Source organism: Bacillus sp. IS1, from assembly GCF_032461585.1.
GTDB lineage: Bacteria > Bacillota > Bacilli > Bacillales > Bacillaceae > Bacillus > Bacillus velezensis.
Genome location: NZ_JAWCWR010000004.1, coordinates 57,672 through 115,342, shown reverse-complemented (window position 1 = coordinate 115,342; position 57,671 = coordinate 57,672). Strand labels below are relative to the sequence as shown.

Sequence of the window (57,671 nt, the reverse complement as noted above, 5' to 3'; positions counted from 1 at the left end):
TTCTTTGCGAAAACTTTCACTTCCTTCGCTTTGACATAAACCGTGTCACCGACGCCCGCCCCCAAGGCGTCATATTGCTCTTTTGAGAGCTCAATCTCCAAGTGCTGGCCTGTGTCGGTACGGACGGCTTCCAATCTGACGGACGGTCCGATGGCGCGAATATGAGCCGCCCTTGCTTCAAATGAATGCAGACCGGACGGTTTTTTTTCTACGGTAAAATGGTGTGGCCTCACATAAGCGATCCCCTTATCCTGATCAGCATGCCCGACAGGTATTGCCGCGTTTCCGGTGATCAGCTTTCCTTCCTCCACTCTTCCTTCAAATACGTTGACACTGCCGAGAAAGTCGTACACAAACGGATTTGCGGGGTGATCATACACCTCCTGCGACGTTCCGATCTGTTCAATCGCACCTTCATTCATAATGACGATGCGGTCGGCCACATCAAGCGCTTCTTCCTGGTCGTGAGTGACGAAAATACTTGTCATGCCGAATTCATCATGAAGCCGTCTCAGCCATTGCCTTAACTCTTTTCTTACTTTGGCGTCAAGCGCGCCGAACGGTTCATCCAACAGCAGAATGTTCGGTTCTACGGCCAAGGCGCGTGCGAGGGCGGCTCTTTGTCTTTGTCCGCCTGACAGCTGCGAGGGATAGCGCTTTTCATAAGGTTCCAGTTTCACAAGCGCCAGAAGCTCTCTCACTCTTTCGGCAATTTCCTTTTTGGCGGGACGCTGCTTTCGCGGACGGACTTTTAATCCGTAGGCGACATTTTCAAAAATCGTCATCTTGCTGAATAACGCATAGTGCTGAAACACAAAACCGACATGTCTGCTTTTCACATGCGTATCCGTCACATCTTGTTTTCCGAACAGGACACGTCCCCCATCCGCCTGCTCAAGACCGGCAATGACTCTCAATAATGATGTTTTGCCTGAGCCTGACGGACCGAGAAGCGCAACCAGCTCGCCATTATTGACGTGAAGATTGATATCCCGCAATGCCTGATAGTTTCCGTAATGCTTAGAAATACTGTCGATCGTAATCTCCATAATGACTCCTTCCTCATCCGGCTTTGACAGAACGATAACCGGCTTTCCATTCAATGATGTTTTTCAAAAACAGTGTCGCAATCGCAAAAACCGACATGACGGAGGCCGCCGCAAAAGCGGCCGTAAACTGATATTCGTTGTACAAAATTTCGATATGAAGCGGGAGCGTGTTGGTAACACCTCTGATATGACCGGAAACGACTGATACGGCGCCGAATTCGCCGATTGTCCGGGCCGCGCTTAAAATCACCCCGTAGATCAGCCCCCATTTGATATTAGGAAGCGTGACATGCCAAAACGTTCTCCAGCCTCCCGCGCCTAGCGTGACGGAGGCTTCTTCTTCAGCATTTCCTAAGCTTTGCATAAGCGGTATTAATTCCCGGGCGATGAAAGGGAGCGTCACAAACAAGGATGCAAGCACGATTCCCGGGACAGCGAATACGATTTTTATCTGGTGATCAAGTAAAAATGGGCCAAGCCAGCCGTGAAGCCCGAACAAAAGGACAAAGATTAAGCCCGCGATTACCGGAGACACGGCAAACGGCAGATCAATCAGTGTCATAAACAGACTTTTCCCCCTGAATTCATATTTGGTCACAGCCCACGCCGCGGCGACGCCGAACAGCGTATTCAGCGGAACCGTGATGAAAACGACGAGGAGCGTCAATTTCATCGCGGCAAGGGAATCCGGATGCGTGACAAAGAGGATATATGCTTCCGCTCCCTTTTTAAAAGCTTCAATAAATATGAATGCAAGCGGCATGATTAAAAATATGGACAAAAAGAGCAGGACCGCTGAGATCAGCACCCATTTCACAACGGGTGATTCCTGCATCTCCCGCTTTGGCCCGGCTGTTTTCGCTGTTTCCAGCTGCATGGCATATCCCCTACCTTCCTGCGTATTTTCTCGCGGTGAGCCATTGCAATCCATTGATGACGAATAAAATAAAGAATGTGATGACAAGCATGACTGCCGCAACAGCCGTTGCCCCGGCATAATCGTATTGCTCTAATTTCGTCATAATGATCAGCGGGGAAATCTCGGTTTTAAACGGCATATTGCCCGCGATAAAAACGACAGAACCATACTCCCCGAGGGCGCGGGCAAAAGATAATGCGAAACCCGATATAATAGAAGGAAAAAGCTCCGGCAGAATGACCTTTTGGAAGGTTTTCCATTTCGAAGCTCCAAGTGAAGCAGATGCTTCTTCCGTTTCCCTTTGGAGATTTTCTAAGACGGGCTGAACCATCCTGACGACAAAAGGCAGCCCGATAAACGTCAATGCGATGACAATGCCGATCGGCGTAAAGGAAATACGGAAAGGAAACAGCTGTCCGATCCAGCCGTCCGGTGAATACATTGCCGTTAATGTAATGCCTGCGACGGCGGTCGGCAGCGCAAACGGCAGATCAACCAGGCCGTCAGCCAGCCTTTTCCCCGGAAAGTCATATCTCGTCAGCACCCAGGCGATGACAACGCCGAAAACCGCATTGATCAAAGCGGCACAGCCCGCCGTCAAGAAGCTCAGCCGATAGGAAGCCGCGGCCCTCGGCTCAGAAATGATATGCCAGATGTCCCCGGGCTCCATTGACATCGTATGAAAAAACACCATGGACAGCGGCACGATAACCAAAACGGCCATATATAAAAATGTAAATCCCATCGTTAATCCGAAACCCGGAATCACGGACGGTTTTGTTTTTTTGAAAAGTAACGTTCTCATACTCGTTTCCTCTTTCTATTTCTCATAGATGCTGTCAAAGGTTCCGCCGTCATTGAAATGGGTTTCCTGCGCTTTTTTCCAGCCGCCGAATTCCTTTTCGACCGTCACCGTTTTAATCTGCGGGAATTGTTTTTTATACTTTTTCAGAAGCTCTTTATCGCGGGGCCGGTAAAAATTCTTCGCGGCGATCTCCTGCCCTTTTTTGCTGTAGAGATAGGATAAATATGCTTCAGCCGCTTTTTTTGTTCCTTTTTTATCCGCGGTTTTGTCGACGACAGAGACAGGAGGCTCAGCCAGAATGCTGATTGAAGGATTGACAATCTCAAATTTCTCCTTGCCGAATTCCTTCAGTGTGAGATAGGCCTCATTTTCCCAGGCGATCAGCACATCCCCCATCCCTCTTTCTGTAAAACTGGTCGTGGCTCCGCGCGCCCCTGAATCAAGCACTTCCACATTGCCGTAGAGGTCTTTCATAAACTGTTTGATTTTCGTGTCGTCATGATGATACGTTTCATCCGCATATGCCCATGCCGCTAAATAGTTCCATCTGGCTCCGCCCGATGTTTTCGGGTTGGGCGTAATGACCGAAACGTCCTTTTTCACCAAGTCAGCCCAATCATTGATGTGCTTCGGATTCCCTTTTCTGACTAAGAATACGATGGTTGACGTGTAAGGAGTTGATTGATCCGGCAGACGTGACTGCCAGTTTTGATCAATGAGTCGCGCTTTTTCTGCTATCGAATCAATGTCATAACCTAAAGCAAGCGTTACGACATCAGCGTCAAGTCCGTCTATTACGGATCTGGCCTGCTTCCCCGAACCTCCGTGCGACTGCTGAACGGTTACATCTTGACCCGTTTTCTTTTTCCAATAGGAAGAAAAGGCCTGATTATACTCTTTATACAGCTCCCGGGTCGGATCATACGATACATTCAGCATCTGAACGGTCTTTCCGTCTGATGACGCGCTGCCGGACTCAGATTGACAGGCTGACAGCGCCCCTGCCAATAAGATCAATACTAAAAATGCCGCTGTTTTTTTCATGTGCCTGATTTCTCCTCTCTTTTTCCGCATAAAAAAAGGCATATTATCCCCTTTCAAAAAAGGGAAATAATATGCCTTCAGTTGACTGATGGGCAATTATACCGGTATCAGATTTGGGCAGAACGGCCAGCTTTCGTTTGTGTACGATCAGCTATTTGTGCCGGTTCGATGTGTATAAGAATAATTCAAACTATCCCTAGCTGTCAACTAAGTTTTAGACTATTTAAATTGTTTTCCGCTGACAAAAAAAGCGCCCCGCCTCTGGACGGAGCACCTTTTTTCTATGCTTTTGCTTCCTCGATCACACATGTGACACCCATGCTGGCGAGCGCCTGCTCCAGGGAGCCGTAAGTTTGATACTCTGAAAAATCAAGCCCTAATTGGATAGAAGTCTGTGCCACATCAGGCCGAATGCCGGAAAACACGGTTCTGATGCCGAGGAGAAATAACGTTTTCGACAGCATATACAATTGCTGCGCCACCATCGTATCGACAATGGGCACACCGGACAGATCAATCACAAGGTTTGTGATCCGTTTGGCGACACAGTTTTCCGGCACCGTCTCCAAAATCACGCGCGCCCGTCTCGTATCAATCGATCCGATGAGCGGCAGAGTGCCGATCGTATCCGCGATCAAAATAACCGGACAGCTCAATTCGGAAATAAGCTCCTGCTGAGATGACAGCCTCGCGATCATTAATGTCTGAAACTGTTCAGTAAAATCCGTCATCAGCTGATCAAACGAGCTGTTGACAAGGTGATTCCAGCGGCGGGCATCCTCGTTTGTTACGATGTCCTGATGCTCATCCATAAAACGGGTGACCGCCTCCCAAAAGACGGTTCTTGAATTGCCGATCGCCTCAACGACCTCATGAACCTCCGCGTCCTGCTCCACTCTGCTTTTCGCTACCTGTGCGGCCCATTTTTCTTTGTTATGCTGAAAAACGGCCGGGTCTTCCAAAAAAGCGCTTGCGATGACCGTGTTTGTAAAGGTATGCTGCTCGATCAGCAGCCGTTTCATTTCCTCACTTAATTGATCCGCAGAATAAAAACGCCCTCTCAGCTTCCGTCTCAGCTTGAGCCATTTTTCCGTCAGCTCTGCCGAATGTGTAATAATATAATCATGAAGTAACTGGTCTTTGTTCACTGCCGTCTCCTCTTTCAAGAATATGTACTTTTGTCTAAATTATAAATCGGAATCGCCGATCGCACTAGAGAAATTAAAAAAACCTGCACATTAAAGCTTTTGATTGCTTTTTTCGGCAGGAGGATACACTATAAAAGAAATGAAACAGGAGGTCAGTATGATGATCAAAAAAATCGCGACAGTCGCCGTATACACTGATGATCAGCAAAAAGCGAAAACATTCTGGACGGAAAAAGCGGGGTTTGAAACCGTCGCCGAGCATCCGATGGGCCCGGGCGCCTTCTGGCTTGAGGTAGCGCCCAAAGGAGCCGCCACTCATTTGGTTATTTATCCGAAATCGATGATGAAAGGCGCCGAGCATATGAAGGCTTCTATCGTATTTGAGTGTGAAGATGTCTTTGCCGCATACGAACAGATGAAAAAGAACGGCATCACCTTTTTAGATGAACCGAAACAAATGGAATGGGGCAGCTTCGTGCAATTTAAAGATGAGGATGGTCATGTCTTTCTCCTGAAATCGTAATCCGTCAGGCATCTTAATTGACTTTGAGAATCATTTTCATTTAAAATGTTGGATAAAGCGTAGAAATGATTGGAGAGATGCCAGATGTTCGTGCAAATCAGAAAAATGACCGTAAAAGAAGGACATGCCGACAAAGTAATCGAACGCTTCAGTTCAGAAGGCGTGATTGAAAAGCAGGAAGGTTTGATAGACGTAACGGTCTTGGAAAAAAAAGTCCGCCGCGGTGATGAAGAAGTCGTCGTATTAATCCGCTGGGAGTCAGAAGATCATTGGAAACAATGGGAAAAAAGCGAAGACCACATAGCGGCCCATAAAGCAAACCAAGGCAAGCCGAAACCTGATTATATGCTTGGGACGGATGTCGGTATGTATCATGTCAGAGCCGTTAAAACAGGCGTACACGAAAAATAATAAAGAGCATTTGCCCCAGGGCAATGCTCTTTTTATTTTTTCTCCTCATACGGCAGGACAAACAGCGGTTTATCGGGCTTCCATTCCGCATACAGCACGTCCTCCGTTTTTTTGATGTTCAGCTTTTTCAGCTCCTGATTCAGCTGCTTTTCTTCCAGCCCGGCTTCTTTCAGATTTTCATACAGCACTTCGCCGTCAATAATCAGCGTGACCGGCAAAGAGACCTGCTTCGGCTTTATTTGCATGTCGCCGTTTTTCGTCGTATCATATTGAAATTTCGGCAGGACGCTGACCATCCCGTTTGTTTCTAAAATCGCGTACTCCGCTTCCTGTATGGAAAAGCAATTCGCCTGTCTGAGAAGGCTTTGCAATTGATTAATGTCCAGCTTATTCTTTTTCAGCACATCATATTTCAGTTTTCCTTTATGTATGATAATACTCGGCTCGCCTTCCAACAGCTTTCTGGTGCTTTTTACTTTCTGCGTAATCAGTTCGATGAGATAAATTAAAACTCCCCATAACAGAGAAGCAAAAATGATTTCAATAATCCTGACGTTTTTATCATACACCGCATTTCCGACCAGTTCGCCGAGGATGAGCGCAGAAATAAAATCAAACGGCGTAATTTGCGAGAATTGAGTTTTTCCAAGCAATTTTAAAATCACAAATAAAATACCCAAACCGCATACTAACTCCCAAGCCACTGTAAGTAAATGTCCCATATTCGCACCTTCTTCTTAAAAGTCATTACCATTATGGACATTCGCCTGTTTTCTATACAGCGGCCGGCAACACACAAAAAAACGCAGCCGAGGCCGCGTTTTTTCACTTCTGCTTACTGTTTTTGATTCGATCTGACGACCCGTAAACACACCTCAGCGGCATAACCGGCGGCCGCTCCGGAACCCGCAAACATCGCGGCAAGCCCCAAGCCCATTCCTTCCCAGCCGCCGACACCGAAAATGCTGTAAACAACCGTACCGAAAGCAGTCAGGCCCAGCACCGCCAAAAGGCACTCAGGCCACATCTTTTTCGGCCATTTCTTACGGAGCACAGCCGATACGGCAAAGTTAAGACAAAATGCGGCCAGACAGATCAGATAAAAAAACCCCATGTCTTTTGCACCTCCGTCATGAGGAGCTTTTTATTTGCTCATCTTTTTTTCAAACAAATGATAACCCGGCGCGAGTCCTTTTGATTCGTACCCCATTCCGCTGTAAAACGACTGAAGCGCCTTGTTTTCGGACACGCAATCGAGCCGGATTTTCGTTTTTCCCGGACAAGACACACCCGTCTCCGCCCAAGTCATGATTGTCCGGCCGAGCCTCTCGCCTGCAAACCGCCTGTTAATCGCCAGCCGATGGAGATATACGGACTCCTCATGTCCTTCATCGCCCCAAAGACGTCTGTCCCACCCGCTTGCTTCGGGAAGCAGCATGACGACGCCGGCCAGCTCTTCATTCTGCCTGAATAAAAAAACATACCCTTTGGCGATCGCCTCCCGCATATTGTGGGTATCTTCCCCTTGCAGAAGGCCGCTCCACTGGTTCGACCCTTTATCGCGAAGCCATTCTGCCGCTTGCACGAGCAGATCCATGACCTCTTTTTCATCATCCTTCCGGGCGAGGGTGACCCGGAATGCCCCCGCCTTCTCCTCCGTGATCGTAAATGGTGTCATAAAATCCTCCTGTAATCAGAATATTCGACACCTTTATTATAGACCAAGCGCTTAAAGGAAAAAAACAGCCGTCATGTTTGAGGGCCGTTTAAAAAATTTTCTTCTTATCACGTTCTTCTTTTAAAATCTCAACCGCTTCCCTGAAACGCATAGAGTGGACGATTTCACGCTCACGCAGAAAACGGAGTGAATCATTCAGGTCAGGATCATCGGAAATATCAATAATCCATTGATACGTCGCTCTCGCCTTTTCTTCAGCCGCAATATCCTCATATAAATCAGCGATCGGATCTCCCTTCGCCTGTATGTAAGACGCTGTGAACGGAACTCCGGCCGCATTGTGATAAAACAGCGCGCTGTCATGGTTGACGTAATGATCACTGAGCCCTGCATCACGCAGCTGCTCCGGTGTCGCATCTTTTGTCAGCTTATAAATCATCGTCGCAATCATTTCTAAATGCGCAAACTCCTCCGTGCCGATATCCGTCAGCAGGCCGATCACCTTATCAGGAATCGTGTAGCGCTGGTTTAAGTACCGGAGCGCTGCGGCCAATTCGCCGTCCGCCCCGCCGTATTGTTCAATGAGAAACTTAGCCAGCATCGGGTTGCATGTACTCACTTTAACCGGATACTGCAGCTTTTTTTCATATACCCACATTTACAGATCCCTCCTTATACTTGCCATGGCCAAGGACCGCGGCCCCAGTCCCATTGAGCGCCGGCCTGACTCACGCCGAATTGCAGAAGCGGTCCGTACTCAGGTTCAAACCGTTTTCTCAGCTGCCTTGAGTACCGGGAATATTCATGAAACTGCTGAAGCGCGAGACGGTCATGGGGATGCGTATCCAGATAAAGCGTCAGCTCCACCAAGACAAAGTCCGCCGCCTGGATTTGTTCCAGCAGCCGATAGTATTCATCATCAATCTTTTTCGCCATATTCGATTCCCCCCCGATAAGGATTATCATAGAAATCGTAAAGATCCTTCCAAAGGGTTCCTTTTCTCAATGCCTCCATCGGAGAAAACTGCTCCAAGTGATACGGCTGAAACCGCATATAAAGATGCGGCGGCGTTCTGTAGTATTTTCTTCCGATCGGCGGGCAGGGATCAAACCGGCTGTGGAAGGGTTTATAGGATTTGACCGGTGTAAACGGCTGATTTTCTTTCATTACGATCCTCCTTTCCTAAACACATGACCTTAATAGGTATGAATCCGTATCGGCATTTATGCCCTGTAAGAAAATAAAAAAAGCTCGTTAAAAACGGACTCAATGCAGCTCATCTGGAATTTGAAGTAAAAAATCATAATGAAAAATCTGATTGAAAGCGCTGATAATGTTTAATTGTATATTCCGTAATTTGCTGATCATATTCAGGATATTCATATCTCAATAAAACAGCCACTGACGTTGAATATGCTCTGAAGAGATCCTGGCAGTCAAATAATGCCTTCCACACGCTTTCATAAGTATTGCCGACATAAGTATTCAGCAGAATTTCCCAATCTTTCGCATTCATGTAATGTTGAATATACTTATAATTCTTCCCTACACTTAATGAAAACTGATGCTCTATCCCGATACTCCACGCAATCATACGCAAAATATTAGGCCTTAAAATGTCATTCATATGATCCAGCGCAAACAGTATTTCTTTACGCATTAATCCTTTAATCACATAGGTTGAAACCATCCAAAATTCATTGCAGCAATCATCAAACTCTCCGGGGGTCGGTTTCTTTATATGATATTGTTCATCACTCGCAATCATCTTACTGTTGATTCGGTCATCCTTGTCTAATAATATTTCCGCCAAACCATCACTCTGTGTAAAATAATTCTCTGTTTGACTCAGAGGGATCAAAGTTAAGTCGATTTTATGATGATCTTTAAAAAGCATGAGATAGGAGAACCAGTCTCCGAGTTCCGGAGGGAAAAGTTCCATATCTTCAGGTTTTTGCATCATCATTCTTTCGCCAAACTGATCCAGCCAGCTTTCGTCAGATGTGAAAGAGTCCATATCGGTCACAAAATAAGAAATATCATAGTCTTGAAATTTGTCTCTCGGTACATTTTTATTGGTTCTTGATCCCTCTAAAGTGACAAGACGGATTCTCTCGTCCTTCATCGCAATATCAAGAATCAATTTCATCATTTCGTCTTCACTTCTCACATGTAAAACCTCCCGATAAAGAGATTTTTACAGATCATGCTTTTCAGTTTATAAACAACTTGCTCATGATTTACAGAAAAGTCCTATGTACTTGATGATTTTGCTCCAATCGTAACACAGCTGCAAGAACATGAGAAGAGCACTCTTGCTTGTTCCAAGAGTGCTTTTCCCGAATGGTCAGATATATTGGCTGTCCCGATGATGATGATGATGGAACGGGTAGCCGCCGTAGCCTCCGCCATAGCCGCCAAAACCGTACCCCGGATATCCTCCGAAGCCGCCGTAGCCGCCAAAACCGCCGTAACCGCCAAAACCGTATCCCGGGTAGCCGTAGCCTCCGCCGAAACCGTATCCCGGATATCCTCCGAAGCCGCCGTAGCCACCGTAGCCGCCGTAGCCACCGTAGCCGCCGTAGCCGCCAAAACCGTACCCCGGGTAGCCTCCGTAGCCTCCATAGCCGCCGTAAATCGGTCTTCTTTCATTCATGATTTATCGCTCCTTCACATAGGTTACAGTCCAGTTTATGACATCCGGAAGGAAACGTATGGGCATCCGCCCAGTTTTGGTGAAATAATCAATAATTGCTTACGGAGAAATACGATACAGACCGGCCGCATAAGCAAAATAAAAAGGCCGGAACTTATGCCGTCCCGGCCTGTTTGTCTTTATTCGCCTAAATCCACATTGTGATAAACCTGCTGTACGTCTTCGAGGTCTTCCAGCACATCGATCAGCTTTTCAAATTGAGCTTTCGCATCTTCCGGAAGCTCGACTTCATTTTGCGCAAGCATCGTCAGCTCCGCAACCGTGAACTCTTCAACGCCGGCATTTTTGAATGCCTCCTGTACGGCATGGAATTGATCAGGCTCAGCATACACGATAACACTGTCATCCTCTTCTAAAATATCGCGCACGTCCACATCAGCTTCCATCAGCAATTCCAGCGCTTCATCCGCCGTCTTGCCTTCAACGCCGATAACGGCGGTCGCATCAAACATGTAAGCGACAGACCCGCTCACACCCATATTTCCGCCGTTTTTCCCGAATGCAGCGCGCACTTCAGGTGCCGTGCGGTTTACATTATTCGTTAACGCGTCAACGATGATCATTGAACCGTTCGGCCCGAAACCTTCGTAACGCAGCTCGTCAAAGTTCTCCTCCGCGCCGCCTTTCGCCTTTTCAATCGCACGCTCAATAATATTTTTCGGCACACTGTACGTCTTCGCGCGCTCAAGCACCACTTTTAACGCCTGGTTCGATTCCGGATCTGGCTCGCCCTGTTTTGCCGCCACATAAATCTCACGGCCGAACTTCGCGTAAATCCGGCTCGTATTTGCGTCCTTCGATGCTTTCTTTTCTTTAATATTGTTCCACTTACGGCCCATTTTGTTCCACTCTCTTTCACGAATTGAATCTGTATGATAAATACTCTGCTTCTATTATACCTCAGCGTTTGGGTTGTTTCGAGTGTAAGACATTAGAAAAAACAGGCACGCTTAAAATCACCGGAGCGCGGTAGGCCGAATTTGAGGGTTATTATACAAAACATAAAAAGCCTCCCTTCATACAGGAAGGAAGTCGCAAGCCAAAAGATTCATTTTATTCTTATTACCTATTTCCTACACTGTATATCCCGACTCACGTGGTAAAATTTTGATATCGAACAAAAGAAAGGATATGGTCATGAAAGTTTTCGAAGCAAACAGCCTACCCCACGAGGTGAGAACAATGATCGAAACAAATATTTCTGAACCTGTATTTCAATTTTTAGGAGGGATTTTCCATCAAGATATAGACACTCCTGAGACAGCTCTTGAAGAATACTTAGCAGAGATACCTAAAAAAGAACAAGAAAACGATGTAGTAGCACTCAAAACGTTTATAAATAGCGATTACTCAGATGAAGAAAAAAATGATTTTATAGAAGAGTCTGCAGATGGTGTAGATATCAATAGTTACGGACTATCCCCAATACTATGGCTCGGACAAGTCATTCAAAAAATCGAAAAGAATATTGAGACTTTGTAGATTCAGGGAAACCCTATTCCTATGTTTGCACAGTCCCTGATAAGTTTCTTAATCTTTCCCTCTATAAACCCCCGAATGAAAGGATATGGTCATGAAAGTTTTCGAAGCAACCACCCTCCTCGCCGCTGCCAAACAGCGCGCGGGTGAATACAAAAAATCGAAAAGAATATTGAGACTTTGTAGATTCAGGGAAACCCTATTCCTATGTTTGCACAGTCCCTGATAAGTTTCTTAATCTTTCCCTCTATAAACCCCCGAATGAAAGGATATGGTCATGAAAGTTTTCGAAGCAACCACCCTCCTCGCCGCTGCCAAACAGCGCGCGGGTGAATACAAAAAACTGCGCGGCCAGATGGTTAATCTGAAAAAAGCGTTTCAAGGTATGGCTGATTTTGGTGACAATGATTTCTCAGGCCGGGGCGCTGACAATATCAAAGCGTTTTTCAAGGACCACGCCGGCGTCACAGACAGCTGGCTTGATCTGATCGATATGAAAATCGCATTTCTCACAAGCCTTCCCGGCAAGGTCGAAGACGCCGGACTTTCCAATTCGCATGTGGAGGAATCATTTCTGGAGCATGAGCTCACCCACGCCCTTAGTAAATCAAAGGCGATTATGGAAGAGCAGAAAAAGGACATGCGCTCCATCCTCGGAGAGATCGAAGACATCATCTCGCTTGATCTGTTTTCAACCGAAAGCACAGATCAGAAGCTCTCTTCAGCTGACAAAAAAAGAAGCGAAACGATACATAAACTCGGCAAACTTGATCACGATCTAACGAAAGAATACGCAGAAACCGAAGCAAACGAACAGTTCATCCAAGCCGACTTTCAGCAGCTCCAAAACGCCACGGGCAAAGGAAAAAGCGCCACGCCGCTTCACTACAACGCCAAAGCATACCGTGAAAGCGACATCCATAAGAAAAAAGGCGATATCGCAAGACATTCGGATGCTTATTTGACGATTAAAAAGGAAGAAGCGAAAGAGCGGGAAATCAAGGATCTGAAGAAAAAGCTGGCCGATGGAGTCACTGATCCGGATGAGTATTTGGAAATCGCGAAGAAAATCGGCTATGAAAACCTTGAACCCGCTCAGGTGCAATATGTGATGCAGCTCGAACAAGCAAAACAGCTCGAAGAAGTCGGAGAAACGGCTTGGGATATCGTCAAAGGAATAGGCGTCGGCCTTTATGATGTCGGGAAAGACACCATAACCGGCGTCAAAGATCTGGCTGTCGGCGCATGGGATTTTTACCATCTCTCCGATGAACAAAAAGTCGCTAAAACCATATCCGGCGTATTGAACACGCCCTCCTACGCAAAAATCATATGGACAAACCTGGCGGATTCATGGAATGATAAAATGGTTAACGGGGATGCGTACTCAAGATCACATTACATCACCTACGCCATCGGGAGCATTGTCGGACTCAAAGGTTCCGGCTCAGCTGTAAAAGTATCAAGCAAGCTCGCCAAAACAGGCGCCGCCAAAGTGGATAACGTCTTGGAAGCCGGAGAAAAAGCAGCTGCAAAAAATATAAAAACCGGGATTAAAAAAGGGAAAGACTATATCAATTCCTTTTCGAAAAACAAGTACGAACCCGCGCTTGCCGGAATAGCACAGGATATTGAAAATACTCATAATGTGAAAAATACGCCTTTGTTGAAAAGTATTATTGAAGATCAGAAAGAGAGTGTGCTCAGTAAGTCTGTGACTTCTGACAATAGCGGTATACATAGTGTTAAACAAGGAGACAGCAGCCCTCTCGCACCTGGCGGCGGATTAGCTGCTCACGAAGCAAAAGGCGGACACCTTATAGAAAGACATGTTGGGAAAACAGATAAAGAATTAATAAAAAGACTGAGAACTGATCCTAACCCACATATTACAGCTTCATCTACTTTTAAAGATAGGGCTACCGCTGAAAGAATTGCTAATTCAGTTTTAAACGATCCAAAAAATACAAAGAAAATCGAAAATTGGATTGATGATCCTAAAAAACCTAAATTAATGTTAAGATACAAGGGCGATGGAGAAATAATCGGCAGAAGTGTATCAAGAAATTCAGAACTAGTAGAAAACGTTACAAACGCAAAAATTATACTCAAAAAAGATAATAACGGTAACTTTATTCTTACAGGATATCCAACCAAATAGAAAGAGAGGAAGTATCATGGATGAAAGGTATGATTTCTTAGATGAATTAGAAAATTTTTTAGGTGCAACATTTCATCAAGATATCCAATCCCCTGAACACGCCTTAGACGAATTTATTGAGGAAATTAGTAAAGAAGGTTTGCTATTTACAGTAAAGTATTGCGAAGAGTTTCTAAATAGCGATCTAACTAAAGAAGAAAAGGAAGACATTATAAAGTGTAATGCAGAAATATATTTCCCGACAATTGGCTTACCGCCTATAGAATGGTTGAAAAGTGTAATAGAACAACTAAAAGAAGCTATTTAAAAGAAACACTGAAAGGCCCCCATTTTATGAGAGGGCCTTTTTATATTGATACCGAATTTTTTGGCTTTCTTATCCGAATAGAAATGCAATACCGACAGTGCGGTTTGGAACTACTTGACGGCATCACTAGCTGAACTTTTCAACAATTTTGCCCCTAAAAGAGATACGAACAATAAATTTCGAGCCAAAAAATCAAGTTCGCCAACAACTTGCGAATTTGATAAACCGGCTTATTAAGGGAAAGTAAAAAACCCTTTCGTAGCAAGGGTTTCGTCTATGATTCCGACTGGGCCCGAACCAGCGACCTCTACCCTGTCAAGGTAGTGATTATCTTCTGATACAAACATTGGAATATTACAGCGGAACAAATAAGAGATTTAAGAACTGCCATAAACGAAGTTGAGTTCGTAAATCCTGTTGGTAAACACGGGGGATTGGGCTCTACAGCTGCCCATAATGAATTGCTGGGAATTATTGATTCATCTCTAAACTATAATATATTTGTCCGAAGGTTGAATAATTGGGCAAACTATAGACTTAAAGGTGGAGTGGAAGCCCTGCCAAAAGGATTGAGGATTAAATAATAGGAGGTTTATATGGAACGTCAAAATTACGTATCATTGTGGATCGGAAGTATAAAGGATAATGAATCATTAAGTAAATATGTTGAATTAGTTTACAATGAAGATGAGGGTGATTTTCTTCCTTCCCAATTTTTAATTGACTTTGATATAGATATCGATGATTTAGATGAAGATTTTATAGAAAAAGTTGCACATGAAAATAGTCGTAACAATTTACCTGCACTAATTGACGGCTGTTCATACGATAGTGTCATCTTACCTCGTTTCGAAGACATAGTAGGTACCACACTCCCTGATCAAATCAATGCTGCTGTTCTTTTATATAATTTTGAATATGACGGCAGGGAGAAAGAAATAAACGCAAAAAACTATTCATTTAAATTTATTGGAGCAGTTTCCTATGTATAAAAGAAAAAATCATAATAAAACATAATTCAGAATTACATTTTCATAATGTAGAGATTTTATTAGATGGTTATTCATACTACTTGGAAGAAGATAAAAAGTAGGATGACTTGAAGAAGGCTCTCTTTTTTTCAGAGGCCTTTTTTGTTTGCGTGTAAAACCTAAAAGACTATAAACATCTATAGATAAACAAAAGGAGGGGCGTTCTCTCACAAACAAAGTAACTATAACTTGAGGTTATTCTTCACTATCATCCACTCCATGCACCGCTGAAGGAGTGCCTTACAACACAGTCAATCAAAAGTTTAAAAGAAGCACTGCAAGCATTCGCCAAAGTGGTATTGCCGAAACCGTACGGAACCTCCGCAAGCGGCAGGCGGACACCGGCACCGCATGTACCGCCGATAACGGTCAAATACGGCGAGCATTTTGCGAAATGGACCAGAAAGAAAGTATTGAAGCCGAATGTCATCTACAAAACAAAAGAAGGCTACACGTACACCACTGACAACTATGGTAGAATTACAAGTGTCAAAGCAGACTTGCAGCTGGGAGAAGCAAAACGCAACCAATATGCGCAGTCAAAAGCAGGTAAACCAGACCGTCTGACTGATGACGACGGAGGTCACCTAATCGCCACCCAATTCAAAGGCTCAGGCCAATTCGACAACATCGTGCCGATGAATTCTCAGATTAATAGGAGCGGCGGGAAATGGTATGAGATGGAGCAGGAATGGGCAAAAGCTCTTAAAGAAGAACCTCCCAAATTAGTAACAATTGAAATTAAGCCTATTTATAGTGGAGACTCTTTAATACCTAATTTATTTAAGGTCAAATATAAGATCGGAAATAAAAGATTTAAAAATGTTAGAATAAAAAATCAAGCAGGAGGCTGATATTGTGGAAACTGAAAAAATGGGCGAACTATATCAAAAAATCGCTGAGCAAATAAATGAAATCATTCCGTCTGAGTGGGAGAAGGTTGCTCTTTATGCCGAAATTTTAGATGATTCTTCAGAAGTTTACTTCTTCTTTACTACTCCACAAAATCAGGAATATATATATTCACACGATATTCCTGAACATTTTAATGTTGATGAAGATATATATGACGAACTTCTATATGAGTTGCATGATTACCTTGAAGAGTTACGGGATGAATTTAAAACAAACAATGAAGACTTATGGACAAACCTCACTTTACATCTCGAACGAAGCGGTAAATTCTCAATTGACTACGATTACACCGATGTCATCGCCTCAGACTTAAACGGAACACAACGGCAAGTGGTATGGGAATATCAAAACTTGGGGATTTTGCCTGAAGATGAGGACGACAAAGAATTTGTAATAAGCTACTGCGGTCTATAAAACAATAATGGCTCAGCACTTCCCTGCTGGGCTATTTTTTATAACTAGGATTTCTCGACGATTGAAGGTGAAAGGTTGGAAAATAAGAAAATGCAAGATCTGTACCAGATTATTGGTGATAAATTAAATGACATCATACCTTGTGAATGGAAAATATATCTTTATGCAAAAGTATTAGATGACTCTACCATGGTTCACTTTCACTTCAAGACACCAGAAAAACGTCAACTGATTTATTCGCAAGATATACCAGTCCGATACAGTGTAAGTAAAGATATCTTCAAAACTTTATTAAGAGAAATCCGTGAACTTTTTGAGGAATTACGAGCTGAGCACAAAAAGAATAATGATAAACAAAACAGACAGCATCCAGTAAACGGATGCTGCCTGTTACATCGTTATGTATCGTCTGAAGAAGTCATTTATTTTGTTTTTTAAATATGAAAATAGATATGACGGTAAATATGATGGCTGTAATGACAATGACCCACAAGCTCGCAGCCGTACTGATAAAATGGCCGTTTAACTTGTAGACGATCCCGTAATGCTTTTCATATTCCTGTATTTGGTCCGCAGAGGCATGTTTAAATACTTTATCAACTGAGTCAGTCATAAACGCTTTTCTGAACAGAACGGCGGTGTGGCTAATAGGGAAGTACATAATAATCTTCTGCACAAACACCGGTACGCCGCCGATCGGCACATATACTCCGCATAAAAAACCGATGGCTGTTCCGACAATCGTACTTAACGTCGAAAATGCATTTTGTGTGTGAATAAACAGCGTTAAAAATAAATTTATGGAACTTGACAGTGCAACTGAAAGAATAATGATCCCCAATACTTCAAGTATATCTGTACCGCTTAAAAGCTTGCTGCCTGTTGAAACGAGAAAAATTTCACAGCCTAAAAAGGCGATGAAAGAAAAGATCAAGCCGATGACAAATGAATGAATGACATAGCTCAATTGGATGGTCGCCCTTGATAAAGGAGCTGTTAAAAAGTCATACGTTCTCTTACTTTCTTTATCTTTCACCATAATTCCGAAAGCGCCTAAAGTCGTTGTCACAGCTGTAATGGACAGCAATCCCGCCACCATCCATTCGTTCACCATTGCTTTGGAATCATCTGTCGAACCGACCAAGGCCTTAATGGCGTCCAGCTGTGTCTGCTGTAAGAACACGGCATATAACAGAATGACGATAAATACTGACAGCAAAGAAAGAAGCAAAAGCGTTCGATCACGGAAGTATATTTTTATATTTCTGCTGATTAAACTGGATAAAGACTTCATTTATGCAATGCTCCCCTTTACTGGCAAACTGCTTCCTTGTTCCTCGATAATATGGATAAACACATCATCCATATTCCCTTTAATCACCTCGAAAGATTCAATTTTTCCTTCAAGACCTTTCAAAATGTCCAGCGCATGGAGAGTGGACTCTACACGAAGAGAATAAATAGAGTTTTTAACCGTAAAATCCAGTTGTTTATTTTCAAACCATGCCGTCGGATCAACGCCTTGCTTAAACATCATATGCAGACTGTCAAACGCATATTGATCTTTCAGCTGACTCGGTGTACCCTCTGCGATCAGACGTCCTTCTTTGATGACCACAACGTTATCAGCCACAGCGGCCTCCTCCATGTAATGGGTCGTTAAAAAGATCGTCATGTTTGTTTCTTCCTGCAGCCTTTTAATCGCATTCCAAACAAATACTCTCGTTTGCGGATCAAGACCTGTAGTAGGCTCATCTAAAAATAATATAGTCGGTTTATGGATGATGGCACGGGCAATATCAGCTCTTCTTCTTTGTCCGCCTGACAAATCGCTGTATTTTTTCTCCTTAATATCATCCAATTTTAAATAGTCTGTTACAAACTGATAGTTCTCTTGCACTTGTGCCTTGCTTAAATGATAATATTGTCCGCGGTTCATGATATTTTCATAAACGGTCAATCGTTCATCCAAAATGCTCTCTTGGAAAACGACTCCGATCTTTTTGCGGATATGATTATTCTCTTTCCCCTCACCAAGCGTATAACCGTCTATTACCACTTTTCCGGATGTCTTTTTAATCAGCGTACAGAGAATATCGATAGTGGTCGATTTCCCTGCACCGTTCGTTCCCAGAAATGCAAACAGCTCGCCGCGTTTGACAGAAAAGGATACCCCTTTCACTGCTTCAAATGATCCATATTTTTTACGCAGATCCGTTACTGTTATAATGTCTTGTTCTTCTCCCATTCTGTTCACCTCGAAAAGTAAAATTCTATACCGTTGTTCACTAACTTTATATCGTCATTCCCGCCAGGATTTTCCTCATTTTTATCCAACTTTATTATGATTCCTGAAAATAACATCTTGATTACGCACATAAAAAGGCTTCTTTTCAGAAGCCTTTTTATCGTTTGATATGAACATAATGCTAATTCCCAACCTTATGTTCGTTCTTAATCTAATAATTGTTTATATCAATAAGACCATGTCACATGTTTTTACACTTTTTTCACTTATTATCTTGAGTAAGTTCTAAAGTTATTTTCTTGTTTCCTAACTTTGCTGCCAACGGAAAGAAAATAATCAGTCCCATTAATAACATAAACCCTGAGATTAAACCGATAATTGAAAAATTAATATATATCTTCCCGGGGTCTATCAAGGAGATAACGACAGCTAATAAAGCACCGGAAAGCACACCTAAAAGCAGGCCAATAAAAAGATAAAGCAAAATTTGCGTAAGTATAACGTTGATGATTCCCCTTCTGCTTAAAGAAATGGTCCGTAAGATAGCGAATTCTCTTCTTTTCGAATTGATATTATTAATTAGCGAACTAAATACACCGATAGTAATACTTATCAGCATAACTGATATAACAACAATGAAGATAGACCATCTTTGATAAAACATATCCTTTGATTTTTTTAAAGATTCTTTATAGCTATTAATTTGGATTTCTGGAAACTGTCCTTTCATTTTCTCAAGTTTACCAATCATCTGTTTCGCATAATCTGTCTGGACAAGCAATTTAGAAAATACAGTGGCATCCGTTCTGTATTTTATTTCTTTCCAATCCATATAGACATCAGAATCCTTTAATCTATTCGTAATTGCCCCTATTTTATACTTTCCAGTACTAATAATTTTTTGATCTGTATCCGAGTACTTCCCAAGTTCAACAGTATCTCCTATTTTTAAACTGTGCTTCCCAGCAAAATCCTCCGAAATGACAATGATATTCTTTTTATCATCTGGCAATCCAGTGAAAATTCCTAATTTCTGCATTCTTCCTAGATCACTTAACGAGTAATCAAATGTAATACTTCCATTGCCATTCATTAATTCTCCAGACGATTGAGTGCTAATTGAGCTTGTATATTTGATTCCATTTATTGCCTCTATTTCCTTTTCCAGTTCAATTGCGTTAATTGAAGATTTATCGCCCAGTCTGCTCGTTAGAACAACACTGGTAGGAAACTGCTCTTTTAATGCATTTTCCTCATTTTTTTGTATAGTGTTAAGCATTACAGATCCAAAAACCGTTATAATCATCATCGTACTGATTGTTAATATAACAAAAGTATTTTTTTTAACCTGTGGGATAACATTTTTAATCGCCACATACGAATTAACTCCTGAAATTTTCTTTATGATTGGTGCGAGGAACATTAATAACGGCCCTAAATAAACCGGAAATAACACGAATATACCTGTCAATAATAAGATAGAAGCCAGCAATAGACAAAATACTTGTCCTCCGTCCTCTTTAGGTATAAACTTCCCAAACAAAATTGTAATAACGCTAAGAATAACAAAAGATTTGCCAATGAACTTATTATACTTATATGTTCTGAAATTAATTTCCTCATTTTCCTGTATTACTTTGAGCGGAAGTATTTTTGTTATTTTCATTGTCGGCGATAGTAAAAACAGTTGAATAATTGTCATACAAATCAACATTATTAAAACCGCTAATTTAAAATTAAACGTAACACCAGAAGAAACATTAAATGAAAATATTTTTTCAAGCCAACCCCAGAGATACTGATTGCTAAACATGGCAAATCCAAGTCCCAGAATAGAACCGATTGAAGTTATGAAAAAGCTCTGCAGCAGAACAATTGAAAACAGTTGTCTTCCCGTAGCACCTATAGATCGCATAATCGCAAACTGATTTTTATATTTGTAGAGAAACATTTCAAAATTAGAAACAATGAGTAAAGATGTCACAATCATAGTTAAAAAAGAGAGGACTACGATAAAGATACTTAATGATTCTATATTGCTTTTCAGGAAAGGATCTTCTTCTGCAATATCTATCCTTAAGTCTTTTTCCTTCTTCTTAATCTCATTTGCTAATGACAATTTGTCTGATCCGTTTTTTGCTTTAATCAATATGTAAGTAGCTTCAATGTTTTTTCCGAATTTTTTTGCAATACTGTTTTGCAAAGTATCGTGAGAAATCAGGAGGATATTGGGAGCAATGCCTGTAGAGTTCAGATCTTCAATTGTTTCCACAAGTTTGAAGTCTTTCCCTTCTGATTGTAAGTGATCCCCGACCTTAACCCCTAGTGATTCAGCTAACCCCTTATTTACAATAAGTTCATTTTTCTTTATATTTCTCGTGAAATGGTACCTGCTTTTTGATAAATTGTCGTTATTGACTCCAACTGTGTAAAAACTAGCCTTTGAATCAGATGTTCCTAGCTTTATCTGTGATACTAAAACACTGGATATTTGCTCTATGTTTTTATTTAGATGCAGATTTTCAACAAAATGTTTATCAATGATCTTTTGACTTCCGTTCTCATAACCAACAGATAAATCCATTTCTCCGTACATCTTGGAAACTTCATCTTTTAATGTCTGTTTTGCATTAAATGCAAATAAGGTCATAGAAATGATTAAAGAAACAGATAAAATTACACCGATAATGGATGTCAGTGTAATAAATTTATTGGTGCTGAAAAACCGCAGGGACAGACCAACTATATTCTTTTTCATTGGTCTCTCTCCATTATTTTTTGAAATTTATTAAGGATACTCGACAGATCTCCTTGTCCAAGACTTTTATATTCATCAACTATATTTCCATCATGAAAAAATAAAACTCTGTCAGAATATAACGCGACATTCGGATCATGAGTAACTATGATCATACTCTTATTAAGACGTTTCTTCATATCTACAAGCACATTTAATATATCCTGTGTTGTATTAAAATCCAAATTTCCTGTAAGCTCATCTGCTAATACAATAGGAGGCGAAGTAATCAGTGCTCTGGCAATCGCAACTCTTTGCTGCTGACCTCCTGAAAGTTGAATAGGCCGATGTCTTTTCCATTTTGTAAGGCTTACAAGCTGTAGCATTTCCTTTACTTTTTTATCTGCATCCTTCTTATTTATTCCCTTTAATACAAGTGGTAAAGCTATATTCTCCTCAACTGTAAGATCCTTCAATAGATTAAAAGATTGAAAGATAAAACCAATGTTATCCCTTCTATAGATCGTAGCTTTAGGTTCTTTAAAAAAGTCATTTGTTTCTTTACCATCAAGAATAACTTTACCGCTTGAGGGTTCATCAAGAGCACCGAGTATATTTAAAAGAGTGCTTTTACCTGAACCGCTTGTCCCCATAATTGCAAGCAGTTCACCATTCTTCAATTCAAAAGAAACTTTGTCTAATGCAGTTACTTCATAACCACTCCCTTTGTAGACCTTGGATAAGTTTTTAACTTCCAATACTTTATTAGCCATTTCACACCTCAATTAATCCAATTTCTTCATTATACCAGTTGGATTGGGATTGATACATCCGATAATATAGCCCCTTTTGCTCCATTAAAGAATGAAAAGGTCACTATCTTTTTGATAGTCTCATTCGATCGCTATTCTACTCCGGATAACCCTCTGCAATATTTTTAAGTTTCCACTAATCCCCTTGCAACAAGTTATATTATACCAAAAATACAAATATATTTAAATTTCCCTATAAAATTTGCCGAATTTAAAATACATTGTTTTTACTAAGCTTTATCATCTGCATTAGGATTGTACAAAAAAAGATTGCAGAAGTTACTCTATGAGTAACACCACTGCAATCCGAAAAAAGTTTTAAAGAACGTATAAGAAGTTTAATTATTTTTATTTTCTTAGTATTAATTGCGCCACACACTCCACATGATTCGTATGCGGGAACATATCCACTGGCTGCACTTCTAGCGTCTGATACCCGCCATCCTCAAGCACCCGCAGGTCTCTTGCAAGCGTTCCTGGATTGCAGGACACGTACACCACCCGCTTCGGTTTCATGTCGATGATTGTCCGCAGGAGGGCTTCGTCACAGCCTTTTCTTGGCGGGTCGACGACGAGGGTGTCGGCCGTGATGCCTTCTTCATACCACTTTGGAATGACTGTTTCCGCTTCTCCGACTGCGAATTCCGCGTTTGTGATGCCGTTCAGCTCAGCGTTGCGTTTCGCATCCTCAATTGCTTCCGGCACGATTTCGACGCCGTATACTTTCTTCGCCTGCTTTGCTAAGAAGAGAGAAATGGTTCCGATGCCGCAGTAGGCGTCGATGACGGTTTCTTCCCCTTGCAGCTCCGCGTACTCAAGCGCTTTGTCGTAGAGCACTTTTGTCTGTTCCGGGTTGACCTGATAGAACGATCTGGCGGAGATGGCGAATTTGACGTCTCCGATGAGGTCGTAGATGTATTCTTCGCCCCAGATGACGTTTGTTTCGTTCCCAAAGATGACGTTTGTTTTGTTTGGATTGATGTTCTGCACGATGGATTTCACGTGCGGGAATTGCGCCGTAATGTCTTCGATGATCTTCGCTTTGTGCGGGAAGTCGTTTGTTCTTGTGATGAAGACGATCATCATTTCGCCTGTGACGACGCCGTATCTGACCATAATGTGGCGGAGCCAGCCTTTATGGCGTTCTTCGTTATAGGCTTTGACACCGTATGCTGCGCAGATGTCTTTGACGGCTTGGACGGCTTCGTCATTTTTGGATTGCTGGATCAGGCAGGCGCTCATGTCGATGATGTCATGGCTTCTTTGCTGATAAAATCCGGCGACGAGTCCGCCTTCTCTTTCTCCTACCGGCACCTGCGCTTTGTTTCTGTAGTTCCACGGGTCTTCCATGCCGAGCGTCGGGTGCACGGTGACTTTTGAGAGGTCCAGCTTGCCGATTCGTTCTAAGACGTCTTTGACTTGTTTCTGTTTAAACAAAAGCTGGCCTTCATAGGTCATGTGCTGAAGCTGGCAGCCGCCGCATTGTTTGTAGATTGGGCACGGGGCATCCGTTCTGTGCGGGCTTTCTTCCTTCAGCTCGATTAAGCGGCCGAAAGCGAAGCCTTTTTTGACGCGTGTCACTTTGATTTGCGCTTTTTCCTCAGGCAGGGCGTTCGGCACGAAGATCGGGAAGCCCTGAACCTTTGCGACGCCTGCTCCTTCGTGCGTCAAATCCTCAAATGTCACATCATAGTATTCATTTTTTTCTATCGGGGGTTTCATTTTCATCTATAATCACCTCTAGTTTTACCAATAACCTTGTTTCAGCGTGCTGGCAAACCTTCAAATTCAATGTCAGCCTTCAAAGGTTTCCGATCACGCTGAAAAGATGACAAAATCCTAAAACGAATACTGTTTTAGGATTTTGTCCGCGTATTAATCATCCAGCTGTTCCGCTTTCTCCTTCGGCATGATGACGTGAATATGCCGGTACAGGTTCACGAATTCGCCCGGCAGCATGCCGCCGTACTCGCCGTCCAGGTTCAGCTGCATCTTTTCTGATACATTGACTTTCACACGATTCGCTTTTGTGTAAATAATGTGCTGATCGTTAATATGATCGCCTCTGAGCGCCATGCTCGCGACTCTGATAAACTCCGCGAGATTGGCTTTTTTCAAAATAATCAAATCAAACATGCCGTCATTCAGGCTGGAATCAGGGGCCAGTTTCTCGAATCCGCCGACCGAGTTGGTCAGCGTCACTAAAAACAGCATAATTTCGCCTTGAAACAGCTTGCCGTCATATTCAATCTCGACTTCTGTCGGTCGAAGTGAAGGCAGCATTTCCATTCCCTTTAAATAATAAGCAAGCTGGCCGAGCATCGTTTTCAGTTTGCTTGGCACATCATACGTCAGCTCCGTCAGACGGCCTCCGCCGGCGATGTTGATAAAATACTGACCGTTCACCTGTCCGATGTCGATCGGGCGGGCCACGCCGTTAATGACGGTATCAGCGGCATTCAGTATATTCTCTCTCGGAATGCCCAGCGCTCTGGCGAAGTCATTTGTCGTGCCGACCGGAATGATGCCGAGTGTCGGGCGTGTGTCTAACGGCGCGAGGCCGTTGACGACTTCATTAATCGTTCCGTCTCCGCCGGCAGCGATAATCAGGTCAAACTCCCGCAAAGCGGCTTCTTTTGCGGCGTGGGTGGCATCCCCCGCGCATGTGGTGGCATGGGTGGAGGTTTCATAACCGGCTTGTTCAAATTTTTGCAGGACCTGGGCAAGATTTTTCTTAAAAAGCTCCCGTCCTGAAGTCGGATTGTATATTATGCGTGCACGTTTCATTATCTCATCATCCTACTTAAGAGTATCCGATCCATTATTAACACTAACAACCTTTAATTATACTATGACTTGAGAAAATCGCAACAATATGTACAGGAATTCCCAGAAGAAAAAAGGCCCCGGCTCCGTTTAAGGAGCCAAGGCCCGCTGTCTTACTCTTCTTCCGTTCCAGGTTTTTTCTTACGGAATTTCGCCAATACTTCATATACGATCGGCACAATCAGAAGGGTAAGCAGAGTCGAACTGATTAAACCGCCGATAACGGTGACACCGAGTCCTTTAGAAATGACCTGGCTTCCGCCTTCGAAGCCCAGTGCCAATGGAAGCAGGGCGCCGATTGTCGCGATCGCCGTCATCAGAATCGGACGTAATCTCGTAGAGCCGGCTTCCAGGAGCGCTTCTCTCGTCGATAAGCCTTCCGCTTCTTTATGGATGACGCGGTCAATTAAGACAATCGCGTTTGTGACGACGATTCCGATCAGCATCAGCATACCGATCATGGCATTCAGACTGATCGTCTCTCCGGATACATACAGGCCGGCTAATGCGCCGATGACTGTAAACGGAAGCGAGAACAGAATCGCAAACGGTGCTAATGCTCCGCCGAACGTGATCACAAGAACGAGGTATACGATGGCGATTGCGGCAAGCATCGCTAAGCCGAGTTTCGTAAAGGAATCAGCAATATCCGCTGATACACCGCCGGTATCAATCGATACATTGTCCGGCTTATCCAGTTTGTCAACTTTCTTTTGAACGGCTGATGACACCTTCGTGACGTTGTCAGAAGTGACGGTTGCCGTTACGTCAGCGTACACTTTGCCGTCGCGTTTGGAAATGGTATCGGATGTCGTGCCATTTTTCACTTTCGCCACATCGCCGATTTTTACTTCTTGGCCTGCAGGCGATGTGATGGTTTTATCCTCTAATTCTTTTACACTCTTATACTGGTCTTTTTCTGTTTTGATGTTGACGTCAAGCTCTTTGCCGTCCTTTTTCACCGTTGTCAAAGGAGACTGTGACGTTTGGGACATCAGGGCTTGGGAGATTTGCGAAGCCGTCAGGCCCTGCTTGCTGAGTTTCTCCTGGTCAGCGGTGAACGTGTACTCATCATATGTGCTGGAAAGGCCTGAGTTGACGTCTTTCAGATCTTTCTGCTTTTTCATGATGCTTTCGATGTCTTTGACCGTGCCTTTAATATCAGACTCTGAATCTCCGTACACATAGTACGTTAATTCGTTGTTGTTGCCTGACGAACTGAAATTTTGTGATTTCCATTCGCCGCGGCTGGATGTTTTTTTGATTTCTTTTAAGACATTGTCTTTTTCTTTGTCAAAATCAGGCGTGTCATCCTCGTATTTCACGTAGAACAATGCGCCGTTTGAGCTTCCGCCGAGCGGACTTTGCGAGCCTAATGAATACTGAACGGTATCGACATGTTTGCGTTTAAGCAGCATGTCTTCCGCTTTTTGCGCAGCTTTTTCAGCTTCGCTTTTCGTTTCGCCCGGTTCAGGCGTGTATGTGAGCTGCATCGTTTTGTCCGCTTGCGCAGGCAGGTAGCTCGCGCCGATCAGAGGTACGAGGAACAAACTGCCGACAAGCATCAGAACCGCGATGATAGATGTAATCCATTTATGTCTTAATGACCAATTCAGCACTTTTTTATAGAAATTGGCCAATCTGCCCGGCTTATGCTCTTTCGCTTTAACAGGCGCGCCTGTGAGCGATTTTTTGAATAAGCTGTGCGCAAGCATCGGCACCAGTGTGATCGAAATCAACAGCGACGCGGCAAGCGCGAAGACGATTGTTAATGCAAACGGCATAAACAGTTCGCCGATCTGTCCGCCGACCATGGCAAGCGGCAGGAATACGGCAATGGTTACGATCGTTGATGACATGATCGGTTTAAACATTTCTTTCGTCGCTTCACGCACCAATTGCTTCCCGCGTAAAGGTTCATCTTTCAGCCTCATGCGGCGGTAAATGTTTTCGATCACGACAATCGAGTCGTCGACTACCCGTCCGATGGCGACCGTCATCGCACCGAGCGTCATTATGTTCAATGTGACATCAAGCTGATTCAGCACAAGAAGCGCAATCAGCAGTGACAGCGGGATGGAAATGATAGAAATCATCGTTGATTTAATATCTCTTAAGAATAAGAGAATGATCACGACCGCAAAAATCGCGCCGAAAATCGCTTTGCTTAACATCGTATCCACCGACTCTGTAATCGGCTCTGCCATATCAAGAGTCGAGCTGTACTTGAACCCTTTGTGGTCTTTTTTGTATTGATTCAGTTCATCTTTAATCGCATCGGCCACTTCTACCGTGTTGGCGTCATTGGCTTTTACGATATTAATTCCGATGCTGTCCTTTCCGTTCGTGCGGGAAATGGATTCAGCTTTTTTCACATCTTTAATGTCGGCAATGTCAGAAAGCTTGACTGTCGGCACCCCTGCTGCCGCGCTTTGCTGTGCCTGCTGCATAGCCTGAGCGTCCGCCGCAGATGCCGCACCGGCTCCGCCCGCTTGACCTTGAGCGGCAGAAGAAGATGTGACCGGAATTCTCATATCTTTCAGATCTTTAATTGACGTAATATTTCCGTTAACGACAACTGATTTTTCTTTGTTGCCGAATGTGTACAATCCAAGCGGCGTATTGACGTCAGAGCCTTGGATCACTTTCTTGACGGTATCTTCATCAAGTCCGTACTCTTTCATTTTTTTGTCTTTGAAAGAGAATTCCACCTGCTCTTCCTGCTGTCCGGAAACTTGCACGGACGCAACGCCCTGAATGCCTTCAAGCTTAGGAACGAGAGTGTTTTCCACATTTTTGGTCAGGTCTTCAAGCGAGCTTTTGCCGCTTGTCACACTGAGCGTCAAAATCGGGAAAGAGTTGAGGCTGTAACGGGAAATGTCAGGTTTTTTCGCGTCGTCAGGAAGGCTGACACTGTCCAGCGCTTCAGCGACTTCGGTTTTCGCCTTGTCCATATCCTTGCTGTAATCATATTCAATCATAACCGATGAGACGTTTTCAGAGGATGTGGACGTTACGACGCTCACTCCTTCTAAATTCTGGACCGCCTGCTCGATCGGTTTTGTCACGTCATCCGCAACTTGACTCGGAGCAGCTCCGGGATAAGTCGTATTTACTGAAAGGTAAGGCATGTTGACGTCCGGTATGGATTCCTGCTTCATATTCATACCGGCATACAGCCCTGCTACAGTAACGATAATCGTCATCAGCCAAACTGCGAATTTGTTCTTCAGTACAAAGTTAATAATGTGGTTCATCATGTCCTCCGTTAATTTTTATTGACTGACTGGTCATTCTATATAATACTAAACGGTATAACTCAACATCGTCAACTAATAAGGCAGTAAATTTTTCTAAATTTTTCAGGATTAAGGGGAAGCACGTCATGAACGAAAAAAAAGAGAAAATCATAAAAACAGGCATCCATTTATTTGCCAAAAAAGGGTTTTCTTCAACAACCATTCAGGAAATCGCCGGTGAATGCGGAATTTCAAAAGGAGCCTTCTATCTCCATTTCAAATCAAAAGAAGACCTTTTGCTGTCAGCATGTGAGTATTACATCGGCATGTCTATGGAAGAAATAAAGAAAATCAAAACAGAACATCAGCATAAACCGCCTAAGGACGTATTTCGAAAACAAATCGCTTATCAATTCCAGGAATTTATGGAGCACAAGGACTTTATCATTCTCTTGCTGAGCGAAAAGGTCATTCCTGAAAATCAAAAGGTCAAGCAGTATTTTCATGAGGCCAATATTCAATTTAACATGCTGTATCGGGATGCGTTGCTCTCCGTTTACGGAGATGCCGTCACACCGTTTTTAGCGGACGCGTCCGTTATGGCGCAAGGAATTGTGAGCTCCTATATTCATTTCTTGATTTTTAATGAACATACGGCATTCCGGACGGAAAACGTGGCGGCCTTTCTGATTGCCAGAATCGATGATCTGATTACGGGACTGATAAAAGACAATCCCGATCCGCTGCTGCCTGAGGATATCTTCACTCAGCCCGCGGCGGACAGAGAAAGACTGCTTGCGGATATTCAAAAGATAAAAGCACAGCAGGGGCTGCCTGAGGACGTCCTCGTATCGCTTGAAGTCATTGAAGAGGAATGCGCAAAGGAAGAGCCGCGAAAACCGATTATTAAAGGAATGCTGTCCAACTTGGCAGGCAGCGGAAATGAGCAAATTGAAACGCTGCGGGCTTCCATTGAAACCTATTTCAGCTTATAAAAAAAGAGACCGGCGCTTACCGGTCTCCGTGTCAGCAGCGCCCTTAGAGGCGGCTGCTTTTTTTATCGTTTTTTTATTTCTTCAAGTAAGATCTTGTTGACCATCGGCGGGTTGGCCTGTCCTTTTGAGGCTTTCATAATCTGCCCGACAAGGAAGCCGATCGCGCGGTCTTTTCCGTTTTTGAAGTCTTCAATTGACTGCGGGTTGCTGTCAAGCGCATCTGTTACCAGCTTCAGAAGCACGCTTTCGTCAGAAATCTGCACGAGGCCTTTTTCTTTGACGATTTTTTCTGCGTCGCCGCCTTTTTCAATTAATTCTTTAAAGACTTTCTTCGCGATTTTAGACGAGATGGTTCCTTTTTCAATCAGCTTAATCATGCCGGCAAGGCCTTCAGGAGTCAGGGCGACATCCTCAAGCTCTTTTTGTTCGGCGTTCAGGTAAGCTGAGACTTCACCCATCAGCCAGTTTGATGCCTGCTTGGCTTCTGCGCCTTTATTGACCGTTTCTTCGAAGAAATCAGCCATTTCTTTCGTCAGCGTCAGAACCATTGCGTCATAAGCAGGCAGACCGAGCTCTTCGATATAACGCTTGCGGCGCTCGTCCGGAAGCTCAGGAATGGTTGCTCTTACGCGTTCTTTCCATTCGTCATCAATGTAGAGCTCGACAAGGTCAGGCTCAGGGAAATAACGATAGTCGTCCGAACCTTCTTTGACACGCATCAAAATGGTTTTTTTCGTCGCTTCATCGTAGCGTCGCGTCTCCTGCTGAATGACTCCGCCTGACAGAAGCACCTGCTCTTGGCGTTTTTCTTCATGCTCAAGTCCTTTTTGCACGAACGCGAAGGAGTTCAGGTTTTTCAGCTCCGTTTTTGTGCCGAATTTCTCCTGGCCGATCGGACGAAGGGAAATGTTGGCGTCACAACGCAGTGAACCTTCTTCCATTTTACAGTCGGAAACGCCTGTGTATTGAATAATTGATTTCAGCTTTTCGAGATATGCGTAAGCTTCCTCCGGTGTGCGGATATCCGGCTCAGATACAATCTCGACAAGCGGCGTGCCCTGGCGGTTGAAGTCAACGAGGGAATAGCCGTCGCCCGTATGCGTCAGTTTTCCCGCATCTTCTTCAAGGTGAAGACGGGTAATGCCGATTTTTTTCGTTTTTCCGCCGACTTCGATTTCGATCCAGCCGTTTTCGCCGATCGGCTTGTCAAATTGAGAAATTTGATATGCCTTCGGGTTGTCCGGATAGAAATAGTTTTTCCGGTCAAACTTCGTATCCGTTGCGATTTCACAGTTCAAAGCCATTGCGGCTTTCATCGCGAATTCAACCGCTTCTTTGTTCAAAACGGGCAGCACGCCGGGATAGCCGAGGTCGATGACGCTCGTTTGGGTATTCGCTTCCGCGCCGAATGGCGTCGGTGAGCTTGAGAAAATTTTAGATTTTGTTTTTAATTCCACATGGACTTCAAGTCCGATTACCGTTTCAAAGTTCACTTCATTTCACCCCTTACAGTTCAGGTTTCGCTTTATGATGATCTGTTGCCTGCTCAAAAGCATGAGCGACGCGGTATACAGTGCCTTCATCGAAGTGTTTTCCGATGATTTGCAATCCGAGCGGCAGTCCGTCCGCAAATCCGCACGGCACGCTGATTCCCGGCACACCCGCGAGGTTGACAGGAATCGTTAAAATATCGTTGGCGTACATTGTGAGCGGATCGCTGGTTTTTTCGCCTATTTTGAATGCCGGTGTCGGCGTTGTCGGTCCGACGATGACATCGTATTTCTCAAATACGTCTTCAAAATCTTTCTTAATAAGCGTGCGCACTTTTTGCGCTTTTTTGTAATACGCGTCATAGTAGCCGGAGCTGAGCGCGAAGGTGCCGAGCATGATGCGGCGCTTCACTTCATTGCCGAAGCCTTCTGAGCGTGTCTGTTTATAAAGGTCGATCAGGTTGTCCGCATTGTCTGAGCGGTAGCCGTAGCGGATGCCGTCAAAGCGCGCAAGGTTTGCAGACGCTTCAGAAGAAGACAGCAGATAATACGTCGCAAGCGCGTATTTGCTGTGCGGCAGAGATACTTCTTCCCATGTCGCTCCAAGGTCTTCAAGCACTTTTAAAGCGGCTAAAACCGATTCTTTCGCTTCTTTGCCGACGCCTTCTCCGAGATATTCTTGCGGTACGGCGATTTTTAAGCCTTTAATATCGCCAGTTAATGAAGAAAGAAAATCCGGCACTTCGACATTGGCGCTCGTAGAGTCCATTTTGTCCGGGCCTGAAATCGCCTGAAGCAGGAATGCGTTATCTTCTACGGTTCTTGTGATCGGCCCGATCTGGTCCAGTGAAGACGCAAAAGCGACCAAACCGTAACGCGACACGCGTCCGTATGTAGGCTTTAATCCGACGACGCCGCAGAAAGAAGCCGGCTGGCGGATGGAGCCGCCCGTATCAGATCCGAGTGAAAACGGCACTTCGCCCGCGGCAACCGCAGCTGCGGAACCGCCGCTTGATCCGCCGGGAACCGTATCGAGATTCCAAGGGTTTTTCGTCGCTTTGTACGCGGAGTTTTCAGTAGAAGAACCCATCGCGAACTCGTCCATATTCAGCTTTCCGATCGTGACGGCTTCAGCGGCTTGAAGGCGCTCCACGACCGTCGCATCGTAAATCGGATCGAAGTTTTCGAGGATTTTGCTTGAGCATGTTGTGCGAAGCCCTTTGGTCACGATGTTGTCTTTGACGCCGATCGGCATTCCGAAGAGAAGACCGTGTTCAGACCGTCCGTCAACCGCTTCGTCAAGTTCTTTCGCGTAAGCGCGGGCTCTTTCTTCATCAAGCTGTAAAAACGCCTGCACCTTATCATCCACGGATGCGATCCGTTTGTAAGATTCATCAACAAGATCGGAAATCTTGATTTCTTTTTTATGTATCATTTGTTTCAGTTCTGTGATTTTGTGATCAAATAATGACATACTGTCTCCCTCCTTTAATCCAGAATAGATGGCACACGGACATAGCCGTCTTTATGATCGGGAGCATTTTTCATGACATCCTCGACCGGAAGGCCTTTACCCGCTTCATCTTCTCTCATTACGTTTTTCATTTTCAGCACGTGTGTTGTCGGTTCCACGTTATCCGTGTCCACTTCATTAAGCTCCTCGGCAAACGAGATGATGCTGTCAAGCTGTTCTGTGAACATTTCAGCTTCTTCATCCGTAATGGCGAGTCTCGCCAAATGAGCGACATGCTTTACTTCTTCTATAGAAATTCGTGACATAAGATCCACCTCCGCATAATTCTCCGTTTCGTCATATAATACTGATCATATCAAAAATGAGCCCTCTAAAGCAACAAAACGCCGCCTTCTGAGGCATGATGAAACCCTCTCTATTTTATCCTAAATCGGGGAGAAAGAGAAACGAATTATATGTCAGAAAATTTTTACTTTTATAATTTATTGGTAGCGTTTTCATCTCTAAGCTGTTCTATGTTGACGGGGATTTTTTCCTTGAGCGGGCCAGGTTTCGAGAGTTGATTGATCGGGGATACTTTGTTAGGTTTAGTAACCATAGCCAGCACTAAATCATGCGATCCGCATGGAATGATGACTAAAGGCTGGATCGCCGGCGCATATTCCGGCACTACTAATCTACAGAGGTGATGCAACATTTACATGAAAGAAGAGAGGGTCCAAAAACGTGAGTATTGAATTAATTATATCTCTTGGCATTTACTTTGCTGCCATGCTGTTAATCGGCTGGTACGCATTCAGGAAGACAACGAATATTAATGATTACATGCTGGGCGGAAGAGGACTAGGCCCGTTCGTAACGGCGCTGTCCGCAGGTGCGGCCGATATGAGCGCATGGATGCTGATGGGAGTTCCCGGCGCAATGTTCGCAACGGGGTTATCGACCTTATGGCTGGCGCTCGGTTTGACGATCGGCGCGTATTCAAATTATCTGCTGCTTGCTCCGAGGCTGCGCGCTTACACGGAAGTTGCGGATGATGCGATTACGATTCCCGATTTTTTCGATAAACGGTTCCGCCACTCGTCATCATTGCTGAAAATTGTTTCCGCCGTGATTATTATGATCTTTTTCACACTGTACACATCGTCCGGGATGGTATCCGGAGGCAGGTTATTTGAATCAGCATTCGGCGCCGACTACAAATTCGGTTTGTTTTTAACGGCCGGTGTTGTTGTGCTTTACACGCTGTTTGGCGGTTTCCTCGCTGTCAGTCTGACTGACTTTGTACAGGGAGCGATCATGTTTGCGGCATTAGTGCTTGTGCCGATCGTTGCTTTTACCCAGCTCGGGAGCGTTTCAACGACGATTGATTCGATCAACGCCGTTAACCCGAAACTATTGGATATCTTTAAAGGCGCGAGCGTCATTAGCATTATTTCTTATTTGGCATGGGGACTCGGCTATTACGGCCAGCCTCATATCATCGTACGATTTATGGCGATTAAAGAAGTGAAAGATTTAAAACCCGCCCGCAGAATCGGGATGAGCTGGATGGTTATTTCAGTTGTCGGTTCATTGCTTACCGGGATTATCGGGGTTGCGTATTCTCATCACTTCGGGGTCTCCGTAAAAGATCCGGAAACGATTTTCATTATTTTTTCTAAAATCTTGTTCCATCCGCTGATTACGGGCTTCTTGCTGTCCGCAATTTTAGCGGCGATCATGAGTTCCATTTCCTCACAGCTTCTCGTAACGGCAAGCGCCATTACGGAAGATTTATACCGCGCCTTTTTCAGACGGGAAGCGAGCGATAAAGAATTGGTCATGACCGGACGCCTGTCGGTATTGATCGTGGCCGTTATCGCCATCCTGCTTTCCATGAATCCGAACAGCACCATTCTTGATCTGGTCGGATATGCGTGGGCAGGCTTCGGTTCGGCTATCGGCCCGGCGCTCTTGCTCAGTCTGTACTGGAAACGGATGAATGAATGGGGAGCGCTTGCGGCGATGATTACCGGGGCCGCGGCCGTTTTAATCTGGATCACGACAGGGCTTGCCGCTTCAACCGGCATATACGAAATCATTCCGGGGTTCTTCCTCAGTCTGATTGCCGGTATTGCCGTCAGCCTGCTGACCAAAAAACCGGCCGATGCTTCTTATCAGCTGTTCAGCCGGATGGAAGCTCTTTTGAAAAACAAGAAATAGACAAAAAGCCGTCAGATTTTATCCCTGACGGCTTTTTTCTTCCGCACTTGTCCTGCTATAAATACTGTGAGAAAATCATATCAATTTATTATAAGAAAAATTGCGGAGGTGCTGTGCAAATTGAGCTGGCCTATCGAACCAGACATTCTATTAAAGCTGGGCATTGCCACGCTGATCGGCATGATCATCGGTCTTGAACGCGAGCTGAAAAACAAACCGCTCGGACTGAAAACCTGTATCGTCATCGCCGTCAGCTCCTGTATGCTGACGATCGTCAGCATTAATGCGGCATATCATTTCCCAAAATATTACCGTATCATGATGGATCCGCTCCGCCTTCCCGCCCAAATCATTTCCGGCGTCGGTTTTATCGGTGCGGGCGTGATCCTGCGCAAAAGCAATGACGTCATTTCCGGCCTGACGACATCGGCTATCATCTGGGGCGCAGCCGGGCTCGGTCTGGCTACAGGCGCCGGCTTTTATAAAGAGGCGTTCGCAAGCCTCTTGTTTATCCTGATCAGTGTCGAATTTCTTCCGTGGCTGATCAGAAAAATCGGTCCCAACCGCTTGAAGGAAAAGGATATCCGCGTGAGAATGTCTCTTTCCGATAAAGACAAAATGACCGAGATTTTAAAAGAAATGAAAAGCAAACAGCTCCGCATTCACTCCGTCCGGATTGATGATCTGGGTGAAAAAGAATTTCCGATTATGGAAGTGAAAGTCAGTGTTCACAAAAACCGCTACACCACTGACGTCTATTATGATATTAAAGAAATTCAGGGTGTCGTCGGAGTGAAGTGTGATACGCTATAAAAAAACGCCGGGCTGGATTCAGCCGGCGTTTTTCTATTTATACGAATGCAGAAAAGTTATACACCGTAATCGGGGTTTCGTTTTCGATATCGCGCCTGAAGGTTTTCAGCATCTCACGTTCCTCGTCCCCGAGTGCATTGAGGTCAAACGCCTGATGCAATAATCCGTAGATCAGCATATGGCGCAGCCGGAGAAAATCCGGGATGTGTTCAAGCCAGGCGGGGTCAAGGTCATTTTCTTCCCTGTAGCCTTTCATAAAGTGTGTCATGAATTCACCCGTAAACGCGGCCTTGTCTTCATACGGGATGACCGGATACCACAACATGTTGTACAGCAGAATACTGATATCATTCACAAACCAATTGTAGCCGGTATCATCAAAATCAAATGCAGTGATTTTACCGTTGTCCCAATTGAAATTGCCGTGGTGCAGATCGGCGTGCACAAGGCCGTAGTTTTCAGGATTCTTCGGCAAACGGCGCAGTTTTTCCATTAGAGCATCCGCCCGCTCAAATACGAGATGCTGATCTGCGGGCACGTATTTTCTCAGCTTCAGCTGCTCCTCTTCATCCCATTCCTGCCTTTTAAATGCCGGGTCGCTCAGACGGTAGCTTTTCGTCAGCCGGTGCATGTTCCCCGTGTACTTTCCAAGCTCATAAAACAGAGTTCCGTTCCAGTCTGATTGCTCCACTTTGCGTCCGGGCGCTTTTTCATAGACTCTTACTAAAAATGCTCCGCCTTTTCCATCCGGCACTTCTTCGACATCTTTGCCATTTAATGAAGGAATCGGTTTCGCTGCTGAAAGCCCGCCCTTTGCCAGATGATGAAGCCATTCCATTTCTCCGAGAATATATTCCGGTGTTCTTCTGATCGTATGCGTAATTTTTAAGATATAAGGTTCGTTATCTTTCACAATTTCATATACGTAGTTCTCTGCGTCCGCGATAAATTGAAACTTGGTAAAGCCGTATATTTCACCTGCTTCAGCGAGCACCTTCTCTTCCTCAAAAATCGCTTTAATATCTTTATGCATGCTGATTCACCCTTTTCATAACGTTTGTAGGCGGTGTGTGTACTCAGCAAATGTCATTCATCAACATTCCTGCCCTTCTTTTTTCACAGCAGATTCGTAACATCCGCTTAGAAATGAAATGTGTTTTCCTGTTAATTCCTAATTATACAAATATCTTAACATACCTCATTCCTCGCTCCAACGATATTCACAATAAAAAGCCCTTGCTCATACAGAAATGAACAAGGGCATCTTGGTTAATCGTAAATATGGACGGTCGGTTCTTTGTCACCCGCATTGCGGACGATCAGCGCTTCCTGTCCGTCAGACGAGGTAATGTTAATTTCGACATCAACTGAGCTTTTTGAATAATAATCCATCAGCTCACCTGTTAAGTATTGGGTAAAGGCGATAACTTCGCTTTTCCCGTAAAATTGCATCGGGATTTCAATCTTCATTTTTCTCATTTCATCGTTTTCGTACATTGCCGTTCCGACGACTCCGGTGTAATTCGGGAAGTAGCTGTCGATGGCGTTTTTGAAGCGTTTAAACACTTCGGAATCATCAGGGTATTTCTTTGCCGTGTCTGTATCCGCCGGATAGAAGACGTACTTTTCTTTGACATCATCCCAGTTTGAAATGGTGGATGAGCCGGCCTTGACTTCTGTTTTCGCAATGTAATTCCCCGGTACGATTGATGTTTTCGGCGCTTGTTTATAAAGGGCGACGGTAATCGGCACATTTTTCAGGTTATCCATTTTCCGGAGGCGGTTAACGACTTCCTGGGCGATTTCTTCACCGTGGCTGCGGATCGTTTTGTCGCTGAGCTCCACTTCCTGCTGCGGATCACCTGTGTTTTCGCGGTAATAGTAAACAGAGTTGAGAGCGAGACCGATCATGACACCGCCAAGCTGGATGGAATTTTTATCTTTTCTTACTAAGTAATCCTGTTCAAGCATAGACGCTAAGTAAATCGGGCTGTTTTCATTTTTCTCTTTTGCCGATCCCGAGCTTGGCAGCACCGGGTTTAAGCCGAGATTCTGAAAATTGGCATCTGCCTTTTTCGCCTTTTTCAGATCACTGCCCTCTTTTTTGCGGTCAAGCCAGCTGAGTACCGTGTCCTCATCTAAATACTGGCCTTCCTGATACAAATAGTCATCCGTCGGGAACGTGTCTTGAGCGAGCCGCATCAGACCCGTCTCGAATTCATCGATGTCCAGCCTCGTGTTCAGCCGGTCCGCGGTCAGGCCGCGCGCTTTTCCGGCCTTAAACGGAAGCACCATTTTATAGTAGGAATCAGAGATATTATATTTCGGTATGATCGCTTTTTCAGAAGACTTTGCCGTTTTCTGCGTGATCTCTTCCTCTTTGTTCCCCCCGAAACTCGGCGAACAGGCCGACAGCATGAGTACTGCCGCCGTTGCCGTCGCCGCCAATGCCAACATCTTTTTCAATAGAAAACACTCCTCTTATTTCTTTAGCTCTCCCAATAGCTGTGCTTCATTCCATACTTCAATGTTTAATTCCTGCGCTTTTGTCAGCTTGCTTCCGGCCGCTTCTCCGGCAATCAGCAAGTCTGTTTTTTTGCTGACAGATCCCGTCAGCTTTCCGCCGAGCGCTTCAATCTGCGCCTTGGCTTCATTTCTGGACAGCTCTTCAAGCTTTCCGGTTAACACGATGGTTTTGCCGGCAAAATAAGAGTCGCTGTCCTCCGCTTTTACTTTTTTCGGGCCTTTGTAGAGTGTGTTCACACCGAGTTCCTCAAGTTCATTCAATAGCTCAACCATTTCTTCTTTACGGAAATAGGTGACAACGGCATCGGCCATCTTTTCGCCGATTTCATCTACCGCAAGCAGCTCTTCTTCCGTGGCTTGTTTCAGATTTTCCAGGCTTTCAAAATGCATGGCGAGTGTTTTGGCCGCTTTTGAGCCGATAAAACGGATGCCGAGACCGAACAGCAGGCGTTCCAGCGAATTCTCTTTCGACTTTTGGATGGAGCTGATCAGATTGTCAGTTGATTTTTCCCCCATCCGCTCAAGCCGGATGACCTGCTCTTTCGTCAGCTTATACAAATCAGCGACATTACGGACGAGATGTTCACGGAAAAGCTGTGTGATGACACGTTCTCCGAGTCCGTCAATATTCATCGCGTTGCGTGAGACAAAGTGAATCAGGCCTTCTCTGATCTGCGCCGGACATTCCGGATTGATGCAGCGCAGCGCGACTTCCCCTTCAATGCGGACAAGTTCGCTCTCGCACTCAGGGCAGCTGGTAGGCATATTGAATTCTTTTTCTTCCCCGGTCCGCTGTTCGATTAAGACATTGACGACCTCAGGGATGATGTCGCCCGCTTTTTTGACGACCACTTTATCGAGAATGCGGATATCCTTCTCTTTAATTAAATCTTCGTTATGAAGGGATGCTCTTGAGACCGTCGTTCCCGCGACTTTTACCGGTTCCAGAACGGCGGTCGGCGTAATGACGCCCGTTCTTCCGACATTCAGTTCGATATCGAGCAGTTTTGTCACGACCTCTTCCGCCGGGAATTTATAAGCAATCGCCCAGCGCGGGCTTTTTGCCGTATACCCGAGTTCTTCCTGTTGATCGAGCGAATCGACTTTGATGACGATCCCGTCAATTTCATACGGGAGATCGGCCCGCTTCGCCTGCAGCTCTTCGATCATTTCAATGACTTCATCTATCGTGGCGCATTTTTTCCGTTCCTGATTTGTTTTAAAACCGAGCTCATCCAGAAAATCCAGGCCCTGACTCTGTGTTTCCACACCCATTTCGTCAAGCTCCGCTATACTGTAGACGAAGATGTCAAGATTTCGTTTCGCTGCAATTTTCGGATCGAGCTGTCTGAGTGAGCCCGCAGCCGCGTTCCGGGGATTGGCGAACGGCTCCTCTTCATGTTTCAGCCTTTCTTCATTGAGGGCTTCAAATGACTGTTTCGGCATGTACGCCTCTCCGCGCACTTCTATGGAAAGATTCCGTTTCATTTTCAGCGGAATGTTGCGGATCGTTTTTAAGTTTTCCGTGATATCTTCGCCCGTCGTTCCGTCTCCTCTTGTCGCGCCTCTGACGAAATAGCCGTCTTCATAACGGAGAGAAACAGCAAGACCGTCTATTTTCAGCTCCACGTTATAAGCGACGCCGGCACCGACAGCCTGACGGACGCGGCGGTCAAAATCGCGGAGATCATCATCGTTAAATGCGTTGCCGAGACTGAGCATCGGCGTGCCGTGCTGCACCTTTTGAAACGATTCAAGCACCGCTCCCCCGACCCGCTGTGTGGGCGAATCAGGCGTTCTGAGCTCCGGGTGCTCTTCCTCTATGGCAATCAGCTCCTGCATCAGTCTGTCGTACTCGGAATCCGGCACGCTCGGTTCATCTAAGGTGTAATATTCATAACTGTACTGATCGATGGTGCGGCGCAATTCTTCTGCCCGGTGTTTCGCTGTTTCTTTGTCCATCATGTTCTTCCTTTCCTCTTCAGGTTACTGCTTTTCAATCGGCGCAAAAGCGGCAAGAAGACGCTTCACGCCGACTGGGCTCGGGAATGCAATATCAAGCTCGGTGCTTTCGCCTTCTCCTTTTACGCTGACAACCGTTCCGGTGCCCCATTTTTTATGGCCCGCTTTATCGCCGACCGCCCAGCTGAGCGAGTCGCCGCCTGTTTTGTTCGCATAGGAAACGGGACGGGATACGGGCCCGCGTTTTGGCTGCACTTTTCTTCCCGGCTGCATGCGAGGTGTTTTCTTCTCATTTAGGTTCTCCAATAAATCGCCAGGTATTTCCCTGATAAAGCGGGATTCCGGATTCATATTGGTGCGGCCGAATAAGGTGCGCATTTTGGCATTCGTTAAATACAGTTCTTCCTCCGCCCTCGTAATGCCTACATATGCGAGCCTGCGTTCTTCTTCCATCTCGGCTTCTTCCATCAGGGAGCGGCTGTGCGGGAACACGCCTTCTTCCATGCCCATTAAGAACACGACAGGAAATTCAAGCCCCTTAGCGGCGTGCAGTGTCATTAAAGTGACGGCATCCTTTCCGCCTGATTCCTCTTCCTTCTGGTCGAGCTGGTCAATATCCGCGATCAGCGCCAGATCAGTCAGAAACGCGACGAGAGACTTGTCTTCGCTTTTTTGTTCGAAGTTTTTCGTCACGGAAAGAAACTCGTCGATATTTTCAAGGCGGCTTTGGGCTTCGATTGATTTTTCGGCCTTCAGCATTTCTCTGTATTCCGTTTTCTCGAGAATTTCTTCCGTGAGTTCCGTAATGGACAGGTAATCCTGCATGTTCGTCAGATTTTCAACCATCGCGCCAAAGCCGTCAAGCGCGTTTGCCGCTTTTGCGCTGACGCCGATGAAATCAACCTGTTTGATCGCCTGGAACATTGACATTCCGTTCATCGCCGCATATGAAGCGATTTTTTCTAGCGAAGTTGCGCCGACGCCCCGCTTCGGCACATTGACGATCCGCGTAAAACTGATGTCGTCGTCCGGGTTTGACACAAGGCGCAGGTATGCGAGAATGTCTTTAATTTCTTTCCTGTCGTAGAACTTGGTTCCGCCGACGATATTGTAGTTCAGTCCGGATTTTAAAAGGGTTTCCTCAATGACGCGCGACTGGGCGTTTGTCCGGTATAAAATCGCGATATCGGAAAGCTTCCGCCGGCCCGAACTGTTCAGCTCATAAATTTTGCCCGCGACGAATTGGCCTTCGCCGAATTCATTGTCGCCACTGTAATAAGAAAGCTTGATGCCTTCGTCATTTTCCGTCCACAGGTTTTTCGGCTTGCGGTTTGAGTTGTTTTTGATCACTTCGTTAGCCGCCTGCAGAATCCGCTTTGTTGAGCGGTAGTTTTGCTCGAGCAGAATCACGTTTGCGCTCGGATAATCTTTTTCAAAGGAAAGGATATTCGCGATATCCGCCCCGCGCCATCTGTAAATGGACTGGTCGGAGTCACCGACGACGCAGATATTTTCAAGACGGGCCGCAAGCTGCTTCACAAGCAGGTATTGCGCCCTGTTCGTATCCTGATACTCGTCTACGTGAATGTATTGGAATTTACGCTGATAAAACTCAAGCACTTCCGGCACACGCTCGAAAAGCTTAATCGTCGTCATGATTAAATCATCAAAATCGAGCGATTGGTTTTTCAGCAGTTTTTTCTGATAATCGGTATACACGTCACTCGTGACCTGATCGTAGTAGCCGCCGGCCGTTTTTGCGAATTCCTCAGGTTCGATCAGCTCGTTTTTTGCGCTGCTGATGGAGCCTAAAATACTTCTCGGATCAAACTTTTTCGGATCGATATTCCGCTCTTTCAGAATCCCTTTAATAACGGAAAGCTGATCAGCCGTATCAAGAATGGAGAAATTTCGGTTGATGCCGATTCTGTCAATATCCCTGCGCAGAATCCGCACGCACATGCTGTGGAAGGTGGATATCCAGATTTCATCCGCGCCGGGTCCGAGAATGCTCTCAACCCGCTCCTTCATTTCTCTGGCTGCTTTATTTGTAAATGTAATCGCCAGAATGTTCCATGGCGCCACGTGTTTTTCCGCCATTAAGTATGCGATTCTGTGCGTCAGCACACGTGTTTTTCCGCTTCCCGCGCCCGCCATCAGAAGCAGCGGACCGTCCGTCGTCTTGACCGCTTCCTGCTGAACGGGATTTAATCCGCTTAATAATTGATTGCTAATGTAATTCATATCCGTTCACCGCCTATCAAACATATGTTCTATCATAAATCAATTTCGTCCGCTTGGCTACTTTGTCTTTACAGCCGCCACTGTTTTTAGCGCCTGATCAAAATCTTCATATACGGCATTGCCGACAACGATGACATCGGCATGACGGCCGAACCTTTCCGCCGTTTCCGCGTCTTTAATGCCGCCTCCGTAAAACAGGACGGACTTGTCCAGCACAGCCTTCGTTTTCTCCACCGTTTCTATGTCCGCCAGCATCCCGCTGTATTCCAGATAAAAAATCGGGAGATGAAGCAAATGTTCCGCGACCCGCGCATAGGCGAGAATATCTTCTGTTTCTATATGTGTATCCGCCTCCGTCAAAGCAGCCGCCTTACAATCAGGATTGACGATGCAGTAGCCCTCCGTCACGATTTCCTCCATTGACATGAGCTCTCCGTATTCTTTCATCGCCTGATGATGCATGCCGACAATCCAGTCCGCCTTTTTGCTGTTGAGCACACTCGGAATGAAATAAAGATCAAACCCGGGCACAATGGAATCAATCGTCGACACCTCAAGTACGCACGGCACTAAAAACCGCCGCACCTTTGACATCAGTCTCAGCACATTGTCCTCGGTGATATTGTCGCTTCCTCCGATCACAATGGCGTCAGTCCCTGATTCACAAAGCCGTTCCAGCTGTTCATCCGGTAAATCTTTATTCGGATCGAGTTTAAAAACATGCTTCCACTCGTTAACATCGTACATGCGTTTTCGTTCCTCCATTCGTTTCTTGCCATTTAAACATTATAACAAATTCGTTTGGCCCGGAAAAACGGAAAAAGACGTCATTCACCTGATTCACAAAAAAGATTGCGCTCCGCCGGACGGGAAACGGCTATGTTTGAAAACAGACAATATGTGGAATGTCAAAGAGAAAAAAGACAAGGAGTCTGATCTCAATGGAACAAGCCATTATCGTACTGATTTGTATATTGATCTTTATTATTTTAGTTCCCGCCGCATTGTTTCTCTGGATATACATAAGAGACGAAAAGCAGGAAGAACATTCAGTGCTGCGCAATTATCCCGTAGCGGGAAAACTGCGCTATATATTTGAAAAAATCGGACCAGAGCTGCGGCAGTATTTATTCAGCAATGATAACGAAGAACAGCCGTTTTCCCGGAGAGAATATGAACAGACGGTCATGTCGGGAAAGTATAAAAGCAGAATGATGGGCTTCGGCTCAGAACGGGATTTCGATCAGCCGGGCTATTATATCCGTAACGCCCTCTTCCCGAAACAAAGGGAGGAGCTGCGCGCAGATCAGACGCCGAAGATCGACACGATGATATACAAAATTGACAAAGACAACCTGCTGAAACGCAGCGAACACCGCGAAAAAGCAAAGGCGGACCCTTATTACCTGCATCCGGACGATGTGCAAGTGATCGGCCGCGATACATGCAAGAAGCCGTTTTATGTGAAAGGGTTAATCGGACAATCAGCGATGAGCTACGGCTCACTTGGCGACCGGGCAATTACCGCCCTGTCAAAAGGGCTGCACCAGGCCGGCGGCACATGGATGAATACAGGCGAAGGCGGCCTGTCTGAGTATCACCTGAAAGGCGGCGCGGATATTATCTGCCAAATCGGTCCCGGGCTGTTCGGCGTCCGCACCGAAGAAGGAGAATTTTCGTGGGAAGAATTTAAGAAAAAAAGCCGCCTCGAACAGATTAAAGCCTTTGAATTAAAGCTTGCGCAAGGGGCGAAAGCAAGAGGCGGGCATATTGACGGTTCAAAGGTGACCGAAGAAATTGCCGCCATCAGAAATGTGCAGCCCGGACAATCCATTGACAGCCCAAACCGCTTCAACGAGTTCTCAAATGTTCCGGACATGCTTGATTTCATTGAGAAATTAAGGACTGTCGGCGAAAAACCGGTCGGCATCAAAATTGTCCCGGGAAGCCGCAAAGACCTTGAAGACCTTATTTCCTGTATGAGCTCATCAGGCAAACTTCCCGACTTTATTACGATTGACGGCAGTGAAGGGGGAACGGGAGCTTCTTTCCATGAGCTGGCGGATTCCGTCGGCCTGCCGATTCTGACCGGCCTTCCCCTTGTTGACGGCCTTTTGAAGACATACGGGATAAGAGATAAGCTGAAAATTTTCGCATCCGGAAAGCTGCTCACTCCGGATAAGATTGCCGTTGCCCTCGCGTTAGGCGCGGATTTTGTCAATATTGCCCGGGGAATGATGTTTTCAGTCGGCTGTATCCGCGCTCAAGTATGCCACACCAATCATTGTCCTGTCGGAGTGGCGACAACCGATCCAAAACTTCAGCGCGCGCTCAGTATCGAGGATAAACAGCACCGCGTCTGCAACTACGTGCTCTCGTTGCGTGAAGGGCTGTTTCACCTTGCCGCGGCGGCGGGCATCAGCTCGCCGGTTCATTTCTCAGCTGAACACATCGTATACCGGGAGGAAGACGGAAGCCTGAGGGAACTTCCCGGCCTTTTGAATCAGCACGCATAAAAAAAACCGCCTGCCGTCATCGGCAGAGCGGTTTTTTACGTAGCTGAGGAGGATTCTCCTTTGTTTACGCGGTCAAGCGCCATTTCATAGGCGTCGTTACCGTAATTTAAGCAGCGCTTCACCCGGGAAATCGTCGCTGTGGAAGCACCCGTTTCGCTTTCAATTTTGTGATACGTATTTCCTTCGCGGAGCATTCTTGCCACTTCCAAACGCTGCGCCAGCGATTGGATTTCATTAATCGTACAAAGATCGTCAAAGAAACGATAGCATTCCTCCAGATCTTTCAGCGATAAAATAGATAAAAATAACTGGTCCAGTTCTTTTCCGCGTAATTTATCGATTTGCATCGTCAAACACCTTCTCCTTTACTAATGGAAGCTGCATCGAGATCAGGCACGATATTAATCCATGTCTTTCCTGGCACAAACGGAAGAATCTCACCGCCTTTTACGGGCAGAATACGGCCGTCTTTATATTCCCAGTCTGACTCCATAACATCGCCGTGCTGAAGCAGGAGGCCCTTCCCCCCTGACTGAATATCGATGGCCCGCCTTCCATCTTTGTCTGTCATGCGATGGCCGGCTTCAACAATAAAAATGTTGTGCATGGCTAAAGGCTTTCCGGTCTCCCGGTCTGTCGCTTTCACACCATCAGAGCTTCTTGTATAAGCATCAGCTTTTTTATCATAATCGTATTCGACAAGATTTGTAATGTTTTGTGTTCCATAATCTATCCGAATATTGTAGGTTTCGTTTCCGGGTTTTGCATCTGATGTCTGAAATGGGAGCGGTTCTGTTTTTCCGTTCAGCTTGTATCCTTTTTGTTCCGCCGCCTTCCTGATATTGTCATACGACGTATAGGAATTGTGGGGCGGCTTGCTGAAATCGGCTCTCCAAAACAGGCTTCCGTCAAAATCCAAACCGTTTATATAATCGTAAGCTCCGGACTCCAGCTGCTTTTTTGCGCCGGGACTCCAGCCATGATGGACAAATATGCTGTTAAACCCGCTGCTGAGCGTGACAAAATATTCTCTCGCGCTCCGCACAGGCCCGACCGTTTCCGGCATCTCACTTTGAAAAATCGCGAGAAACCGCGTAATCCGGCCCTCCGCAAGCGCCTCGATGACAACATCCGCCTTTGACAGCCCGGATTGGGGCCTCGCCTTCGGATGATTGTTCACTGCGACTGCAATCGGACGGCGTTCTGCAAGCTTCTGCTCAGTTTTCAGCCCCGTTAAAGGAGCTTCCGCTTCTTTCGGCTGCACCTGATCGGCATTGTTCTGCCGGCAGGCGGCAAGCAGCAAAACCGCAAAACAAAGCATACAAACGGTTTTCCATCTTTTCATATGTCGGCTCCCTGCTTTTATATTTTAACGCATTATCGATGGAAAGAGTACAGTTTTTTTCATCACGTCGAATATTCCTCTCGGCGTAATGCGGATATAAGGCAGGTGTGTGCTCTGCAAAAAGAGCAGCGTATAGATCGGATCGCAGAATCGGTAGCCCCGCTCCTCCAGCAGCGTCCTCAGTTTTTGCTCTTTCTCAAGCACTTCTTCATAATTCTCCGCAGATGCAGAACCGTTTAAGGCGAGGGGAATCTCATGCAGAATCTTCCCGTTTTCGGCAAGCACGATTCCGCCGCCGATTTCTTTCATCCGTGAGAAAGCGAGCAGGATATCTTCCTTATTTTTTCCGGCAGCGATAATATCTCCTGTTGTCGTGTAGGAACTGACAAAGCCCTGCACCCGATCGGCAAAACCTTTCAGCATTGTATTAACCCGCCATTTTCCATGCTTATCGAGAAGCGTGAGATAGCATTCATCATGATCAAAAGAAAGCTGGTCAACAGAATTATCAATCGCAATCATATACGGCTCCATAATGACCGCGTTGCGCATGGACACACCCATCGGCATTGAAAACTGTAAATCATCCATCGTCATATCATATGAAAGCTCAAGAGGGACAAGACCGCCCTTTTTCCAATCCGTTTCTGTAAACGCATTCATATTTCGACTGTCTTCCCTCACCAGGATACCTTTGGAGATCACCGTGACCGGGTCAGGATTCATCGGGTCATCGAGAATGTTCAATGAAGCAAGCCGGCCCGGACCGATCACACCGAGAAAGTCGTCCATCTGATAATACTTCGCGATATTAAAGGAGGCCATATTGTAGGCGTCAATCGCCGGAACTCCTTCCTCCAAAGCGATTTTGATTAATTCATTCGTCATGCCGCCTTTATAAAAATGCGGCGTCGCTCCATCCGTTGTGTAGAAGAAATGATCATAATGCCGGAAGCCTTTTTGATGAAGATCCTGCAAAATCGTTCTCAAATCAGGGCGGATGGATGAATGTCTGAGCGAAACATAGTAGCCCAATTCAAGCCGTCTCATCACCTCGCCGCCATTCATCGCCTCGTGGTCGGAATCAGCTCCGAACAGTTTCATCTTCGTCAGTGTTTTTTCAGAGGCCCCGGGAAAATGCCCTTCTATCCGCTTGCGCAGTTTCTTTGTCGCCTGCATGCAATGAAGCATCAGGTCATCTCCGTCCATGAGGCGCGGCCATCCGGTCAATTCTCCGCCTTGAATGACATCCGGGTGCTCAATCCACTGCTTGCGGACATCAAAAGAAAGAAGCTGATCCTCATTCAGCACTTCAGTCTGCAGATCATATCTGGACCACCAGAAATATTGCACCGGCTGTTTTTTCAGTTCTTCCAATATAGTAAGCGCTTTCTTTTTACCGCTGTGCAAAAGAAAAAACAAGTTATCATTAACAAACGTCGTTGTTCCGAATTGAGACACATATTCGGCGAGCGTTTGGGGATTATATATTTGAAAAGGATGTGTATGCGGTTCAATGTAACCTGGCACAATGTATTTTCCTTCACAATTTATGGTATGAATGTGCTCAGCTGCATCAGGAAGCTCATGACCAACATATACAATTCGGTCTCCGTAAATCCAGACGTTCTTTTTCAGCCATTGTTTTAAAAAAGGATTTAATACGAGAGCATCCCGTAAAAGTAGCGTTGGAAGCAGCTTTGAGTCTACAACATCCGCCTGTGATCTGATGTCTTTATTTTTCCAGTTAAAGGTACGTTCGGACATTCACATACTCTCCTTCGCTTATATTAGACCCATCGTATCACATCCGCACAATTATCGCACGGCTAAAACGTTACAAATTATTGAAGATGAATGAAAAACTTTTTCTAAGGGAGCTGAAATGATGAAACCGAATATCAGTTTATTAAATGCCGTTATGCGCATCACTTGCGGCCTCACCATTTTGTCTGCTGCTTCAGCGAAATACACGAGAAAACCTTGGTGCAAGATGCATCTCTTCTGTATGATGATGGGCGCAATGAAAGCGGCGTCCGGCATCCTCCGCTTCTGCCCGGTGACATATATGTTCCAAACCGGAATGAATCAGGATGACAGCCATCAGCAAGAAAAATAACAAGCCGTTTCGGCTTGTTATTTAATTTCTCCTGTCCCGCGAGTCTGAGAAGAATCCGTCTATACGCCTTCATCGATGACTGGCAAGCCGACAACCTAGGCCGTCCTCAGCTTACGTAAAAAACCCCGCAGCTCGGGTGCTGCGGGGTTCTGCTTTCTATCGTTGAGAAGCTTTCAGCGCACGGGCGCCGATGTCGCTTCTGTAAAACATTCCGGGTTTTGTCAGCCCTGAAACGGCGCTGTACACTTTATCTCTCGCCGCTTCAAATGTCTCAGCAAATGCGGTGACATTGGCGACCCGACCGCCGTTTGTGACAAATTGTCCGCCGTCTTTTTTCGTTCCGGCATGAAAAATGGCGATCCCGTCTTCAGCGGACATCAAACTGCCGATCGGCGTCCCTTTCGCATAGCCTTCCGGATAGCCTTCAGAAGCCAGCACAACGCTGACGGCGGCCGTATCTTTCCACCTTAGGTCAACATCCTTCTCATGCAGCAGATCCAAAAGCACCTGGATGAGGTCAGATTCCATTCTCGGCACGACAACCTGTGTTTCCGGATCTCCGAAGCGCGCGTTGAATTCAATGACTTTTGATCCGTTTTCCGTCAAAATCAGCCCCGCGTACAGCACGCCCGTGAAGGAGCGTCCCTCTTTCACCATTGCTTTTGCCGCCGGCTTCACAATCGTTTCGACTGCGCTTCTGACGATATCATCGGAAATGTGCGGCACCGGTGAGTAGGCGCCCATTCCGCCCGTATTCGGCCCTTTGTCTCCATCGAAGGCGCGTTTATGATCTTGAGCGATTACCATCGGATAGACGGTCTCCCCTTTTACAAACGCCATTAAAGAAAATTCTTCGCCGGCGAGGAACTCTTCAATGACAACAGATGCGCTCGCCTCGCCGAATTTCTCATCCTCAAGAAAATCGTGCAGGCATTCAATCGCTTCTTCTTCCGTCATCGCGACCGTGACACCTTTTCCGGCGGCAAGCCCGTCCGCTTTAATGACAATCGGCGCGCCTTTTTGCTGCACATATGCTTTCGCCTCTTCAAATGAAGTAAACGTCTCATATTCCGCCGTCGGAATGCCGTATTTTTTCATTAAATCCTTGGCAAACTGTTTGCTTCCTTCAATGATTGCCGCTTTTTCAGACGGTCCGAAAACAAGCAGTCCGGCTTTTTCAAACTCGTCCGCTATTCCTTCAATCAGAGGAACTTCAGGGCCGATAATCGTCAGGCCGACATGATGTTCTTTCGCAAACGCAATGAGTGCGGCATGATCGCTTTCTTCAATGTTGACCAGCGTCGCGCAGTCTGCCATACCGTCATTTCCGGGCGCGGTGTACACCGTGTCAACAAGCGGGCTTTGCGCCGCTTTCCAAGCCAATGTATGCTCTCTGCCGCCTTTTCCGATAATCAATACATTCACGCTTCGTTCCCCCTCTTAATGTTTGAAATGTCTGATGCCGGTGAATACCATGGCGATGCCGTATTCATCCGCTTTTTTAATCGAATCTTCATCGCGGACCGATCCGCCGGGCTGGATAATCGCCGTGACACCGGCTTTTGCGGCTTCTTCGACTGTATCCGGCATCGGGAAAAACGCGTCTGATCCGAGCGCGCTGCCTTTTGCTTTTTCTCCGGCCTGCTCAATGGCGATTTTAGCTGAACCGACGCGATTCATCTGTCCTGCGCCCACACCGACCGTCATATGGTCTTTTGCAAGAACGATCGCGTTGGATTTCACGTGTTTGACGACTTTCCAGGCGAGCTTCAGATCTTCCCATTCCTGCTCGTTCGGCTCTCTTTTTGTCGGGATGCTGATGTCGGCGTCATCAAATCCATGGACGTCTAAATCTTGAATCAAAAGGCCGCCCTGTACGGATGTCAGCTGTTTTTCTTTCTTCCCTGATGCGGTCACGTCAAGCGTGAGCAGACGAAGGTTTTTCTTCGCCGTCAGCACGTTCAGCGCTTCTTCACTGAAAGAAGGGGCGATAATGATTTCTAAAAAGATGCCGTGAAGGGCTTCAGCCGTTGCCTGATCAACTTCACGGTTCAGCGCGATGATGCCGCCGAAAATGGAGGTTTTATCAGCTTCATACGCTTTATTGAATGCTTCCTCAATTGAAGCTCCCGTACCGACTCCGCACGGGTTCATATGTTTAACGGCGACAGCTGCGGGTTCTGTAAACTCCCGGACGATTTGAACGGCCGCATCCGCGTCCTTAATATTGTTGTAAGAAAGCTCTTTGCCGTGAAGCTGTTTTGCCGCCGCGATGGAACCGGAGACAGGAAGTGCGCTTTGATAGAAAACAGCCTCTTGGTGAGGGTTTTCACCGTAGCGGAGCGATTGTTTTTTCTCAAATGTAACGGTGAATTGCTCAGGGTCTTTCTCACCGGCCTCGCGTGTTAAGTAATCAGCGATTAATGCGTCGTATGCCGCGGTATGGCGGAATACTTTGGCCGCAAGCTCGCGTTTTCTTTTAAGCGAAACACCGCCGTGTTCTTTCATCTCATTGAGCACGGAGCTGTAATCGGCCGGATCTGTGATGACCGTCACATCCTGATGGTTTTTCGATGCGGCGCGCAGCATGCCGGGACCGCCGATATCAATGTTTTCTATCGCTTCATCGTATGTTACGTCTTCTTTTGAAATCGTTTCTTTAAACGGATAAAGGTTGACAACCACAAGGTCAATCGGTGCAATGCCGTGCTCATTGATCTGCGCCATATGCTCTTCATTGTCTCTTACGGCAAGCAGGCCGCCGTGAATATTAGGATGGAGGGTTTTTAACCGTCCGTCCATAATTTCAGGAAATCCGGTCACTTCTGAAATGCCGATGACATCCACACCGTTTTCCTGGAGAAGTTTTTTTGTTCCTCCGGTCGAAATGACTTCGACGCCGAGCTCTGTCAGTTCCTTTACGAAAGGTACGAGATTTGTTTTATCAGAAACACTGATTAGTGCGCGTTTGATTGTCATGCCTTTTCACCTCTGTTATTTAGTCCCAGCAGCTGTTTCACAACGCTCGGATACCATTTGTGCTCAAGCTCGTGTATTGTATGCTCTATGTCTTCAAGCGTATCGTTTTCCTGTATTTCGAATGCTTTTTGCGCGATAATCGGTCCTGTGTCCATGCCTTCGTCGACGTAATGAACGGTAATGCCCGCCACTTTCACACCGGCCCGATACGCCTGTCCGACAGCGTCAATCCCGGGGAATGCCGGAAGAAGCGAGGGATGTATATTAATAATGCGGCCCCCGTATGCTTCAAGCAGCGTATCTCCAATCAGTCTCATATAGCCGGCGAGAACGATTAATTCCGCCCCGTGCAGGCGCAGCTGTTCAATAACGGCCCGTTCAAAGGCCGCTTTGTTTTCAAAAGATGACGGTTCAAAGGCAAATGACGGAATGTGTAAAGCCTCCGCCCTTTCCACCGCCTTTGCCTGAGGCTTATCCGTCACGAGAAGCGAGAGCTCCGCATCCCACTTCTCTTCTCTCATGCGTTTGGCAATGGCCTCGAAGTTCGATCCGTTTCCTGAAGCAAATACCGCAAACTTTTTCATGAAAGAGCCGCACCGCCGAAAGAAATGCCTTCGCCCCGCTTGACCCGGCCGATCAGATAAGCCTTCTCGCCCTGAGCTTCAAGCGTGTCGATGACGTCTGTCAGGTTTTCTTCTTTAACGGCAAGGACAAAACCGATGCCCATATTAAAAACATTGAACATTTCTTCTTCTTTCAGCTTGCCGTGCTCCTGCAGAAACGGAAAAATCGGCGGGATCGGCCATGATCCGTGATCAATTTCCGCACTCAATCCGTCCGGCAGCATCCGCGGGATGTTCTCGATGAATCCTCCGCCTGTCACATGCGCCATGCCGTCCACCTTACCGCTTTTCACCGCCTTGAGCACCGGCTTCACATATATTCTCGTCGGTTCCAGCAATTCTTCTCCGAGAGGACGCGCAAACGGTTCATAGACAGTATCCAAATCAAGTCCGCCGTCATCAAGAAGCACTTTTCTCACAAGGGAAAATCCGTTGCTGTGAAGGCCGCTTGAAGTAAGTCCGATTAAGAGATGCCCCTCTTCGATATGTTCACCGGTGACGATTTCGTCTTTTTCCGCGACGCCGACTGAAAAGCCCGCAATATCGTATTCATCAACCGTATACAGTCCCGGCATTTCCGCCGTCTCACCGCCGATAAGCGCTGATCCTGACTGCTCGCATCCGTCCGCCACGCCCTGAACGATCTGCTCAATTTTTACCGGATCAGCCTTGCCGACCGCCAAATAATCAAGGAAAAACAGCGGCTCCGCTCCTTGGGCAAGCACATCATTTACACACATCGCGACCGCATCGACGCCGATCGTGTCATGCTTATCCATTGAAAATGCGAGTTTCAGCTTGGTGCCGACACCGTCTGTTCCGGAAATTAAAACAGGCTTTTGATACGGAAGCTCTGACAGATCAAACATTCCGCCAAAACCGCCCAGGCTTCCCATAACGCCGAGCCTTTTCGTGCGCTCCACGTGTTTTTTCATTCGTTTGACGGCTTCGTATCCGGCTTCGATGTCAACTCCGGCATTTTTATAAGCATCAGACATCCCTATCACTCCTTGTCAATTCGTTTCTCCTTAAAAGGCAGAAAGAGAAAGGCAGCCTGAATTCCCGCTGCCTTTATGTCATTTTCAGATTTTATTTTGTCAGCACCGCTTCTTTTACGTGAGGAAGCACTGTATCCTGATAAATTTCCGTCGGATATTTGCCCGTAAAACAAGCGAGGCATTGTCCGCAATTGGTGTCTTCAAATGTTCGGCCGACTCCTTTTAACAATCCGTCTACACTTAAGAAAGAAAGCGTGTCGGCACCGATGATCTGGCGGATTTCTTCCACGGAATGAGAAGAAGCGATCAGCTCCTCATGGGTTGATGTGTCGATGCCGTAGAAGCACGGATGAGCGATCGGCGGTGAACTGATCTTGACGTGCACCTCTGTCGCTCCCGCTTCTCTGAGCATTGTGACAATCCGGCGGCTTGTCGTCCCGCGCACGATGGAATCATCAACCATGACGACCCGTTTTCCTTCAACAACCCCGCGCACCGCAGACAGCTTCATTCTCACGCCTTGCTCACGCAGAGCCTGGGACGGCTGAATAAATGTTCTGCCGACATAACGGTTTTTAATGAGACCGAGTTCGTACGGAATGCCCGTTGCCTCGGCATAGCCGATGGCTGCAGAAATACTGGAATCAGGCACGCCTGTGACGACATCCGCTTCAACCGCGGACTCCTGGGCAAGCATTTTTCCGAGGTTTTTTCGGGCGCTGTGCACGTTAATGCCGTCGATATTGCTGTCAGGTCTTGAGAAATAAATGTACTCCATGCTGCAGATGGAACGGTTGATATTCATGGAGAAACGCTCTGATTTCATGCCTTCATCATTGATGATCAGCATTTCGCCCGGCTCTACCTCGCGAAGGTATGTCGCGCCGACCACATCGAATGCGCACGTTTCTGAAGCGACGACGTAAGCATCACCCATCATGCCGATTGACAGCGGTCTGAGTCCGTTCGGGTCAAGCGCTACGATCATTTCTGTTTCAGTCATGATTAAAAAGGCATAAGCGCCTTTCAGCATAGACAGCGAATTTTTGATTTGATCCTTCAGCGAAAAGTGTCCGCTGCGTTTAATCAGATGAGCCAGCACTTCCGTATCGGAGGAAGTCTGAAAGATGCTCCCTTGGTTTTCAAGCTGCTGCTTCAACTGTGTGGCGTTGACCAAGTTGCCGTTATGGGCGAGCGCGAGGCTGCCGTTGTTTTGCGAACGGAACAGGAGCGGCTGGACATTTTCATATCCGCCTCCGCCTGCCGTCGCATAACGGACGTGCCCGATCGCGCCTTTTCCCTTCACTTTGCTCAGTTCGCCGTTTTGAAAAACCTCGGTAATAAGCCCCTGTCCTTTATGCGCCGTCAGTTTTTCACCGTCAGTTGCGACAATTCCCGCGCCTTCCTGTCCTCTGTGCTGGAGGCTGTGGAGGCCGTAATACGTGATTTGCGGGGCTTCTTCATGTCCCCAGATGCCAAACACACCGCATTCTTCATTCAGGCCTTTGATTTCAGCAAGCATGGAATAGCTCCTTTCCACGCGCGCTCAAGTTCTTTCGTTTGCGCGTGAACCAATTGTTGTCCGTCCTGGTTTTGAATCGCCAGAAGTCCGTCAGCCGTTACCTCACCGATATGAACCGCATCAGCCACAGCCGCTTCAAATGCCGCTTGGTGTTCTTTTTTCACCGAAACGACGAAGCGTGATTGAGATTCAGAGAATAATAATGCCGCTTCCCCTGCAACAGTTACGTTGGCGCCAAGGTTTTCCGTCGTCATGACGCTTTCTGCAACCGCCACGCCTAAGCCGCCTTCAGACACATCATGCGCTGATTGAACGAAGCCTTTTTTAATCGCGTCAAGCAATGTTTTTTGGCGTGACAGCTCTATATCAAGATCGATTTGCGGCGCTTTGCCGTAAATGCGGCCTTCTGTCATTTTTTGCAGTTCGCTTCCGGCAAACTCAGGTTTTGTTTCGCCGATCACGTATACAAGATCCCCCGCTTGTTTGAAATGCTGTGTCGTAATATGAGCGGTATCTTCAATTAAGCCGACCATGCCGATCACAGGCGTCGGGTAGATCGCCGTTCCGTTCGATTCATTATAAAGTGATACGTTACCGCCGATGACGGGAGTGCTGAGAACATTGCACGCCTCGCTGATGCCGTCGGCCGCTTTTTCGATCTGCCAGAAAATTTCAGGTTTTTCCGGGTTTCCGAAATTCAGATTATCCGTGACCGCAAGCGGTTCGGCGCCGGAGCATACGATGTTGCGCGCCGCTTCGGCAACGGCGATTTTCCCGCCTTCTTCTGGATCAAGATATAAATAACGCGCGTTGCAATCCGTCGTCATCGCCAGCGCTTTTTTCGTGCCGCGAATTCTGAGCACACCGGCGTCAGAGCCCGGAGCGACCACCGTATTTGTGCGCACCATGTAGTCATATTGATCGTACACCCACTCTTTGCTGGCGATTGTCGGCTGCTGCAGCAGGGCAAAAAGCGTCTCTGTCGCATCTTTTACTTCAGGCGCGGGAACTTCCGTTTCCTGAAACTCGCGGTAGTACGCGGGTTCTGCTGACGGCTTGTGGTATACAGGCGCTTCTTCCGCCAGCGCGTCGACCGGAAGCTCGCAAACAACCTCTCCGTTATGGCGGAGGCGGAGCATTTTATCATCCGTAACATGACCTACGGAAACCGCTTCAAGATCATATTTATCAAAAATATCGACAATTTCCTGTTCACGTCCGCGTTCAATGACGAGAAGCATGCGTTCCTGAGACTCGGAAAGCATCATTTCGTAAGCGGTCATACCTGTTTCCCGCTGCGGAATGAGATCAAGGTTCATTTCAATGCCGGAGCCGGCTTTGCTTGCCATTTCAGCACTCGAACTTGTCAGACCGGCCGCCCCCATATCCTGAATGCCGACTAAGGCGTCGCATTGGATGACTTCAAGGCATGCTTCCAGGAGAAGTTTTTCCATGAAAGGATCGCCGACCTGCACCGCGGAACGTTTTTCTTCAGATGAATCTGACATTTCTTCTGATGCGAAAGTAGCGCCGTGTATGCCGTCGCGGCCCGTTTTAGCGCCTACGTACATGACCGTGTTGCCGACACCTTTCGCCTGGCCTTTTTTAATATCTTTATGATCAATTAAGCCGACGCACATTGCATTGACAAGCGGATTGCCCTCATAGCTTGCGTCAAACTGCACTTCTCCGCCGACCGTCGGAATGCCGATACAGTTTCCGTATCCCGCGATTCCCGCCACTACTTCTTCAAACAAGTACTTCACACGAGGTGAAGTGAGCTCACCAAATCGAAGAGAGTTTAATACAGCTATCGGACGGGCTCCCATTGAGAAAACATCACGGATGATGCCGCCCACTCCCGTCGCAGCACCTTGGTATGGCTCAATCGCTGACGGGTGGTTATGAGATTCAATTTTGAACACGACCGCCTGATTGTCACCGATGTCAACGATTCCCGCGCCTTCTCCGGGACCCTGCAGCACGCGTTCGCCGCTAGTCGGGAATTTGCGTAAAACCGGTTTTGAGTTTTTATAGCTGCAGTGCTCTGACCACATGACGGAAAAAATCCCGATTTCCGTGTAGTTCGGCAATCTTCCGATAATAGATTCAATGAGTGCGAACTCGTCATCACTGACACCCATTTGCTGATAGAGTTTCTCTTCTTTTATCTGTTCTTTACTTGGTTCAAGCAGTAGCGACATGAGTTTCCCTCCAATTTTTCACGATAGACCGGAACAATGTAAGACCGTCTGCGCTGCCGAGCAGTTCATCGACTGCGCGCTCAGGGTGAGGCATCATGCCTAATACGTTGCCTTTCTCATTCACGACGCCGGCAATGCCGCTGACGCTTCCGTTAATATCGCCGCCGTATGTGAAGGCGATTTGATTGTTTTCTTTTAATCTTTCAAGCGTTTCGTCATCACAGTAGAAATTGCCTTCGCCGTGGGCAACCGGAATCGTAATCGATTGTCCTTTTTCATAGGAAGATGTGAATAACGTGCCGCTGTTCTGCACGATTAATTCAACCGGGCGGCAGATGAACTTTAAATCTTTATTGCGTCTCATCGCGCCGGGCAGAAGTCCGAGCTCCTGCAGAATCTGGAATCCGTTGCAGACGCCGAGAACCGGTTTTCCTTCGGCAGCCGCTTTTTTCACGGCCGGCATGATGTTTGCGAATCTGGCGATGGCGCCGCATCTCAAGTAGTCGCCGTATGAAAACCCGCCGGGGATGAGCACGCCGTCAAATCCGTCAAGGCTTGTTTCCTCGTGCCAGACATACTCGACTTCTTCGCCGAGTTCATCCTTTACGGCGTGGAACATATCAATATCACAGTTGGAGCCGGGTAACACAATCACCGCAAATTTCACTGTGCGACAACCTCCTCAACTTCATATCGGTAGTCTTCAATGACTGTATTGGCAAGGAGCTTTTCACACATTTCTTTCACGAGCGCGTCAAGATCGCGGTCAGATTTTTCAATCGTCAGCTCCATGTATTTTCCGATGCGCACATCCTGCACTTCATTGTAGGTCATGCTGTGCAATGCATGCTGCACCGCGCTTCCTTGAGGATCGAGCACACTTTCTTTTAAGCTGACATAAACTTTCACTTTATACATTATGAAATGCCTCCCAGTCTTTTGAAAATCTCTTCATATGCGTCGGTTAAGCTTCCCAGGTTCCGTCTGAACAAATCTTTATCGAGCTTTTCGTTTGTGTCTTTGTCCCACAGACGGCACGTGTCAGGAGAAATTTCATCTGCTAAAAGCACCCGTCCCTCTGCGTCTAAGCCGAATTCCAGCTTAAAATCTATTAATCTGACGCCGCAGTCTTCAAAAATATGCTGCAGCTCTTGATTGACCTGTTTTGTAATCGATTTGATCGTTTTGACCTG

At 46.1% G+C, this 57,671-nt stretch carries 53 protein-coding genes and 2 pseudogenes (2 of these 55 cut by a window edge); 14 read left to right on the top strand and 41 right to left on the bottom strand.

Going from position 1 to position 57,671, the window contains the following annotated elements; all coding sequences use genetic code 11:
- The 5 genes from RUW00_RS15930 to RUW00_RS15910 all read right to left on the bottom strand — a co-directional run.
- A protein-coding gene (locus tag RUW00_RS15930; protein ID WP_280144924.1) for a sulfate/molybdate ABC transporter ATP-binding protein crosses the window boundary here: on the bottom strand, nucleotides 1-1,049 show its 5' portion. It extends 22 nt beyond the left edge of the window; the window shows 1,049 of its 1,071 coding nt (coding positions 1-1,049); the start codon lies at nucleotides 1,047-1,049; the stop codon falls past the left edge of the window.
- A 13-nt stretch (nucleotides 1,050-1,062) separates the two neighbouring features.
- On the bottom strand, nucleotides 1,063-1,926 hold the full coding sequence (cysW, locus tag RUW00_RS15925) for a sulfate ABC transporter permease subunit CysW (RefSeq protein ID WP_280144923.1): 864 nt from the start codon (nucleotides 1,924-1,926) through the stop codon (nucleotides 1,063-1,065).
- 10 nt (nucleotides 1,927-1,936) lie between these two features.
- The gene (gene cysT / locus RUW00_RS15920) at nucleotides 1,937-2,773 is read right to left on the bottom strand and encodes a sulfate ABC transporter permease subunit CysT (RefSeq protein ID WP_280144922.1); all 837 of its coding nucleotides are present in this window, start codon (nucleotides 2,771-2,773) and stop codon (nucleotides 1,937-1,939) included.
- Nucleotides 2,774-2,788: 15 nt separating this feature from the next.
- The gene (locus RUW00_RS15915; protein WP_031304522.1) at nucleotides 2,789-3,817 is read right to left on the bottom strand and encodes a sulfate ABC transporter substrate-binding protein; all 1,029 of its coding nucleotides are present in this window, start codon (nucleotides 3,815-3,817) and stop codon (nucleotides 2,789-2,791) included.
- Between the two features lie 281 nt (nucleotides 3,818-4,098).
- On the bottom strand, nucleotides 4,099-4,965 hold the full coding sequence (locus tag RUW00_RS15910) for an STAS domain-containing protein (protein WP_014417142.1): 867 nt from the start codon (nucleotides 4,963-4,965) through the stop codon (nucleotides 4,099-4,101).
- Between the two features lie 160 nt (nucleotides 4,966-5,125).
- On the opposite strand from RUW00_RS15910, the gene RUW00_RS15905 reads away from it, so the two are divergent.
- Together RUW00_RS15905 and hmoA are read left to right on the top strand one after the other, a co-directional pair.
- Nucleotides 5,126-5,488 (top strand): VOC family protein, encoded by a 363-nt coding sequence (locus tag RUW00_RS15905; RefSeq protein WP_007408938.1) that lies wholly within the window; start codon nucleotides 5,126-5,128, stop codon nucleotides 5,486-5,488.
- An 84-nt stretch (nucleotides 5,489-5,572) separates the two neighbouring features.
- On the top strand, nucleotides 5,573-5,899 hold the full coding sequence (gene hmoA / locus RUW00_RS15900; RefSeq protein ID WP_003155696.1) for a heme-degrading oxygenase HmoA: 327 nt from the start codon (nucleotides 5,573-5,575) through the stop codon (nucleotides 5,897-5,899).
- Nucleotides 5,900-5,931: 32 nt separating this feature from the next.
- Here the strand turns inward: hmoA and RUW00_RS15895 are convergent, their stop codons facing one another.
- From RUW00_RS15895 to RUW00_RS15855, 9 genes are all read right to left on the bottom strand, one after another.
- The gene (locus RUW00_RS15895; protein WP_017419063.1) at nucleotides 5,932-6,621 is read right to left on the bottom strand and encodes a YetF domain-containing protein; all 690 of its coding nucleotides are present in this window, start codon (nucleotides 6,619-6,621) and stop codon (nucleotides 5,932-5,934) included.
- Nucleotides 6,622-6,734: 113 nt separating this feature from the next.
- Nucleotides 6,735-7,013, bottom strand: a complete 279-nt coding sequence (locus RUW00_RS15890) for a YesK-like family protein (RefSeq protein ID WP_017419062.1) — start codon at nucleotides 7,011-7,013, stop codon at nucleotides 6,735-6,737.
- 30 nt (nucleotides 7,014-7,043) lie between these two features.
- Nucleotides 7,044-7,577, bottom strand: coding sequence for a GNAT family N-acetyltransferase (locus RUW00_RS15885; RefSeq protein WP_280144921.1), 534 nt, complete (start codon nucleotides 7,575-7,577; stop codon nucleotides 7,044-7,046).
- A gap of 88 nt (nucleotides 7,578-7,665) precedes the next feature.
- Complete coding sequence (gene cotJC / locus RUW00_RS15880) at nucleotides 7,666-8,235, bottom strand: spore coat protein CotJC (protein WP_003155700.1); 570 nt, start codon at nucleotides 8,233-8,235, stop codon at nucleotides 7,666-7,668.
- A 14-nt stretch (nucleotides 8,236-8,249) separates the two neighbouring features.
- The gene (cotJB, locus tag RUW00_RS15875) at nucleotides 8,250-8,513 is read right to left on the bottom strand and encodes a spore coat protein CotJB (protein ID WP_003155702.1); all 264 of its coding nucleotides are present in this window, start codon (nucleotides 8,511-8,513) and stop codon (nucleotides 8,250-8,252) included.
- A complete protein-coding gene (gene cotJA, locus RUW00_RS15870; RefSeq protein WP_003155704.1) occupies nucleotides 8,497-8,745 on the bottom strand; it encodes a spore coat-associated protein CotJA in 249 nt (82 codons plus the stop codon). The genes cotJB and cotJA overlap by 17 nt, the downstream gene beginning before the upstream one ends.
- A gap of 133 nt (nucleotides 8,746-8,878) precedes the next feature.
- The gene (gene ant(6), locus RUW00_RS15865) at nucleotides 8,879-9,748 is read right to left on the bottom strand and encodes an aminoglycoside 6-adenylyltransferase (protein WP_166706357.1); all 870 of its coding nucleotides are present in this window, start codon (nucleotides 9,746-9,748) and stop codon (nucleotides 8,879-8,881) included.
- Between the two features lie 177 nt (nucleotides 9,749-9,925).
- A complete protein-coding gene (locus tag RUW00_RS23040; protein WP_396334722.1) occupies nucleotides 9,926-10,234 on the bottom strand; it encodes a spore coat protein in 309 nt (102 codons plus the stop codon).
- A gap of 179 nt (nucleotides 10,235-10,413) precedes the next feature.
- On the bottom strand, nucleotides 10,414-11,133 hold the full coding sequence (locus RUW00_RS15855) for a YebC/PmpR family DNA-binding transcriptional regulator (protein ID WP_003155709.1): 720 nt from the start codon (nucleotides 11,131-11,133) through the stop codon (nucleotides 10,414-10,416).
- Between the two features lie 343 nt (nucleotides 11,134-11,476).
- Here RUW00_RS15855 and RUW00_RS15850 point away from each other — a divergent pair, with 343 nt between their 5' ends.
- The 7 genes and pseudogenes from RUW00_RS15850 to RUW00_RS15820 all read left to right on the top strand — a co-directional run.
- On the top strand, nucleotides 11,477-11,776 hold the full coding sequence (locus RUW00_RS15850; protein WP_280144920.1) for a contact-dependent growth inhibition system immunity protein: 300 nt from the start codon (nucleotides 11,477-11,479) through the stop codon (nucleotides 11,774-11,776).
- 274 nt (nucleotides 11,777-12,050) lie between these two features.
- Nucleotides 12,051-13,934 carry a ribonuclease YeeF family protein gene (locus RUW00_RS15845; protein ID WP_280144919.1) on the top strand — a complete coding sequence of 628 codons (1,884 nt, stop codon included), beginning with the start codon at nucleotides 12,051-12,053 and terminating at the stop codon, nucleotides 13,932-13,934.
- 16 nt (nucleotides 13,935-13,950) lie between these two features.
- Nucleotides 13,951-14,241: a contact-dependent growth inhibition system immunity protein gene (locus RUW00_RS15840; protein ID WP_015417243.1), complete on the top strand. Its 291-nt coding sequence runs from the start codon at nucleotides 13,951-13,953 to the stop codon at nucleotides 14,239-14,241.
- 596 nt (nucleotides 14,242-14,837) lie between these two features.
- Nucleotides 14,838-15,233, top strand: a complete 396-nt coding sequence (locus RUW00_RS15835) for an immunity 22 family protein (RefSeq protein WP_007408929.1) — start codon at nucleotides 14,838-14,840, stop codon at nucleotides 15,231-15,233.
- A gap of 236 nt (nucleotides 15,234-15,469) precedes the next feature.
- A pseudogene (locus RUW00_RS15830) lies at nucleotides 15,470-16,126 on the top strand (DNA/RNA non-specific endonuclease); the annotation flags it as partial.
- Nucleotides 16,127-16,130: 4 nt separating this feature from the next.
- Complete coding sequence (locus tag RUW00_RS15825; protein ID WP_280144918.1) at nucleotides 16,131-16,601, top strand: antitoxin YezG family protein; 471 nt, start codon at nucleotides 16,131-16,133, stop codon at nucleotides 16,599-16,601.
- Between the two features lie 75 nt (nucleotides 16,602-16,676).
- Nucleotides 16,677-16,952, top strand: a pseudogene (locus RUW00_RS15820) (TIGR01741 family protein); the annotation flags it as partial.
- A gap of 67 nt (nucleotides 16,953-17,019) precedes the next feature.
- Here the strand turns inward: RUW00_RS15820 and RUW00_RS15815 are convergent.
- The 7 genes from RUW00_RS15815 to RUW00_RS15785 all read right to left on the bottom strand — a co-directional run bounded on the left by RUW00_RS15815 (nucleotide 17,020) and on the right by RUW00_RS15785 (nucleotide 28,481).
- Nucleotides 17,020-17,895 carry an ABC transporter permease gene (locus tag RUW00_RS15815; RefSeq protein ID WP_003155719.1) on the bottom strand — a complete coding sequence of 292 codons (876 nt, stop codon included), beginning with the start codon at nucleotides 17,893-17,895 and terminating at the stop codon, nucleotides 17,020-17,022.
- A complete protein-coding gene (locus tag RUW00_RS15810) occupies nucleotides 17,896-18,849 on the bottom strand; it encodes an ABC transporter ATP-binding protein (RefSeq protein WP_014417126.1) in 954 nt (317 codons plus the stop codon).
- A 262-nt stretch (nucleotides 18,850-19,111) separates the two neighbouring features.
- Nucleotides 19,112-21,607 carry an FtsX-like permease family protein gene (locus tag RUW00_RS15805; protein ID WP_095273380.1) on the bottom strand — a complete coding sequence of 832 codons (2,496 nt, stop codon included), beginning with the start codon at nucleotides 21,605-21,607 and terminating at the stop codon, nucleotides 19,112-19,114.
- Nucleotides 21,604-22,359 (bottom strand): ABC transporter ATP-binding protein, encoded by a 756-nt coding sequence (locus RUW00_RS15800; RefSeq protein ID WP_014417124.1) that lies wholly within the window; start codon nucleotides 22,357-22,359, stop codon nucleotides 21,604-21,606. The genes RUW00_RS15805 and RUW00_RS15800 overlap by 4 nt, the downstream gene beginning before the upstream one ends.
- A 387-nt stretch (nucleotides 22,360-22,746) precedes the next feature.
- A complete protein-coding gene (gene rlmD / locus RUW00_RS15795) occupies nucleotides 22,747-24,126 on the bottom strand; it encodes a 23S rRNA (uracil(1939)-C(5))-methyltransferase RlmD (RefSeq protein ID WP_280144917.1) in 1,380 nt (459 codons plus the stop codon).
- 147 nt (nucleotides 24,127-24,273) lie between these two features.
- Nucleotides 24,274-25,185, bottom strand: coding sequence for a diacylglycerol kinase (locus tag RUW00_RS15790; protein WP_014417122.1), 912 nt, complete (start codon nucleotides 25,183-25,185; stop codon nucleotides 24,274-24,276).
- A 152-nt stretch (nucleotides 25,186-25,337) separates the two neighbouring features.
- Nucleotides 25,338-28,481, bottom strand: coding sequence for an efflux RND transporter permease subunit (locus tag RUW00_RS15785; RefSeq protein WP_029973738.1), 3,144 nt, complete (start codon nucleotides 28,479-28,481; stop codon nucleotides 25,338-25,340).
- Between the two features lie 128 nt (nucleotides 28,482-28,609).
- On the opposite strand from RUW00_RS15785, the gene RUW00_RS15780 reads away from it, so the two are divergent.
- Nucleotides 28,610-29,458, top strand: coding sequence for a TetR/AcrR family transcriptional regulator (locus RUW00_RS15780; protein WP_007609880.1), 849 nt, complete (start codon nucleotides 28,610-28,612; stop codon nucleotides 29,456-29,458).
- Nucleotides 29,459-29,520: 62 nt separating this feature from the next.
- Here the strand turns inward: RUW00_RS15780 and gatB are convergent, their stop codons facing one another.
- The 3 genes from gatB to gatC are packed head-to-tail and all read right to left on the bottom strand — an operon-like array spanning nucleotide 29,521 to nucleotide 32,727.
- The gene (gatB, locus tag RUW00_RS15775; protein ID WP_003155730.1) at nucleotides 29,521-30,951 is read right to left on the bottom strand and encodes an Asp-tRNA(Asn)/Glu-tRNA(Gln) amidotransferase subunit GatB; all 1,431 of its coding nucleotides are present in this window, start codon (nucleotides 30,949-30,951) and stop codon (nucleotides 29,521-29,523) included.
- A 13-nt stretch (nucleotides 30,952-30,964) separates the two neighbouring features.
- Nucleotides 30,965-32,422: an Asp-tRNA(Asn)/Glu-tRNA(Gln) amidotransferase subunit GatA gene (gatA, locus tag RUW00_RS15770; RefSeq protein ID WP_017419037.1), complete on the bottom strand. Its 1,458-nt coding sequence runs from the start codon at nucleotides 32,420-32,422 to the stop codon at nucleotides 30,965-30,967.
- A gap of 14 nt (nucleotides 32,423-32,436) precedes the next feature.
- Entirely contained in the window at nucleotides 32,437-32,727 is a 291-nt protein-coding gene (gene gatC, locus RUW00_RS15765) for an Asp-tRNA(Asn)/Glu-tRNA(Gln) amidotransferase subunit GatC (protein WP_003155732.1), read from the bottom strand.
- 421 nt (nucleotides 32,728-33,148) lie between these two features.
- Between gatC and putP the strand changes: the two genes are divergently transcribed.
- Both putP and RUW00_RS15755 read left to right on the top strand, forming a co-directional pair.
- On the top strand, nucleotides 33,149-34,627 hold the full coding sequence (gene putP / locus RUW00_RS15760; RefSeq protein WP_021495172.1) for a sodium/proline symporter PutP: 1,479 nt from the start codon (nucleotides 33,149-33,151) through the stop codon (nucleotides 34,625-34,627).
- Nucleotides 34,628-34,747: 120 nt separating this feature from the next.
- Complete coding sequence (locus tag RUW00_RS15755; protein ID WP_003155735.1) at nucleotides 34,748-35,440, top strand: MgtC/SapB family protein; 693 nt, start codon at nucleotides 34,748-34,750, stop codon at nucleotides 35,438-35,440.
- Between the two features lie 37 nt (nucleotides 35,441-35,477).
- Here RUW00_RS15755 and RUW00_RS15750 read toward each other — a convergent pair whose 3' ends face one another.
- The 5 genes from RUW00_RS15750 to pcrB form a co-directional block, all read right to left on the bottom strand.
- Nucleotides 35,478-36,473 (bottom strand): phosphotransferase enzyme family protein, encoded by a 996-nt coding sequence (locus RUW00_RS15750; RefSeq protein ID WP_121984692.1) that lies wholly within the window; start codon nucleotides 36,471-36,473, stop codon nucleotides 35,478-35,480.
- Between the two features lie 236 nt (nucleotides 36,474-36,709).
- On the bottom strand, nucleotides 36,710-37,906 hold the full coding sequence (locus tag RUW00_RS15745) for a CamS family sex pheromone protein (protein ID WP_014417115.1): 1,197 nt from the start codon (nucleotides 37,904-37,906) through the stop codon (nucleotides 36,710-36,712).
- A gap of 15 nt (nucleotides 37,907-37,921) precedes the next feature.
- Nucleotides 37,922-39,928, bottom strand: coding sequence for an NAD-dependent DNA ligase LigA (ligA, locus tag RUW00_RS15740; RefSeq protein ID WP_021495174.1), 2,007 nt, complete (start codon nucleotides 39,926-39,928; stop codon nucleotides 37,922-37,924).
- A 24-nt stretch (nucleotides 39,929-39,952) separates the two neighbouring features.
- A complete protein-coding gene (gene pcrA, locus RUW00_RS15735) occupies nucleotides 39,953-42,172 on the bottom strand; it encodes a DNA helicase PcrA (RefSeq protein WP_021495175.1) in 2,220 nt (739 codons plus the stop codon).
- A gap of 57 nt (nucleotides 42,173-42,229) precedes the next feature.
- Nucleotides 42,230-42,919 carry a heptaprenylglyceryl phosphate synthase gene (pcrB, locus tag RUW00_RS15730; protein WP_003155740.1) on the bottom strand — a complete coding sequence of 230 codons (690 nt, stop codon included), beginning with the start codon at nucleotides 42,917-42,919 and terminating at the stop codon, nucleotides 42,230-42,232.
- Between the two features lie 194 nt (nucleotides 42,920-43,113).
- Between pcrB and RUW00_RS15725 the strand changes: the two genes are divergently transcribed.
- Nucleotides 43,114-44,688: an FMN-binding glutamate synthase family protein gene (locus RUW00_RS15725; protein ID WP_095061204.1), complete on the top strand. Its 1,575-nt coding sequence runs from the start codon at nucleotides 43,114-43,116 to the stop codon at nucleotides 44,686-44,688.
- Between the two features lie 35 nt (nucleotides 44,689-44,723).
- Here RUW00_RS15725 and RUW00_RS15720 read toward each other — a convergent pair whose 3' ends face one another.
- From RUW00_RS15720 to RUW00_RS15710, 3 genes are read right to left on the bottom strand one after another with little or no spacing between them, the layout of a single operon-like run.
- Nucleotides 44,724-45,035: a YerC/YecD family TrpR-related protein gene (locus tag RUW00_RS15720; RefSeq protein ID WP_003155745.1), complete on the bottom strand. Its 312-nt coding sequence runs from the start codon at nucleotides 45,033-45,035 to the stop codon at nucleotides 44,724-44,726.
- A 2-nt stretch (nucleotides 45,036-45,037) separates the two neighbouring features.
- The gene (locus RUW00_RS15715) at nucleotides 45,038-46,033 is read right to left on the bottom strand and encodes a DUF3048 domain-containing protein (protein ID WP_280144916.1); all 996 of its coding nucleotides are present in this window, start codon (nucleotides 46,031-46,033) and stop codon (nucleotides 45,038-45,040) included.
- 24 nt (nucleotides 46,034-46,057) lie between these two features.
- Nucleotides 46,058-47,800, bottom strand: a complete 1,743-nt coding sequence (locus RUW00_RS15710) for an adenine deaminase (RefSeq protein ID WP_280144915.1) — start codon at nucleotides 47,798-47,800, stop codon at nucleotides 46,058-46,060.
- 121 nt (nucleotides 47,801-47,921) lie between these two features.
- Here RUW00_RS15710 and RUW00_RS15705 point away from each other — a divergent pair, with 121 nt between their 5' ends.
- The gene (locus RUW00_RS15705; RefSeq protein WP_017419030.1) at nucleotides 47,922-48,152 is read left to right on the top strand and encodes a YgaP family membrane protein; all 231 of its coding nucleotides are present in this window, start codon (nucleotides 47,922-47,924) and stop codon (nucleotides 48,150-48,152) included.
- 156 nt (nucleotides 48,153-48,308) lie between these two features.
- Here RUW00_RS15705 and purD read toward each other — a convergent pair whose 3' ends face one another.
- The 9 genes from purD to purC form a co-directional block, all read right to left on the bottom strand.
- Nucleotides 48,309-49,577: a phosphoribosylamine--glycine ligase gene (purD, locus tag RUW00_RS15700; protein WP_280144914.1), complete on the bottom strand. Its 1,269-nt coding sequence runs from the start codon at nucleotides 49,575-49,577 to the stop codon at nucleotides 48,309-48,311.
- Nucleotides 49,578-49,592: 15 nt separating this feature from the next.
- Nucleotides 49,593-51,131 (bottom strand): bifunctional phosphoribosylaminoimidazolecarboxamide formyltransferase/IMP cyclohydrolase, encoded by a 1,539-nt coding sequence (purH, locus tag RUW00_RS15695; protein WP_017419028.1) that lies wholly within the window; start codon nucleotides 51,129-51,131, stop codon nucleotides 49,593-49,595.
- Nucleotides 51,128-51,715 (bottom strand): phosphoribosylglycinamide formyltransferase, encoded by a 588-nt coding sequence (purN, locus tag RUW00_RS15690; RefSeq protein WP_007408902.1) that lies wholly within the window; start codon nucleotides 51,713-51,715, stop codon nucleotides 51,128-51,130. Before purN ends, purH begins: the two co-directional genes overlap by 4 nt.
- Nucleotides 51,712-52,752: a phosphoribosylformylglycinamidine cyclo-ligase gene (gene purM / locus RUW00_RS15685; RefSeq protein ID WP_014417106.1), complete on the bottom strand. Its 1,041-nt coding sequence runs from the start codon at nucleotides 52,750-52,752 to the stop codon at nucleotides 51,712-51,714. The genes purN and purM overlap by 4 nt, the downstream gene beginning before the upstream one ends.
- 91 nt (nucleotides 52,753-52,843) lie before the next feature.
- The gene (purF, locus tag RUW00_RS15680) at nucleotides 52,844-54,274 is read right to left on the bottom strand and encodes an amidophosphoribosyltransferase (protein WP_007408900.1); all 1,431 of its coding nucleotides are present in this window, start codon (nucleotides 54,272-54,274) and stop codon (nucleotides 52,844-52,846) included.
- Complete coding sequence (gene purL / locus RUW00_RS15675) at nucleotides 54,250-56,478, bottom strand: phosphoribosylformylglycinamidine synthase subunit PurL (protein ID WP_280144913.1); 2,229 nt, start codon at nucleotides 56,476-56,478, stop codon at nucleotides 54,250-54,252. The genes purF and purL overlap by 25 nt, the downstream gene beginning before the upstream one ends.
- Nucleotides 56,462-57,145 (bottom strand): phosphoribosylformylglycinamidine synthase subunit PurQ, encoded by a 684-nt coding sequence (purQ, locus tag RUW00_RS15670; protein ID WP_021495182.1) that lies wholly within the window; start codon nucleotides 57,143-57,145, stop codon nucleotides 56,462-56,464. The genes purL and purQ overlap by 17 nt, the downstream gene beginning before the upstream one ends.
- Nucleotides 57,142-57,396 (bottom strand): phosphoribosylformylglycinamidine synthase subunit PurS, encoded by a 255-nt coding sequence (purS, locus tag RUW00_RS15665; protein ID WP_003155758.1) that lies wholly within the window; start codon nucleotides 57,394-57,396, stop codon nucleotides 57,142-57,144. The genes purQ and purS overlap by 4 nt, the downstream gene beginning before the upstream one ends.
- On the bottom strand, nucleotides 57,396-57,671 hold the 3' portion of the coding sequence (purC, locus tag RUW00_RS15660; RefSeq protein WP_007609852.1) for a phosphoribosylaminoimidazolesuccinocarboxamide synthase. Its footprint extends 444 nt past the window's final position; the window shows 276 of its 720 coding nt (coding positions 445-720); its start codon lies off the right edge, out of view; the stop codon is at nucleotides 57,396-57,398. Before purC ends, purS begins: the two co-directional genes overlap by 1 nt.

What these genes read in the sequence shown, in the direction of transcription:
- purH (WP_017419028.1), bottom strand. Translation starts at nt 51,131, where the DNA reads ATGACAATCAAACGCGCACTAATCAGTGTTTCTGATAAAACAAATCTC.
- RUW00_RS15905 (WP_007408938.1), top strand. Translation starts at nt 5,126, where the DNA reads ATGATCAAAAAAATCGCGACAGTCGCCGTATACACTGATGATCAGCAA.
- pcrA (WP_021495175.1), bottom strand. Translation starts at nt 42,172, where the DNA reads ATGAATTACATTAGCAATCAATTATTAAGCGGATTAAATCCCGTTCAG.
- RUW00_RS15890 (WP_017419062.1), bottom strand. Translation starts at nt 7,013, where the DNA reads ATGGGGTTTTTTTATCTGATCTGTCTGGCCGCATTTTGTCTTAACTTT.
- purS (WP_003155758.1), bottom strand. Translation starts at nt 57,396, where the DNA reads ATGTATAAAGTGAAAGTTTATGTCAGCTTAAAAGAAAGTGTGCTCGAT.
- cotJA (WP_003155704.1), bottom strand. Translation starts at nt 8,745, where the DNA reads ATGAAAGAAAATCAGCCGTTTACACCGGTCAAATCCTATAAACCCTTC.
- RUW00_RS15785 (WP_029973738.1), bottom strand. Translation starts at nt 28,481, where the DNA reads ATGAACCACATTATTAACTTTGTACTGAAGAACAAATTCGCAGTTTGG.
- RUW00_RS15855 (WP_003155709.1), bottom strand. Translation starts at nt 11,133, where the DNA reads ATGGGCCGTAAGTGGAACAATATTAAAGAAAAGAAAGCATCGAAGGAC.
- RUW00_RS15815 (WP_003155719.1), bottom strand. Translation starts at nt 17,895, where the DNA reads ATGAAGTCTTTATCCAGTTTAATCAGCAGAAATATAAAAATATACTTC.
- RUW00_RS15705 (WP_017419030.1), top strand. Translation starts at nt 47,922, where the DNA reads ATGAAACCGAATATCAGTTTATTAAATGCCGTTATGCGCATCACTTGC.
- RUW00_RS15790 (WP_014417122.1), bottom strand. Translation starts at nt 25,185, where the DNA reads ATGAAACGTGCACGCATAATATACAATCCGACTTCAGGACGGGAGCTT.
- RUW00_RS23040 (WP_396334722.1), bottom strand. Translation starts at nt 10,234, where the DNA reads ATGAATGAAAGAAGACCGATTTACGGCGGCTATGGAGGCTACGGAGGC.
- RUW00_RS15805 (WP_095273380.1), bottom strand. Translation starts at nt 21,607, where the DNA reads ATGAAAAAGAATATAGTTGGTCTGTCCCTGCGGTTTTTCAGCACCAAT.
- RUW00_RS15840 (WP_015417243.1), top strand. Translation starts at nt 13,951, where the DNA reads ATGGATGAAAGGTATGATTTCTTAGATGAATTAGAAAATTTTTTAGGT.
- rlmD (WP_280144917.1), bottom strand. Translation starts at nt 24,126, where the DNA reads ATGAAAATGAAACCCCCGATAGAAAAAAATGAATACTATGATGTGACA.
- pcrB (WP_003155740.1), bottom strand. Translation starts at nt 42,919, where the DNA reads ATGTACGATGTTAACGAGTGGAAGCATGTTTTTAAACTCGATCCGAAT.
- gatA (WP_017419037.1), bottom strand. Translation starts at nt 32,422, where the DNA reads ATGTCATTATTTGATCACAAAATCACAGAACTGAAACAAATGATACAT.
- gatC (WP_003155732.1), bottom strand. Translation starts at nt 32,727, where the DNA reads ATGTCACGAATTTCTATAGAAGAAGTAAAGCATGTCGCTCATTTGGCG.
- RUW00_RS15725 (WP_095061204.1), top strand. Translation starts at nt 43,114, where the DNA reads ATGGAACAAGCCATTATCGTACTGATTTGTATATTGATCTTTATTATT.
- cysW (WP_280144923.1), bottom strand. Translation starts at nt 1,926, where the DNA reads ATGCAGCTGGAAACAGCGAAAACAGCCGGGCCAAAGCGGGAGATGCAG.
- RUW00_RS15845 (WP_280144919.1), top strand. Translation starts at nt 12,051, where the DNA reads ATGAAAGTTTTCGAAGCAACCACCCTCCTCGCCGCTGCCAAACAGCGC.
- purL (WP_280144913.1), bottom strand. Translation starts at nt 56,478, where the DNA reads ATGTCGCTACTGCTTGAACCAAGTAAAGAACAGATAAAAGAAGAGAAA.
- cotJC (WP_003155700.1), bottom strand. Translation starts at nt 8,235, where the DNA reads ATGTGGGTATATGAAAAAAAGCTGCAGTATCCGGTTAAAGTGAGTACA.
- RUW00_RS15710 (WP_280144915.1), bottom strand. Translation starts at nt 47,800, where the DNA reads ATGTCCGAACGTACCTTTAACTGGAAAAATAAAGACATCAGATCACAG.
- RUW00_RS15720 (WP_003155745.1), bottom strand. Translation starts at nt 45,035, where the DNA reads ATGCAAATCGATAAATTACGCGGAAAAGAACTGGACCAGTTATTTTTA.
- cysT (WP_280144922.1), bottom strand. Translation starts at nt 2,773, where the DNA reads ATGAGAACGTTACTTTTCAAAAAAACAAAACCGTCCGTGATTCCGGGT.
- purM (WP_014417106.1), bottom strand. Translation starts at nt 52,752, where the DNA reads ATGTCTGATGCTTATAAAAATGCCGGAGTTGACATCGAAGCCGGATAC.
- RUW00_RS15915 (WP_031304522.1), bottom strand. Translation starts at nt 3,817, where the DNA reads ATGAAAAAAACAGCGGCATTTTTAGTATTGATCTTATTGGCAGGGGCG.
- purN (WP_007408902.1), bottom strand. Translation starts at nt 51,715, where the DNA reads ATGAAAAAGTTTGCGGTATTTGCTTCAGGAAACGGATCGAACTTCGAG.
- RUW00_RS15850 (WP_280144920.1), top strand. Translation starts at nt 11,477, where the DNA reads ATGATCGAAACAAATATTTCTGAACCTGTATTTCAATTTTTAGGAGGG.
- RUW00_RS15800 (WP_014417124.1), bottom strand. Translation starts at nt 22,359, where the DNA reads ATGGCTAATAAAGTATTGGAAGTTAAAAACTTATCCAAGGTCTACAAA.
- hmoA (WP_003155696.1), top strand. Translation starts at nt 5,573, where the DNA reads ATGTTCGTGCAAATCAGAAAAATGACCGTAAAAGAAGGACATGCCGAC.
- cotJB (WP_003155702.1), bottom strand. Translation starts at nt 8,513, where the DNA reads ATGGCGAAAAAGATTGATGATGAATACTATCGGCTGCTGGAACAAATC.
- RUW00_RS15715 (WP_280144916.1), bottom strand. Translation starts at nt 46,033, where the DNA reads ATGAAAAGATGGAAAACCGTTTGTATGCTTTGTTTTGCGGTTTTGCTG.
- RUW00_RS15895 (WP_017419063.1), bottom strand. Translation starts at nt 6,621, where the DNA reads ATGGGACATTTACTTACAGTGGCTTGGGAGTTAGTATGCGGTTTGGGT.
- RUW00_RS15780 (WP_007609880.1), top strand. Translation starts at nt 28,610, where the DNA reads ATGAACGAAAAAAAAGAGAAAATCATAAAAACAGGCATCCATTTATTT.
- RUW00_RS15885 (WP_280144921.1), bottom strand. Translation starts at nt 7,577, where the DNA reads ATGACACCATTTACGATCACGGAGGAGAAGGCGGGGGCATTCCGGGTC.
- purF (WP_007408900.1), bottom strand. Translation starts at nt 54,274, where the DNA reads ATGCTTGCTGAAATCAAAGGCCTGAATGAAGAATGCGGTGTGTTTGGC.
- RUW00_RS15750 (WP_121984692.1), bottom strand. Translation starts at nt 36,473, where the DNA reads ATGCATAAAGATATTAAAGCGATTTTTGAGGAAGAGAAGGTGCTCGCT.
- ligA (WP_021495174.1), bottom strand. Translation starts at nt 39,928, where the DNA reads ATGGACAAAGAAACAGCGAAACACCGGGCAGAAGAATTGCGCCGCACC.
- RUW00_RS15835 (WP_007408929.1), top strand. Translation starts at nt 14,838, where the DNA reads ATGGAACGTCAAAATTACGTATCATTGTGGATCGGAAGTATAAAGGAT.
- RUW00_RS15810 (WP_014417126.1), bottom strand. Translation starts at nt 18,849, where the DNA reads ATGGGAGAAGAACAAGACATTATAACAGTAACGGATCTGCGTAAAAAA.